This window comes from Pseudomonas sp. W5-36, assembly GCF_046540455.1.
Classification (GTDB): domain Bacteria; phylum Pseudomonadota; class Gammaproteobacteria; order Pseudomonadales; family Pseudomonadaceae; genus Aquipseudomonas; species Aquipseudomonas graminis_B.
In genome coordinates this window covers 111,212-168,882 of sequence record NZ_JAXCIQ010000003.1, presented here as the reverse complement: position 1 = coordinate 168,882, position 57,671 = coordinate 111,212, and the positions used below count along the sequence as shown (strand labels likewise).

49 protein-coding genes and 1 pseudogene (2 of these 50 running past the window's edge) are annotated in these 57,671 nt (G+C 59.8%); 25 read left to right on the top strand and 25 right to left on the bottom strand.

Features of this window, described 5'->3' with window-relative positions:
- Together yejK and SLW74_RS06655 are read left to right on the top strand one after the other, a co-directional pair.
- Positions 1-488, top strand: partial view of a nucleoid-associated protein YejK gene (gene yejK / locus SLW74_RS06660; protein WP_410928438.1) — the final stretch only. It extends 514 nt beyond the left edge of the window; only the last 488 of its 1,002 coding nucleotides appear in the window; the start codon falls outside the window, past its left edge; its stop codon occupies positions 486-488.
- Positions 489-513: 25 nt separating this feature from the next.
- The gene (locus SLW74_RS06655; protein ID WP_410928437.1) at positions 514-864 is read left to right on the top strand and encodes a glutaredoxin family protein; all 351 of its coding nucleotides are present in this window, start codon (positions 514-516) and stop codon (positions 862-864) included.
- Positions 865-877: 13 nt separating this feature from the next.
- Here the strand turns inward: SLW74_RS06655 and SLW74_RS06650 are convergent, their stop codons facing one another.
- Positions 878-1,891 carry a hypothetical protein gene (locus tag SLW74_RS06650; protein ID WP_410928436.1) on the bottom strand — a complete coding sequence of 338 codons (1,014 nt, stop codon included), beginning with the start codon at positions 1,889-1,891 and terminating at the stop codon, positions 878-880.
- Between the two features lie 601 nt (positions 1,892-2,492).
- On the opposite strand from SLW74_RS06650, the gene SLW74_RS06645 reads away from it, so the two are divergent.
- Positions 2,493-3,470, top strand: coding sequence for a hypothetical protein (locus SLW74_RS06645; RefSeq protein WP_410928435.1), 978 nt, complete (start codon positions 2,493-2,495; stop codon positions 3,468-3,470).
- Positions 3,471-3,512: 42 nt separating this feature from the next.
- On the opposite strand, the gene SLW74_RS06640 is transcribed toward SLW74_RS06645, so the two are convergent.
- The gene (locus SLW74_RS06640) at positions 3,513-4,445 is read right to left on the bottom strand and encodes a glutathione S-transferase family protein (RefSeq protein ID WP_410928434.1); all 933 of its coding nucleotides are present in this window, start codon (positions 4,443-4,445) and stop codon (positions 3,513-3,515) included.
- A 190-nt stretch (positions 4,446-4,635) separates the two neighbouring features.
- Between SLW74_RS06640 and SLW74_RS06635 the strand changes: the two genes are divergently transcribed.
- The gene (locus tag SLW74_RS06635) at positions 4,636-5,499 is read left to right on the top strand and encodes a hypothetical protein (protein WP_410928433.1); all 864 of its coding nucleotides are present in this window, start codon (positions 4,636-4,638) and stop codon (positions 5,497-5,499) included.
- Between the two features lie 88 nt (positions 5,500-5,587).
- On the opposite strand, the gene SLW74_RS06630 is transcribed toward SLW74_RS06635, so the two are convergent.
- From SLW74_RS06630 to SLW74_RS06600, 7 genes and pseudogenes are all read right to left on the bottom strand, one after another.
- Entirely contained in the window at positions 5,588-5,917 is a 330-nt protein-coding gene (locus SLW74_RS06630; RefSeq protein ID WP_065991980.1) for a GIY-YIG nuclease family protein, read from the bottom strand.
- A 46-nt stretch (positions 5,918-5,963) separates the two neighbouring features.
- Positions 5,964-6,449, bottom strand: a complete 486-nt coding sequence (locus tag SLW74_RS06625; RefSeq protein ID WP_410928432.1) for a nuclear transport factor 2 family protein — start codon at positions 6,447-6,449, stop codon at positions 5,964-5,966.
- Positions 6,450-6,538: 89 nt separating this feature from the next.
- A pseudogene (locus SLW74_RS06620) lies at positions 6,539-7,860 on the bottom strand (CynX/NimT family MFS transporter).
- Between the two features lie 229 nt (positions 7,861-8,089).
- Positions 8,090-8,854, bottom strand: a complete 765-nt coding sequence (locus SLW74_RS06615; RefSeq protein ID WP_037014923.1) for an amino acid ABC transporter ATP-binding protein — start codon at positions 8,852-8,854, stop codon at positions 8,090-8,092.
- Between the two features lie 10 nt (positions 8,855-8,864).
- Positions 8,865-9,962 (bottom strand): amino acid ABC transporter permease, encoded by a 1,098-nt coding sequence (locus SLW74_RS06610; RefSeq protein WP_192132659.1) that lies wholly within the window; start codon positions 9,960-9,962, stop codon positions 8,865-8,867.
- A 10-nt stretch (positions 9,963-9,972) separates the two neighbouring features.
- Positions 9,973-11,154, bottom strand: a complete 1,182-nt coding sequence (locus SLW74_RS06605; protein ID WP_410928431.1) for an amino acid ABC transporter permease — start codon at positions 11,152-11,154, stop codon at positions 9,973-9,975.
- 65 nt (positions 11,155-11,219) lie between these two features.
- Complete coding sequence (locus SLW74_RS06600; RefSeq protein ID WP_065991973.1) at positions 11,220-12,251, bottom strand: amino acid ABC transporter substrate-binding protein; 1,032 nt, start codon at positions 12,249-12,251, stop codon at positions 11,220-11,222.
- A gap of 489 nt (positions 12,252-12,740) precedes the next feature.
- On the opposite strand from SLW74_RS06600, the gene SLW74_RS06595 reads away from it, so the two are divergent.
- Together SLW74_RS06595 and rhlB are read left to right on the top strand one after the other, a co-directional pair.
- Positions 12,741-13,397, top strand: a complete 657-nt coding sequence (locus SLW74_RS06595; protein ID WP_410928430.1) for an alpha/beta hydrolase — start codon at positions 12,741-12,743, stop codon at positions 13,395-13,397.
- Between the two features lie 114 nt (positions 13,398-13,511).
- A complete protein-coding gene (gene rhlB / locus SLW74_RS06590; RefSeq protein ID WP_410928429.1) occupies positions 13,512-14,978 on the top strand; it encodes an ATP-dependent RNA helicase RhlB in 1,467 nt (488 codons plus the stop codon).
- A gap of 58 nt (positions 14,979-15,036) precedes the next feature.
- Here the strand turns inward: rhlB and SLW74_RS06585 are convergent, their stop codons facing one another.
- The 8 genes from SLW74_RS06585 to SLW74_RS06550 all read right to left on the bottom strand — a co-directional run bounded on the left by SLW74_RS06585 (position 15,037) and on the right by SLW74_RS06550 (position 21,325).
- Positions 15,037-15,696, bottom strand: coding sequence for a DUF799 domain-containing protein (locus SLW74_RS06585; protein ID WP_065991957.1), 660 nt, complete (start codon positions 15,694-15,696; stop codon positions 15,037-15,039).
- Positions 15,693-16,064, bottom strand: coding sequence for a DUF4810 domain-containing protein (locus SLW74_RS06580; protein WP_410928428.1), 372 nt, complete (start codon positions 16,062-16,064; stop codon positions 15,693-15,695). The genes SLW74_RS06585 and SLW74_RS06580 overlap by 4 nt, the downstream gene beginning before the upstream one ends.
- A 23-nt stretch (positions 16,065-16,087) precedes the next feature.
- Complete coding sequence (locus SLW74_RS06575; RefSeq protein WP_083233272.1) at positions 16,088-16,738, bottom strand: CsgG/HfaB family protein; 651 nt, start codon at positions 16,736-16,738, stop codon at positions 16,088-16,090.
- Positions 16,739-17,049: 311 nt separating this feature from the next.
- Complete coding sequence (gene moaE / locus SLW74_RS06570; protein WP_192132651.1) at positions 17,050-17,499, bottom strand: molybdopterin synthase catalytic subunit MoaE; 450 nt, start codon at positions 17,497-17,499, stop codon at positions 17,050-17,052.
- A gap of 1 nt (position 17,500) precedes the next feature.
- A complete protein-coding gene (locus SLW74_RS06565; RefSeq protein ID WP_410928427.1) occupies positions 17,501-17,752 on the bottom strand; it encodes a MoaD/ThiS family protein in 252 nt (83 codons plus the stop codon).
- On the bottom strand, positions 17,749-18,234 hold the full coding sequence (gene moaC / locus SLW74_RS06560) for a cyclic pyranopterin monophosphate synthase MoaC (RefSeq protein WP_065991948.1): 486 nt from the start codon (positions 18,232-18,234) through the stop codon (positions 17,749-17,751). The genes SLW74_RS06565 and moaC overlap by 4 nt, the downstream gene beginning before the upstream one ends.
- Before the next feature lie 127 nt (positions 18,235-18,361).
- On the bottom strand, positions 18,362-19,756 hold the full coding sequence (locus SLW74_RS06555) for a PhoH family protein (protein WP_192132648.1): 1,395 nt from the start codon (positions 19,754-19,756) through the stop codon (positions 18,362-18,364).
- Between the two features lie 315 nt (positions 19,757-20,071).
- Positions 20,072-21,325 (bottom strand): polysaccharide deacetylase family protein, encoded by a 1,254-nt coding sequence (locus SLW74_RS06550; protein WP_083233238.1) that lies wholly within the window; start codon positions 21,323-21,325, stop codon positions 20,072-20,074.
- 183 nt (positions 21,326-21,508) lie between these two features.
- Between SLW74_RS06550 and yaaA the strand changes: the two genes are divergently transcribed.
- From yaaA to SLW74_RS06480, 14 genes are all read left to right on the top strand, one after another.
- On the top strand, positions 21,509-22,288 hold the full coding sequence (gene yaaA, locus SLW74_RS06545; RefSeq protein ID WP_410928426.1) for a peroxide stress protein YaaA: 780 nt from the start codon (positions 21,509-21,511) through the stop codon (positions 22,286-22,288).
- A 997-nt stretch (positions 22,289-23,285) separates the two neighbouring features.
- Positions 23,286-24,602, top strand: coding sequence for a nucleotide sugar dehydrogenase (locus tag SLW74_RS06540; protein ID WP_065991938.1), 1,317 nt, complete (start codon positions 23,286-23,288; stop codon positions 24,600-24,602).
- Between the two features lie 129 nt (positions 24,603-24,731).
- Positions 24,732-26,213 (top strand): mannuronan synthase, encoded by a 1,482-nt coding sequence (gene alg8 / locus SLW74_RS06535; protein ID WP_410928425.1) that lies wholly within the window; start codon positions 24,732-24,734, stop codon positions 26,211-26,213.
- Positions 26,214-26,266: 53 nt separating this feature from the next.
- Positions 26,267-27,439, top strand: a complete 1,173-nt coding sequence (locus SLW74_RS06530; protein WP_065991934.1) for an alginate biosynthesis protein Alg44 — start codon at positions 26,267-26,269, stop codon at positions 27,437-27,439.
- Between the two features lie 2 nt (positions 27,440-27,441).
- Positions 27,442-28,854, top strand: coding sequence for an alginate biosynthesis TPR repeat lipoprotein AlgK (gene algK, locus SLW74_RS06525; RefSeq protein ID WP_065991932.1), 1,413 nt, complete (start codon positions 27,442-27,444; stop codon positions 28,852-28,854).
- Positions 28,851-30,356, top strand: a complete 1,506-nt coding sequence (locus SLW74_RS06520) for an alginate export family protein (protein WP_410928424.1) — start codon at positions 28,851-28,853, stop codon at positions 30,354-30,356. The genes algK and SLW74_RS06520 overlap by 4 nt, the downstream gene beginning before the upstream one ends.
- 27 nt (positions 30,357-30,383) lie before the next feature.
- Positions 30,384-32,033 carry a mannuronan 5-epimerase AlgG gene (gene algG, locus SLW74_RS06515; RefSeq protein WP_083233237.1) on the top strand — a complete coding sequence of 550 codons (1,650 nt, stop codon included), beginning with the start codon at positions 30,384-30,386 and terminating at the stop codon, positions 32,031-32,033.
- Between the two features lie 13 nt (positions 32,034-32,046).
- Positions 32,047-33,486 (top strand): alginate O-acetyltransferase, encoded by a 1,440-nt coding sequence (locus SLW74_RS06510; RefSeq protein ID WP_065991928.1) that lies wholly within the window; start codon positions 32,047-32,049, stop codon positions 33,484-33,486.
- A gap of 7 nt (positions 33,487-33,493) precedes the next feature.
- A complete protein-coding gene (locus SLW74_RS06505; protein ID WP_065991927.1) occupies positions 33,494-34,630 on the top strand; it encodes a mannuronate-specific alginate lyase in 1,137 nt (378 codons plus the stop codon).
- 185 nt (positions 34,631-34,815) lie between these two features.
- Positions 34,816-36,378 (top strand): MBOAT family O-acyltransferase, encoded by a 1,563-nt coding sequence (locus SLW74_RS06500; protein ID WP_065991926.1) that lies wholly within the window; start codon positions 34,816-34,818, stop codon positions 36,376-36,378.
- Positions 36,379-36,388: 10 nt separating this feature from the next.
- Entirely contained in the window at positions 36,389-37,564 is a 1,176-nt protein-coding gene (locus SLW74_RS06495; RefSeq protein WP_065991925.1) for an alginate O-acetyltransferase, read from the top strand.
- Between the two features lie 33 nt (positions 37,565-37,597).
- Positions 37,598-38,254: an alginate O-acetyltransferase AlgF gene (locus SLW74_RS06490; RefSeq protein ID WP_410928589.1), complete on the top strand. Its 657-nt coding sequence runs from the start codon at positions 37,598-37,600 to the stop codon at positions 38,252-38,254.
- A gap of 205 nt (positions 38,255-38,459) precedes the next feature.
- Positions 38,460-39,914 carry a mannose-1-phosphate guanylyltransferase/mannose-6-phosphate isomerase gene (locus tag SLW74_RS06485; RefSeq protein WP_065991920.1) on the top strand — a complete coding sequence of 485 codons (1,455 nt, stop codon included), beginning with the start codon at positions 38,460-38,462 and terminating at the stop codon, positions 39,912-39,914.
- Between the two features lie 237 nt (positions 39,915-40,151).
- Positions 40,152-40,499: a hypothetical protein gene (locus SLW74_RS06480; protein ID WP_192132642.1), complete on the top strand. Its 348-nt coding sequence runs from the start codon at positions 40,152-40,154 to the stop codon at positions 40,497-40,499.
- Positions 40,500-40,871: 372 nt separating this feature from the next.
- On the opposite strand, the gene SLW74_RS06475 is transcribed toward SLW74_RS06480, so the two are convergent.
- Positions 40,872-43,544, bottom strand: coding sequence for an RHS repeat-associated core domain-containing protein (locus tag SLW74_RS06475; RefSeq protein WP_410928423.1), 2,673 nt, complete (start codon positions 43,542-43,544; stop codon positions 40,872-40,874).
- Between the two features lie 286 nt (positions 43,545-43,830).
- On the opposite strand from SLW74_RS06475, the gene SLW74_RS06470 reads away from it, so the two are divergent.
- Together SLW74_RS06470 and SLW74_RS06465 are read left to right on the top strand one after the other, a co-directional pair.
- Positions 43,831-44,295 carry a multidrug transporter gene (locus tag SLW74_RS06470; RefSeq protein ID WP_065991909.1) on the top strand — a complete coding sequence of 155 codons (465 nt, stop codon included), beginning with the start codon at positions 43,831-43,833 and terminating at the stop codon, positions 44,293-44,295.
- A gap of 33 nt (positions 44,296-44,328) precedes the next feature.
- Positions 44,329-45,153: an SDR family oxidoreductase gene (locus SLW74_RS06465; RefSeq protein WP_410928422.1), complete on the top strand. Its 825-nt coding sequence runs from the start codon at positions 44,329-44,331 to the stop codon at positions 45,151-45,153.
- Between the two features lie 196 nt (positions 45,154-45,349).
- On the opposite strand, the gene SLW74_RS06460 is transcribed toward SLW74_RS06465, so the two are convergent.
- From SLW74_RS06460 to SLW74_RS06445, 4 genes are read right to left on the bottom strand one after another with little or no spacing between them, the layout of a single operon-like run.
- Entirely contained in the window at positions 45,350-46,222 is an 873-nt protein-coding gene (locus SLW74_RS06460; RefSeq protein ID WP_410928421.1) for an efflux RND transporter periplasmic adaptor subunit, read from the bottom strand.
- A 15-nt stretch (positions 46,223-46,237) separates the two neighbouring features.
- Entirely contained in the window at positions 46,238-46,438 is a 201-nt protein-coding gene (locus SLW74_RS06455) for a DUF1656 domain-containing protein (RefSeq protein WP_065991906.1), read from the bottom strand.
- Positions 46,428-48,626: an FUSC family protein gene (locus SLW74_RS06450; RefSeq protein ID WP_410928420.1), complete on the bottom strand. Its 2,199-nt coding sequence runs from the start codon at positions 48,624-48,626 to the stop codon at positions 46,428-46,430. The genes SLW74_RS06455 and SLW74_RS06450 overlap by 11 nt, the downstream gene beginning before the upstream one ends.
- Positions 48,627-48,648: 22 nt before the next feature.
- Positions 48,649-50,160 (bottom strand): efflux transporter outer membrane subunit, encoded by a 1,512-nt coding sequence (locus SLW74_RS06445; protein WP_410928419.1) that lies wholly within the window; start codon positions 50,158-50,160, stop codon positions 48,649-48,651.
- A gap of 181 nt (positions 50,161-50,341) precedes the next feature.
- Between SLW74_RS06445 and SLW74_RS06440 the strand changes: the two genes are divergently transcribed.
- Positions 50,342-51,289: a LysR family transcriptional regulator gene (locus SLW74_RS06440; RefSeq protein WP_133772022.1), complete on the top strand. Its 948-nt coding sequence runs from the start codon at positions 50,342-50,344 to the stop codon at positions 51,287-51,289.
- Between the two features lie 105 nt (positions 51,290-51,394).
- Complete coding sequence (locus tag SLW74_RS06435; protein ID WP_410928418.1) at positions 51,395-52,369, top strand: 2-hydroxyacid dehydrogenase; 975 nt, start codon at positions 51,395-51,397, stop codon at positions 52,367-52,369.
- Positions 52,370-52,429: 60 nt separating this feature from the next.
- Here the strand turns inward: SLW74_RS06435 and SLW74_RS06430 are convergent, their stop codons facing one another.
- Positions 52,430-53,329 carry a DMT family transporter gene (locus SLW74_RS06430; RefSeq protein WP_410928417.1) on the bottom strand — a complete coding sequence of 300 codons (900 nt, stop codon included), beginning with the start codon at positions 53,327-53,329 and terminating at the stop codon, positions 52,430-52,432.
- A gap of 133 nt (positions 53,330-53,462) precedes the next feature.
- On the opposite strand from SLW74_RS06430, the gene SLW74_RS06425 reads away from it, so the two are divergent.
- Positions 53,463-54,341 carry a helix-turn-helix domain-containing protein gene (locus tag SLW74_RS06425; protein WP_410928416.1) on the top strand — a complete coding sequence of 293 codons (879 nt, stop codon included), beginning with the start codon at positions 53,463-53,465 and terminating at the stop codon, positions 54,339-54,341.
- On the opposite strand, the gene SLW74_RS06420 is transcribed toward SLW74_RS06425, so the two are convergent.
- Together SLW74_RS06420 and SLW74_RS06415 are read right to left on the bottom strand one after the other, a co-directional pair.
- The gene (locus SLW74_RS06420) at positions 54,338-56,719 is read right to left on the bottom strand and encodes a TonB-dependent siderophore receptor (RefSeq protein ID WP_410928415.1); all 2,382 of its coding nucleotides are present in this window, start codon (positions 56,717-56,719) and stop codon (positions 54,338-54,340) included. The two genes, SLW74_RS06425 and SLW74_RS06420, sit on opposite strands and share 4 nt — an antisense overlap.
- Before the next feature lie 48 nt (positions 56,720-56,767).
- Positions 56,768-57,671, bottom strand: partial view of a FecR family protein gene (locus SLW74_RS06415; RefSeq protein ID WP_410928414.1) — the 3' portion only. The gene runs 68 nt beyond the window's last position; 904 of the gene's 972 nt are visible here — the last part of the coding sequence; its start codon lies off the right edge, out of view; the stop codon is at positions 56,768-56,770.

Here is a 57,671-nt window from a genome sequence, read left to right as displayed (position 1 = left end):
TCATCAAAGGCAAGAACGGCAAGAAGGTTTCCGAGTACTTCCGCGACTTCATCGGCTGCCAGGAAGGCGTCGACGGACCGGGCGAGACCCGCACCCTGCTCAAGGCTTTCAGTGATTTTGTCGAGAGCGAAGACCTCCCGGAAGAATCGACCCGCGAGAAAACCAAGGCGCTGGTCGACTACGCGAGCAGCCAGAGCAAAATGGGCGAGCCCATCGCCCTGGAAGAGTTGTCGGGCCTGATCGACGAGGATCGCCCGCGGGCTTTCTACGATCACATCCGCAACAAGGATTACGGCCTGTCGCCCGAGATCCCGGCCGATAAGCGCACGCTCAATCAGTTCCGTCGCTTCACTGGCCGCGCCGAAGGTCTGTCGATCAGCTTTGAAGCGCACCTGCTGGGCGACAAGATTGAGTACGACGAAGAGAAAGGCACGCTGATCATCAAAGGGCTGCCCACTCAGTTGACCGATCAGCTCAAACGCCGCTGACCCCTGCCGAGGAGCCGAGACCCACATGTTCGTTCGTACCCTGAAGAAGTGCTTGCTCGTCATGCTGGTGGTGGTCGTCTACCAGAACTGGGGCAAAATCGAAAACCTGGTTCACCCCTCCTCCGCGTTGTCGGAGCAGGCGCAGGCCAATGCGAAGGTGACGTTGTACGCCACGGACTGGTGTGGCTACTGCAAACAGACCCGGCGCTTTCTCGACAGCCAGGGCATTCGCTACACCGAGTACGATATCGAGAAAGACGCCGCAGGGCGCAAAGCCTATGAAGCACTGGGTGGCCGCGGCATTCCCCTGATCGACGTGAATGGCACGTTGATCAGGGGGTTTAGCGAAGAGCAGATTCTGGCTGCGCTCAATTAGAGGATGTCTAAAGTCACGGGTAAAGACCGACCACTTGGTCTGCCTGTCGGTATTCAAAGCGTTGCGCAGCCGGTGCCGTAAAGCTCAGTCGTAATATGGGCACGCTCTTGTTGGTCGCGGCCATTTTTCTCTGAAAACTTTGTGCAATTGTCAGGCCGTTAGCTTTTTGAGCATCATAGAAGAAAGCTACGATCCACCGACGGGTCTTCTCGTTCAAATTAGCAATCCCGGCTGATGTAGGACCTCCGTTATGAAGCATTACCTCGTTCCATCCGGCCTGTCCGGCGAAACCGTTGTGTGAAGCGATCATGTTAGCCCAGCCATATTGGCTATCAGCATTCCAGGAACACTGCGCATAGTTAACTTGCCCCGCAGAACGAAAGTAAGCATCCCTCTGCGCAGAGGTTCTGTAACCAAGGCGGTTATCGCAACTCCCCCAAGAGTTATATACATCAGGGCTTCCCAACCCGGTCCCCTCAAAATTGCAACCAAAATAATTCCTGCTCATAACTCTCGTTGTCCATGCATCGAATGGATAAACACATTTAACCATTGTATTAGTCAAGCCTGTATGGGTGGGGTAAGTAATACCGGGGACGGCACTGCCTAATACATCTGCCGGGCTGAGCACGATAAATCCGGCAGGCTTATAAAATTGCGTAGTGGTTAAGTCATGCCTTATCCAAGAGTACGACGTTGCCTGGAGTTGGGCCGCCAGCGAACTGGATTCCCACGGATTGAAATTTCCGTCATCGGTTGTCCGCAGTAAAACACCTGTACAGAAGTAATATCCACGCGTCTTTCCCGTTCCATATTCCGTACACGACGTCGTATTTTCGTTGTAGTTTTTGTTAATTAACGCCGTGATTCCTGGCCCATCGCTCAGGGCCGTCTGAACAGACGCCCGGGGCTCCGAGAAGGTTCTGCCGCGGCCGTCCGGGGGAGCGGGATAATCATTGCTGACCTGAGAAGTGCAGCCGACTAAAAGGGAAAGCGCGAGGGCGGGAACAGCAGTCATCCATCTCATGTGATTCTCCGAAACATCGGTAACTATGGAGCAACTCGAAAATCGAGGCGTGACGCTCGGGAATACGCGCGGTCACTGAATGCATAAATGGCAACGTTTCCAGCACCATCAACCAGGCTTTCCGCCCGCATCTTTTTTCTTGGTGACTCCGCGGCGTCTTACTTCACTGCTCACAGCGTCATCATAGATACCCGACATCTGACTCAATAGATTGTATGGCGATAGAAGCAATCGCGAGTTGCTATATCCTTTCTGAAGTAGATGAATTGTACCGTGCAACGGTTCCGAAGGGCCTTAGTCTATTTTGCGATTTAGACGGAAGCTGCATATTGCGACAATTGACGGAAGCTTCTGCATTCGAAATAACAATCGAGCCTTACAATTTCCGATAGCGATTAAAACACTGAATCTGCAACCCCCCGTGGGGACAGCCTCTCAACGCACGGCCTTACTTGTTTTGACAAAAGCGTCATACACCTCTTAATTCTAAACAGGGCCTGCTCCGGTGAGACGGACTGCATGCATATCTCGGTCTGTCGACTAAGGACGCATGCCCGCGCTCCACTACCTGGACTGCCAATTCGCCAAAAGGATTCCGGCCATGATCCGTCAATTGAAGATTCGCTATTTATTAATGCTCACGCTGATACTGAGCGCTTGCTCCAATCAGCCCCTTCCCCCGATGGAGCCACCACCGCCTGCGCCATCAACAACACAGGCGCCGGCCTATGCTCCCCGCGCACAGTTGCAGAAACCCGAGCAAGTTCTCGCCGACGTTAATAAAAACTACAAAGAAACCATCACGGATTGCCGTGAATACGGCACCAACAAACCACGTGGCCATTATTATTGCAGCGGCGTAACGTTGCGGACCGTGGACGACGGTAATTTCAATCCCTGGATGTACAGCTCAAACGCCCTGGCGATAGGCGCGACTTCTTATTCATGGCTACGCAGAGGCGTGATTCAGACCCGGTTGTACCATCCTGCAGGGTTTATCCTGCGCAACCGCATTGATGCCATTGCATACGGTCTGCCGGGGCTGGAATCCGGCTTTATCTGTCTGTATCCCTATGACGCGTCGACGTCGACCGCCAACGGCCATAAGGGCTGCGGCTACCGGGGCAAGCAGTACCCGCCCAGCGCACCAGCGAAGCCTGACGATGATAATTCTGCTTACGCGTGGGGTTCTTGCGAAGGGATGAACATCACCACCGCAACCCAATGGGATCAACATTTTCAAAGCGTTGGCCTGCAGACATACAGGCAGTGTTCCTGGAACATCGACAGTCAGCACGGCTGGAACAACATGATTGCCTCCAGAGACGACTTCCCTCAGCTCCAGTCGATCTGGAACGAAATACTGCTCAACAATTTGGGCGATGGCGGGCAGATGCCAAAGTACATCGCCGCCTATTTTTATGACGTGAGCAAGGCGGGAGGGCTGGCCGCCGCCCGAAACTTTCAGGTGAAGATGAATAACGCCGGCTACAACGTGCCAATCCTGCGGCTGAACTTCGCCAATGCCGGCGGGGATATCTTCAGCTACAGCGCTGCGGACCCGGCCGTTGCACAGTAGCTGACCGACCCCGGCTCATGAATGACGAGCCGGGGTCTGTTTTCAGGCGGCTTTAATCTGAAAACCAACGCGCGGGAAGTGCACATGCACGGTACCCGCGCGTTCGTCTTCACGACGCAGGATGATCTCTTCGCGCCCGCTGAACACCAACTCTCCCGCCACCGCGTCAACGCCGTAATCCACGGCAGACACGGTGACCTGCTGGCCGACGGTAAAACCGTTGGGGTCGCTGAAATCTTCGTCAGGCACCGACGCCGGGGTAGCCGCACGCGCGATTTCAACGGCATCGCCCGAACTCAACTCGCTCGGCGCACCATGGCCGAATCCAATAACGCGCTCGTACCAGCTCAACACCGCCGGGTAGGCGTCCACGAGCGGGGATGTGACAGGCGTTTGCTTCAGGAACCACAGGGTGTGGGCCACCGAGAAATCGGCAATCGAGGGCGCGCCCAAGAGGAAATCACCGTTGCGCTCCAGCTGGGTTTCCAGACGCGCCATCAGCGTCGGCCATTGATGCTGAGCCACTTCCAGCGGCACGCGATTGGCGCTGCCGCCATCGAACAGCGTGGCGCGGTCGGCAACGAATGCCTTCACAGCCTCAGGCGGGACTTTGGCGAAACGCACAGCGAGGGAGGCCGGCTGAAACACCAGGCTGACAGCGTGCAGGAACAGCACCGAATCCGCCCAGGCCGCGAGGCTGGCCGCCGTGAACTCCTGACCTTCGGGATAAAAGGTCGGCGAAGACTTTTCCTGCTCCAGCCGGCGCGCGATCAACGCGGTGTCGCAGTAGATATCGGCGCCCACTTGCAGAACCGGGGTCTTGCGATAGCCGCCGGTGAGGGGCATGAGGTCGGGCTTTGGCATGATCGATGGGATGTTGACCGAGCGCCATGACAGGCCTTTGAAGCCCAGCATCAACCGGGCTTTTTCGGCGAACAGGGACGTCGGGTAATGGTGCAGGATAAGTTCTGACATTGCGCTCGAGGCCTCTTCTAGGGAGCGCTGAGCCTAATGCCTCTATGCGGGTGCGTCGAGTGACGACACTGCCAATTTAGACACTCGCGATAACCGTAGTCAGCGTTATCGCAAGATGATCCAAGGAACTACTCACCGATAGGACTGGAGACGCCTAGGCTTTGGTTATCACCATGGAAGGAATAACCAAATGAAAATCCTCATAACAGCCCTGATCGTCAGCTCACTGGTTACAGGCTGCCAATCCGCCACTCCGCAAAGCCCTGCACGCCTTGAGACGCACGCGTCTTATGCGGCGCAAGGAAAACAATCGTCTGAGGCTTTGGTGGCCTCTCTTAACCGCCAGTACAACGACATCAACGAGGACTGCAGAGAAATCGGCACCGATCTTCGTCGTGGTCATTACTACTGCAGTGGATTAATCGTAAGGGGGACTACAGACGGCGACTACTTGCCCTGGACACATAGTCCGAATTCGATGAATCGAGGCGCGACGTCGTTTTCCTGGATACGCCGGGACGCCCACCCTAAGTGGTCCGTGATGCGTCAAGCTGGCTTCATACTGCGCAACGCGGTAGAAGGTCATCGTCTGGGCTTGCCAGGTTACGACGCTGGCTTCATCTGCCTGTTTCCAAAAGACGCAGGTACCGGACAGAATGTGAGGCACAATGGGTGTGTACCGAGGGAACCGGGGAATGGGGTGCATCGCGTCTATCCGCAGCCTAAGGCGACCCATAAGAATAGTGAATACGCGTGGGGCTCATGCGAAAGCTTCGGCATTACTACGCTAGAAGGATGGATTGCCTATACCGGCGACATGCAGTTCTCCAGTTCGACGCAGTGTTCCTGGAATGCAGATAGCCAGAAAGGATGGCGTAACTCGATCGCCATGCAGGAACACTACCCTTTATGGGATATTGCCTGGAATGAACTACTGATGGCCACCGTGGATGATGGGTATGGCCTGAAAGACCTGATCTCTGCGGTTTTCGTCGACTCAGTCGACTCAGCTCATTACGATAGCGGCATCGAAACGGCGCGAAACTTTCAGTGAAAGCTTGTTGCCAACGGTAGCTATGCGCCGATCGTGCGCATGGACCTTAGCTCAGAGCAGCCATTTTCGTACCATCAAGAAGATCAAGTCATTGCGCGGTGAAGGATGGCTGACCGCCGCTTGGCCCACTGCAGACCAGTATTTCCTTGGCGCTTTTACGCAGCTTTTTGATCAGGCGCTCCTGCCGCAACGCGTCGCCTTTGTCGCGACAGGCCTCGACGTAAACCAGCGCCACCGCCGGGCTGGAGCTGAAGAAACGCGCGCCTTTGCCGCTCTGATGTTGAGCGAATCGGCGCTGGGGGTCATTGCTGATACCGCAGTACAAAGAACCGTTGGCCGCGCGCACCAAGTACACGAACCAGGATTTGACCGGCACGGCTTCGGGCACAGGTGCGGTGGCGATTTCGGCGTCAGACATGCAGGACCGTGGCGCATTAGCGAGGGGAGCGGATTTTAACAAAGCGTCAGCGACTGGCCTGAAAAGCCTTCAGCCCTTTCTGGCCCTGTGCACGGATGGCATTTTGCACAAACGGCGCCCAGCCCAGCAATGCACCTCGCGTACCGAGGGCCTGACGCGCCCAGCGCCACAGATCGAACTGATCGTGGTGTTCGCAGATCTTGCCGTCGCGAAAAGCAAACCGCGCCTGGATGTCGTTGACCACCGTGCGGCCGGTCTGGCTGAACAGATAGGTCGCGACCCAGTGGGCAGCGCCCGTCGTGGCGTCGGCACGGACGTGATCGAACACCACCGAAAAGTCACGGGCGCGGGACGTCAGCATGCGCCACATGTCGCCGGCATCCCGCCCGTGCAACTCGCCAAACACCGGGTCGGAAAACACCACGTCTTCGCTGTAGCACGCGGCCATCGCCTCGGCGTCCAGACGACTGAACGCCTCGTAGAAGCGCGTGATCAGCGCGCTGTTGTGTTCGCTGTTAAAGGTCTCGCTCATGGGAACGCCGTCCGTGGAAATTGAATGCCTGCACGATAAGCGGCCGCAGCGCGTTTTGCCACGGGCATTCGCAGGGGAAATGCCGGCCCTCAGACTTTCTCGCTGGTGACGCCCACGTACAGGGCGCGCCCGGCGCCAAGGCCAGCGATGATCGCGGCGATGCCGATGATGCCGAAGATCCAGCCCACCGAGTCCCAGTTGCCGGTCCAGTCATGCACGACGCCCACCGCGAAAGGCCCGAGCGACGCCAGGGTGTAGCCGAAGCCCTGGGCCATGCTCGACAGGTTCGCGGCGACGTGGGAGTCCCGCGAACGCAACACGATCAGGGTCAGCGCCAGGCTGAACGTCCCGCCCTGGCCCAGCCCAAGCACGATGGCCCAAGCACGATGGCCCAGGCCCACAATTGCTCAAGCGGCGCATACAGACAGCCGAACAGACCGGCCAGGGTCAGCAGCATCACCAGCACAATCGCGACCCGCTGATCCTTGCCTCGCGTTGCGAGCCATGGCGCGGTCAGCGAGCTGACCAGTTGCACCATGATCGAACCGGACAACAGCAGCCCGGCTTCAGTGGCAGTCAGTCCGCGCCCGATGAGGATCGACGGCAGCCAGCCAAACACGATGTAGGCCAGCGACGATTGCAGCCCCATATAAAGGGTGACTTGCCAGGCCAGAGGATCGCGGCGCAAACCGCGCACCCGGTAGGCCACCTGATGCTGACCATGACGCTGACGCGTTTGCGGCCACCAGAAGATCGCGGCGAGAATCGCCGGCACGATCCAGAAGCCCAGGCCTAAGGTCCAATCGCTGCCATTGCCGTTACCCAGCGCCTCGCTCAACGGAACCGTTGAACCCGCCGCAACGGCAGCGCCCAGGCACAGCGCCATGGTGTACACGCCCGTCATGGCGCCGGCCTGTTTGGCGAAGTCGCGTTTGACGATGCCGGGCAGCAATACCCCGATGATACCAATGCTGGCCCCGGCCATGATGCTGCCCGCAAACAGACCGAACTCGCCGAGCGAGCTGCGCAGAACGATCCCGCACGCCAGGGTCAGCAGAATGCCGAGTACCACGCGCTCGCTGCCGAACCGTCGCGCAAGAATCGGCGCAAGCGGTGCAAACAGGCCCAGACACAACACCGGCAGCGTGGTTAGCAAACCGGCCGTGGCCGCAGAAAGCCCCAGGCTTCGTGACACTTCGCTCAATAATGGCGCCATGCTCGACAACGCCGGACGCAGGTTCAGCGCCACCAGCACCAGGCCCAACAACAGGAACCACGGGCGCTTCAGGACGGGGTGTAGCTGCTGAACTTGCTCGTCATCGGCTTCTGCATCAATCAGCAGCTGGTCGATGTCGTGAGGGGTCGAAGCATTGGAACGGGAACTGCTCGCCGTCGGCGCCTTGGTCGTCATGGGATTCTCGTGGGGGGCAGGAGGATGTAACAGCGCATTGCGCAAAGCAGTAATCCTGTTGGAGATCGGCAGAGAACACAAGTTTTACGGGGATTGGGTACAGTTTTGCGGTGTCGTAAGCCCACGCGCCTCAAACATGATGACGCCGCTGATCTATCTGCCAGCAATCTCCCACAAAGTAAAAAACCCGGGCACTTGGGCCCGGGCTCTTTGTGTAGCGGCGACTGACTCAGTGCAGAATCTGACTCAGGAACAGGCGCGTACGATCACTCTGCGGATTATCGAAGAAATCGTTTGGCGCGGCTTGTTCGACGATTTCGCCTTTGTCCATGAAGATCACGCGGTTGGCCACGGTGCGGGCGAAGCCCATTTCGTGGGTCACGCAGAGCATGGTCATGCCCTCTTCCGCCAGGCCGACCATGGTGTCGAGCACTTCTTTCACCATCTCCGGGTCGAGGGCCGAAGTCGGCTCGTCGAACAGCATGATCTTCGGCTTCATGCACAGCGCGCGGGCGATCGCCACACGCTGTTGCTGACCGCCGGAGAGCTGACCCGGGTATTTGTGGGCCTGCTCCGGAATACGCACGCGCTCCAGATAATGCATGGCAATTTCTTCGGCCTTGCGCTTGGGCATCTTGCGCACCCACATCGGCGCCAGCGTGCAGTTCTGCAGGATGGTCAGGTGCGGGAACAGGTTGAAGTGCTGGAACACCATGCCGACTTCGCGACGAATCGTCTCGATCTGCTTCAAGTCCGAGGTCAACTCGGTGCCATCGACCACGATGCGACCCTGCTGGTGTTCTTCCAGACGATTGAGGCAGCGAATGGTCGTCGACTTGCCCGAACCCGACGGACCGCACAACACGATGCGCTCGCCCTGACGCACGTTCAGGTTGATGTCTTTCAACACGTGGAACTGGCCGTACCACTTGTGCACGCCCTCCATCCGGATCATGCCTTCGGCGCCCAGAGGCTTACTGATAGCTTCACTCATCACAAAACTCCTAACGCTTGTGGCCTGTGTCCAACTTACGCTCCAAATGCATGGAGTAGCGGGACATGCCGAAACAGAAGATCCAGAACACTAGGGCCGCGAACACGTAACCCTCGGTCGCCATGCCAAGCCACTTGGGGTCGGCGGCAGCTTGTTTGACGCTGTTGAGCAGGTCGAACAGGCCGATGATGATCACAAGGCTCGTGTCCTTGAACAACGCGATCACGGTGTTGACCAGACCGGGAATGACCAGCTTCAAGGCCTGCGGCAGAATCACCAGCCCCATGCGCCGCCAGTAACCGAGGCCCATGGCCGCAGCCGCTTCGTACTGACCTTTCGGAATGGCCTGCATACCGCCTCGAACCACCTCGGCCACGTACGCCGACTGGAACAGGATCACGCCGATCAGTGCGCGCAGCAGTTTGTCGAAGTTCATGCCTTCAGGCAGGAACAACGGCAGCATCACCGACGACATGAACAGCACAGTGATCAGTGGAACGCCTCGCCAGAACTCGATGAACGTCACGCACATCACGCGGATGGCCGGCATTTCGGAGCGACGCCCCAAGGCCAGCACCACACCCAGCGGCAACGCGCCGGCGATACCCACCGTGGCGATCACCAGGGTCAGCATCAAGCCGCCCCACTGGCTGGTGGCGACCTGATCCAGGCCGAACACGCCGCCATGCAGCAGAAAGTAGGCAATGATCGGGTAGATGAACAGAAACGAGAGGCCATAGATCGCCTTGCGCGGCATCACTTTGATGAACAGCGGCGCAACGCCGATGATCGCCAGCCAGACGGTCAGATCAACCCTCCAGCGCAGTGCCTGCGGGTAGTAGCCGTACATGAACTGGCCGAAGCGCTGTTCGATGAACACCCAGCAGGCGCCGGCCTTGGTGCAGTCGGCGCGCGTGGTGCCGACCCAGTTGGCATCGAAGATGGCCCAGCTCAGCAGCGGTGGAACAACCAGCCAGATCAGGTAGATCGCGAACAGGGTCAACAGCGTGTTGATCCAGCTCGAGAACAGGTTCTGGCGCATCCATGCCACCGGGCCGAAGACTTTGCTCGGCGGTGGCATGTCGGGTTTGAAAGTATGGGATGTCATGCGCGTTTCCTCACCGCTCGATCAGCGCAATGCGCTTGTTGTACCAGTTCATCAGCAGGGAAATGCTGATACTGATCGCCAGGTACACGCTCATGGTGATGGCAATGACTTCGATGGCCTGACCGGTCTGGTTGAGCACGGTACCGGCGAACAGCGAAACCATTTCCGGGTAACCGATACCGGCGGCCAGCGACGAGTTCTTCGCCAGGTTCAGGTATTGGCTGGTCAATGGCGGGATGATCACCCGCAGCGCCTGGGGGATGATGACCTTGCGCAGCGTCGGGCCTGGACGCAGGCCCAGCGAACGTGCCGCTTCGGTCTGGCCATGGCTCACGGACTTGATGCCCGAGCGCACGATTTCGGCGATGAATGCCGCCGTGTAAACCGTCAGCGCCAGCGTCAGCGCCAGCAGTTCAGGGATCAACACCCAGCCGCCCACGAAGTTGAAGCCTTTCAGCTCAGGCAGTTCCCAATGCACCGGTGCACCGAAGACCAGCGCGCAGAGCGCAGGAATCACGATGAACAGCGCAAGGCCCGCCCAGAACTTGTGAAACGGCACGCCCGTGGCTTCGAAGCGCTTGTTCGCCCAGCGCGTCATGAACACGATGGCGACAATGGCCAGTACCACGCTGACCACGAACGGCCACGCCGCATCGGTGGCAATCGCGGCCGGCATGTTCAGGCCACGGCTGCTGACGAAGAACGAACCGAGAAACCCGTGGGCCGCCCGCGGACCCGGCAGGGTCAGGAACACCGCGAAGTACCAGAACAGGATCTGCAACAGCGGCGGAATGTTACGGAAGACTTCAACGTAAACCGTTGCCAGTTTGTTGATGATCCAGTTGTTGGACAAACGCGCGACGCCGACGATGAAGCCCAGCAGGGTCGCGAGGATCACGCCGATGAACGTCACCAGCAGCGTGTTGAGCAAACCGATCAGGAAAACCCGCGCATAGGTGTCCGACTCCGTGAACGGAATCAGGTGCTGCGCGATGCCGAAGCCGGCACTGTTTTCAAGGAAACCGAAACCTGAGGTGATACCCCGGTGTTGCAGGTTGGTCTGGGTGTTATCGAACAGATACCAACCCATCGCGACTACGGCGACAACTGTAATTATCTGAAATAGCCACGCACGCACTTTAGGGTCGCTGAGGCTGAGCCTCTGCTTGGGTGCGCTGATTTGATTTTGCATGGAGTGCCCCGGAAGAAATGCAACAAAGCGCCCGGCTACGATTTACGCAGCCGGGCGCAGGTCAATCAACGCACTGGTGGTGCGTATTGAATGCCGCCAGCGTTCCACAGAGCGTTCTGACCGCGAGCAATCTCCAGAGGAGTGCCTGCGCCCAGGTTCTTCTCGAACATTTCGCCGTAGTTACCGACTTGCTTGACGACCTGCACGACCCAGTCTTTCTTCAGCTTCAGCTGAGTACCGTAGTCGCCGTCGGCACCCAGCAAGCGGGCCACGTCAGGGTTCTTGGTCGACTTGGCTTCGGCTTCAACGTTTTTCGAGGTGACGCCTGCTTCTTCCGCGTTCAGCAGCGCGTAGCCGACCCAGCGAACGATGGTGCTGAAGTCTTCATCGCCACGGGCGACAACCGGGCCCAGCGGTTCTTTGGAGATGGTTTCAGGCAGAACGACGTAGTCCTTCGGCGAGGCCAGCTTGGAGCGCTGTGCGTAGAGCTGGGATTTGTCGGAGGTCAGTACGTCGCAACGACCGGATTCCAGCGACTTGGCGCTTTCGTCGGAGGTGTCGAACGTGATCGGGGTGTACTTGAGGTTGTTGGCGCGGAAGTAGTCCGACACGTTCAGCTCAGTGGTGGTACCGGCTTGAATACAGATCGTCGCGCCGTCCAGTTCCTTGGCACTTTTCACGCCCAGCTTGCTGTTGGCCAGGAAGCCAACGCCGTCGTAATAAGTGACGAAGCCCGGGAACACCAGACCCATGCTCGCGTCGCGGGAGCTGGTCCAGGTGGTGTTACGCGACAGGATGTCGATTTCGCCGGACTGCAGCGCAGTGAAACGCTCTTTGGCGTTCAGCTGGCTGAATTTGACCTTGGTCGCGTCGCCAAACACTGCGGCAGCAACAGCGCGGCAGAAGTCGGCGTCGATGCCCTGGATCTTGCCGCTTGCGTCCGGAACCGAGAAGCCTGGCAGACCGTCACTGACGCCGCACTGAATAAAGCCCTTCTTCTGAATGGCGTCCAGCTTGGCACCCGCTTGAGCGAACCCGGTCAGACCGAGCGCTGCAGCGGCGGCCACTACAGCCAGGGTGGATTTCAACATCTTCATTCGAACCTCCAGTTTGCTCTTTGTTGTGTAGGAGCCTCAGCCCCGTCGCACCCTTGTGAGGCATTCATGACCCGTGCTGGCTTGTTTTTGGGTCATGCGACGTTGAACCCGTTTACCGCCACCGACGCCAGGCATCTGGTCATCGCGTGTTCGGCATGTGACGAGCCCAGCAGACTGAAGCCCCATGATGTCCTTGAACCCCGAGGTTCAAAGCGAATCGTGCCGGGAATCCTGTTCGATGATTCCTTGCTGCCTCTGACGCAACACTCGGCTGTCTGCTTGATAGCCTATTAGTGTTACCGCCCGAGGTGAGCGCCTTCACTCCGCGGGTTGTGTAGCAAAGCCCGTACCACCATGCTGGCAATGTCGAATTAGCGACAGGTCAAGATCAAAACTTGTAACCTTGCGACATCTTTCAAACGCCGCCAACAGCCCGACGCACCGCCTTAAAGCGCTGCGCCGACGGCATCGCACACTAATGGAGCACACATGACTGAACCGTTGATCCTCGAACCGGAATTGGCAGTCGATGCCTGCGTGATCTGGCTGCACGGCCTGGGGGCTGATCGCTACGATTTCCTGCCGGTGGCAGAGATGCTGCAGAAGACGCTGAAGACCACGCGCTTCGTACTGCCGCAGGCACCGACCCGGGCCGTGACCATCAACGGTGGCTACGCAATGCCCAGCTGGTATGACATCAAGGCCATGAGCCCGGCCCGCGCCATCGACAGCGACGAGCTGGAAGGCTCGGCGCAAGACGTCATCAAGCTGATCGAACAGCAGCGCGACAGCGGCATCGACCCGGCCCGAACCTTCCTGGCCGGGTTTTCCCAAGGCGGCGCCGTGGTGTTGCACACCGCCTTCCTTCGCTGGGAAGGCCCCCTTGGCGGCGTGCTCGCGCTGTCCACGTACGCACCGACGTTCGGCGACGAGATGAGCCTGTCCGCCAGCCAGCAACGCATCCCGGCCTATTGCTTGCACGGCAGCAATGACCCGGTGGTGTTGCATGCCATGGGGCGAGCCGCCTACGAGCATTTGAAGGCTCAGGGCGTCACCGTGACATGGCAGGAATACCCAATGGAGCACGAAGTGTTACCGCAGGAAATTTCCGACATAGGTGTCTGGCTCGCGGATAAGCTTCGCTAGTCCACTCATTTGATCCTTCCAATTGCGCTGCGGATTTGCTAGGACACTACGCTGCGCCGGGTTCTTGCTTTACACTCCCCGGCGTACATTCCTAAATCAATCGATGAGATCACCGTGCTCAAAGCACTTAAAAAGATGTTCGGAAAAAGCGAGGCTGAGCCGCTCGCGCCGGCTGCTCCCCTCCCCGTCCCCCAGCGCCAGACCGAAACTGTCTCGCGGGAACCGTCAGCAGCAGAAGTGCACGCGCCAGCGCCAGAGCATTCGGCAGCCGCTGCGCCGGTCGTCACTTCGCCTACCAGGACAGAACGCCCGCGCCGTGAACGTGCGCCCAAGCCCGTCGTCATTCCCTGGAAACCCGAAGACTTCGTCGTCGAACCCCAGGAAGGCAAAACCCGCTTTCACGATTTCCCTCTCGCCCCCGAACTGATGCACGCCATCCAGGACCTGGGTTTCCCGTACTGCACGCCGATCCAGGCGGGCGTTCTGGGTTACACCCTCAAAGGCCGCGATGCCATCGGCCGCGCCCAGACCGGCACCGGCAAGACCGCCGCGTTCCTGATTTCCATCATCACGCAGCTGACCCAGACACCTCCGCCGAAAGAGCGCTACATGGGTGAACCCCGCGCGCTGATCATTGCGCCGACTCGCGAGCTGGTGGTGCAGATCGCCAAGGACGCCGAGGCGCTGACCAAATACACCGACCTCAACGTAATGACGTTTGTTGGCGGCATGGATTTCGACAAGCAGCTCAAGCACCTCGAAGCTCGCCACTGCGACATCCTGGTCGCCACGCCAGGTCGTCTGCTGGACTTCGCCCAGCGCGGCGAAGTGCACCTGGACATGGTCGAAGTCATGGTGCTGGACGAAGCCGACCGCATGCTCGACATGGGCTTCATTCCCCAGGTCCGCTCGATCATTCGCCAGACCCCGCACAAGGGCGAGCGCCAGACGCTGTTGTTCTCCGCCACCTTTACCGAAGACGTGATGAATCTGGCCAAGCAGTGGACGACGGATCCTGCGATCGTCGAAATCGAATCGCTGAACGTCGCCAGCGACACCGTCGAGCAGCATATTTATGCCGTCGCCGGCGCCGACAAGTACAAGCTGCTGTTCAACCTGATCAACGACCACGGTTGGGAGCGGGTGATGGTCTTCGCCAACCGCAAGGATGAAGTGCGGCGCATCGAAGAGCGCCTCGTGCGTGACGGCATCAATGCCGCGCAGCTCTCAGGCGACGTGCCACAGCACAAGCGCATCAAGACGCTGGAAGGCTTTCGCGAAGGCAAGATTCGCGTGCTGGTGGCCACTGACGTCGCGGGTCGAGGAATTCACATCGACGGCATCAGCCACGTGATCAACTTCACCCTGCCGGAAGTACCGGACGACTACGTACACCGCATCGGCCGGACCGGTCGTGCGGGTGCAGATGGCGTGTCGATCAGCTTCGCCGGTGAAGACGATTCGTATCAGCTGCCGTCGATCGAAGAAAAGCTGGGCCGCAAGATCAGCTGCGAAACGCCACCGACCGTGTTGCTGCGGCCAGTCGTGCGCGTGCAGCGGGCGGTTCCTGCGGCGGAGTAAGCCGCAAAAAAAAGCGCAACCCTGGAAGGGGTTGCGCTTTTTTTGTGCCTGATCGGTGTCAGTCAGTGCCGTAACGAGGCGAACGCGGGCCATATAACAGACCTGCTGGCTTGCCGGCCGAGAGCAAACGCTGGCTGGCGATACCGGCGATAGGATGGCCTGCATCGGTTGAGCTATTGATGATCTGCTTGACCGCCGCAGTGATCAGCATGCCAACCAACCCGCCGCCGCTATTGTTGCCGCCTTCATCACTGGACGCACTGGCAGTGCCGGTCCACAGCGTCGTTCCGCTGCGCAGGTCGACCAGCTTGGCGGTGGCCGCCACGATCGTTTGACTGCTGATGACCATGTAACTGGTGCCGTACTGCGTCACCTTGACGTACATCGCCGCATCCGCACCGAAGATTTCCCGCAGTTTGGCCGGGGATGTTTCCTGAATCTCGTTTGCACTGGTCAGGCCGTTCTGCTTGAACGTCTCGTCGACCAGTGCCACTGGCAAGACGTAATAGCCGGCCTCCGCGAGCGGGAACGTGACTTGGGACAGCAGGCTGTATGTCGCCTTGACGTCGGGTGACTCGTTAACCGGTGGCAGCACCAGGATCGAGCGGGGTTTGCTTTCCTTGAAGGCCGAATAATCGACGGTCTTCGGCGCTACGCAGCCGCCCAGCAGGGTGGCTGCAAGCAGGCTGGCGGCCAGCGTCAGATAACGTGCGCTCATTTGGAGGCGACTCCTGTCTTGACGTTTCTAAGCAGAAAATCCATGTAGGTCGCCGACTCGGGGAACAGCCCCTTCTCGGTCCGAAACTCCTGCACCATCTGATCATCCTTGCCCAGACTGCCGTACAACATGCCCAACTGAGCGTGGTAGCCCGGTGGCGGATTGCCGTTGGTGGAACGTATCTTCTGCAGGTCTTCCTCCAGCTTGGCGACTTGGGCCTCTTTGGATTCGCCCTTGAAGTATTCGTAGACCTCGGGCTGATAGCTACCCCACTGGTACAGGGTCTTGGGTTGTTGAGCGCAGCCGGCAAGCCACAGGCTTGCTGCCGCCATCGCGATCAACCGGAACTGACGGGTACTGTTTTGCATGTGAAACGAACTCCCTGTAGTGATCAGTTGGCAACCGGCTTCCAGCCACCGGCATCAATCGCCCGCACCATGTTGTTGACGGCTTCGCGCATGGCCAGATCCAGCACCTTGCCGTTGAGCGTCGAGTCATAGCTGGCAGTCCCGCCGAAACCGATGACCTCGCGGTTGGACAACTGATACTCGCCCGCGCCCTGAGTGGAATACACCACCTCGGACGTGCTGATGTTGACGATATTCAAGGCGACCTTGGCGTAGGCGATCTGGGACTTGCCACGACCCAGCAAACCAAACAGTTGCTGGTCTCCTACTTCTTTACGGCCAAACTCTGTGACGTCACCGGTCACCACATAATCAGCCCCACGGAGCCGCTGCGTTGTCTTTTTGATCGCCGCTTCCTGGCCGATCTCGGCCATGTTGTCGCGGTCCAGCACGTTGAAGCGATTGGTCTGCTGCATGTGGGTGATGAGAATGGTTTTGGCCTGTCCGCCAAGGCGGTCAACGCCGTCGGAAAAGATCCCGCGCATGTAGCTTGAACGGTTATCGAACTTGCCCACCGCGATCGGCGTACGTACGCCGGCGTAGGGAGTGTTGTAACTCTCGACCTTTTCCACCGGCATCGCCCGCGAGCTCTCCGTGGCACAACCGCTGACTACAACCAGCGTTGCCGCTGCCATCCCTGAAACGAACACCTGCTGCAATCGGTTCACACCCACACTCCGTATTTTCAGATTCATGTCCTTCCGTTGGCCTCAACTGCGCCTGCACAGGCACGGTTGATCGCCCGCAAGGTGCGGTGATTTGGGGCAAACGGAGGGGTTTTGACGAGATTGACGCGCAGGAACCGGAATACGGTTCCTGATAGACGAGCTCATTCCCTGAGGGATATCACAGTGATATCAATCCGGCCGCAATGCTAAGACGCCAGCTTACTGGCGTCAACCACTCTAAACAGCGCCTGTTTAACGGGTCTCTCAAAACGGCTTACTTACTTCCAGCGATCCGCGGCCTTGTGGTCACTGTCGCGGCCCTCCACCCAACGGGCCCCTTCTGACGTGTTTTCCTTCTTCCAGAACGGCGCTCGGGTCTTCAGGTAGTCCATGACGAAGTCGCAGGCTTCGAATGCCGCCTGGCGATGGGCGCTGGCGGCTGCGACGAACACGATAGGCTCGCCCGGTTTCAATTCGCCCACCCGGTGAATCACTTCCAGCTTGAGCAGCGGCCAGCGCTGCTGCGCTTCATCGACGATCTTGAGCAGCGCTTTCTCGGTCATGCCGGGGTAGTGTTCAAGGAACATCCCTGCCACTTCACGGCCGTCGTTGAAGTCGCGGACGTAGCCGACAAAGCTGACCACCGCCCCCACGCCGACGTTGGCGTCGTGCATGGCATTCACTTCCGCGCCGGGATCGAACGCTGCGGCTTGCACTCGCACGCCCATATCAGCCTCCGGTGACGGTCGGGAAGAACGCCACCTCGTCGCCCGGTTCAACGGGCGTGTCCAGGGAGCACAGCTCCTGATTACGGGCGCACATGATGCCTTTCTCGCTGAGCACCTCCCACACACCACCGCGCGCGAGCAAATGCTGGCGCACGGCGTCGATGGTGGCGAACGCGCCTTCGAGCGTCTCACTCTCGGTGCCGAGGGTTTCGCGAAAACGCGCGAAGAACTGGACTTGCACGTGAATGGTCATTGGGCGTTCACCTGCTCGTCGGCGATGAAGTGCCCGCTTTTGCCACCGAGTTTTTCGAGCAGTCGCACGTGCTCGATGGTCATGCCTCGGTCCACGGCCTTGCACATGTCGTAGATAGTCAGGGCGGCGATGCTGGCGGCGGTCAGCGCTTCCATTTCCACGCCGGTCTGGCCGGAGAGTTTGCAGCGGGCAAGGATATGCACGGTGTCAGGGCTTTCGGCGGTGAGTTCGACCTTTACGCCCGTGAGCATCAACGGGTGGCAGAGGGGAATCAGATCGCTGGTTTTCTTCGCGGCCTGAATGCCGGCGATGCGTGCGACGGCAAATACGTCACCTTTGGGGTGCCCGCCTTCGACGATCATTTGCAGGGTTTCGGGCAGCATGCGCACGCGCGCTTCGGCCACGGCTTCACGGAACGTCACGTCTTTTTCAGTGACGTCGACCATGTGGGCGCGACCTTGGGAATCGAGATGAGTGAGCACGGGATGACTCCTGAACAGGAGCGGGGATTGTAGGGAGTTAGGGCTAGAAGCCACAAGCTGCAAGCTAACGACCTTAAGCGGACGTCGGCTTGCAGCTTGAGGCTAGAAGCTTGAAGCTGATGTCACGTTACAAATGGCTCTCCGCGTATTCAGCCAGGATCGAGCGTGGAACACCTTGCAGACTGATGTGCACGCCGTTGGGGAAGTCCTTGAAACGCTCCGTCAGGTAGGTCAGCCCCGAACTGGTGGCCGACAGATAAGGGGTGTCGATCTGCGCCAGGTTGCCCAGGCAGACCACCTTTGAACCGGCGCCGGCACGGGTGATGATGGTTTTCATCTGGTGCGGCGTGAGGTTCTGGCATTCATCGATCAGGATCAGGCTCTGCTGGAAGCTTCGGCCACGAATGTAGTTGAGGGATTTGAACTGCAGCGGCACCTTGCTCAGGATGTAATCGACGCTGCCATGGGTGTTTTCATCGTCCATGTGCAACGCTTCCAGGTTGTCGGTGATCGCGCCAAGCCATGGCTCCATCTTTTCTGCTTCGGTGCCGGGCAGAAAACCGATCTCCTGGTCCAGCCCCTGCACGCTGCGGGTGGCGATGATGCGGCGATAACGCTTGCTGACCATGGTCTGCTCGATGGCAGCGGCCAGGGCGAGAATGGTCTTGCCCGAACCGGCCGCGCCGGACAGGTTGACCAGATGAATGTCCGGATCCAGCAGCGCGAACAGCGCCAGGCCCTGATAGATGTCGCGCGGCTTCAGCCCCCACGCCTCCTGGTGCAGCAGCGGCTCTTGATGCATGTCCAGCAACAGCAACTCATCAGGCTTGACGCCTTTGACCCAACCGACGAAGCCTTGCTCATCGATGATGAATTCGTTGATGTGCACAGACGGAAGCTGCTCGATCATCTGCACTTTGTGCCAGGTACGGCCGTGATCCTGGCGGGTATCGACCTTGCTCACCCGGTCCCAGAAAGAGCCGGTCATGGTGTGGTAGCCGCGGGACAGCATCGACACGTCGTCGACCAGTTGGTCGGTGCTGTAATCCTCGGCCTCGATGCCGCAGGCACGTGCCTTGAGGCGCATGTTGATGTCTTTGGTGACCAATACGATGCGCGTGTCCTTTTTCCGCGCATGCAGGTCAATCAACTGATTGATGATGATGTTGTCGTTGAGGTTGTCGGGCAGCACCCGGTTGGGCTCTTGCCGCTTGTTCATGAGGATGGACAGATAGCCTTTGAAAACACCTGTACCGCGATCGATCGGTACGCCTTTTTCGACCTCCTCCGGGGTCGCTTCGCCGAGTGTCTTGTCAATCAAACGGATCGCCTGCCGACATTCGGCAGCCACCGAGTGCTTGCCCGCCTTGAGCTTGTCCAGTTCTTCGAGGACCGTCATGGGGAGTGCAACGTGGTGTTCTTCGAAATTCAGAAGCGCGTTTGGATCATGGATCAATACGTTGGTATCGAGCACGTAAAGGATTGGCTGGTTAGAGGAAGGGGTGCGTCCGTGGTCATCCATACTCGCTCACCTTTGTAGTAGCCGGGTGGCGCAACACACAGCGATGTTGCGTCACGAAAAGGCCGCCGAGGCTTTCCCCTTGAGGCAGGAGAAAATTGCGCAAAGTGGGGTCTGGAATGACGCCACCTGTGTTGCAGGGTTCGGCGGTCTGTTGTCGTAATACCGCAAAACCGATGACATAAAAACGCGTTTCAGCGCTTTTTGAAGTTTATTTTTCAGGGGGCGAATTAGGCCTTGGCGGATGGGGCAACCGCGTTTAAAGTCGGAAGTCCGGTCTGGGATAAATCCTCAGAAATTTCCGACATCTCCCCCTCTCTATTCCTTTTCTTTCGCGGCCGGCGCCGTCTGATCTGTCGCTGCACCCGGCTGCTCGGCGGGCTCTTCTGCGGCGTCATCGTCTGGCGTGTCATCTTCCTCATCCGGCACATCTTCTTCGTCCGCCAACTGCTGCGGATAAATATGGCAATCCTCCCAGATCACACCGCTTTGCGCGGTATTGGCCATCAGCCATGGGACCGCCTGTTGCGGCTTGTCCGTGCTGTCATGAAACACCACATTGCCGCGCCGCCACAGCAGCATCAGCGTCAGCACCCGGTTGGCAGCCTGCTCGGCGCTGATGCGTCCGGTGCTGTCCTGGGAATCGATGTTCCACAGCGACACCCGCAGCTGCTGATCGCGGAAGAACGGCGCGCTGTCGGCACGACGATGCCCGTAAGGCGGACGGAACAGCGGCACGAAATTGTCCGGCAACACCTGCTGAATCAGCGCGGCCGTGCGCTGGATGGAGTCTTGCCAGTCGCGCCAATGGGCATGGGACCTGAACTCCCAGCCTTGCAGGCCGACGCATTGCTGCCGGTAGACGTTTTGCAGCGCTGGCGCTGAAGTGCTGTCGAGACGACTTTGCAGGCTTTTGCCCAGGACGAAGAACGTCGCGGTGATCTTCTGTTGGCGCATGAAGTCAGCCAGCCAGTCCGTGGCCCCATCAGCAACCGTCGGACCGCTCTCGAAATTGAGCAGGAAGGTCCGGTCCGGCATTTCTTCGCCGCTGAGTTCGTCGGAGTTATAGCGCTCGATCTCGCTGCTGGTCTGCGGGAACAGGGCGGCCATGCGCAACAGTTCGTTGAGATAACGCTGGCTGAAGGCATCGGCCGGCGCCGCCCACTGCGCATAGAAGGAATCATCGGCCACTTTGTATTCGGCGGCGCGCTGACGCAGCATCGGCACGTCGTCGACCAGCACGCAGAACGAGGCGTCGGCTTCACAGGTTTTTTCAGCGAATGTCCAGTTCTCGAACAGGCGCGTCCACAACCGTGTGCGGATCAGGTTCACCGTCGGCAGGTTGATCTGGCGCAGCCCCAGGCGCGCACTCAGCTGGGCATCGCTGAGCTTTTCGCTTTCCAGCAACTGATGGGCGAAGCTGAGAATCTGGGCGCGAGAAGCGACGTCGAACAGCTGCGGCGTTTCCAGAGCCTCCGGCCAGACTGCGCGATCCAGCATCGCGATATCGCCCGTGGCCGCCTGTGCGTTGAGCCCCAGCAAACAGGCTCCGATCAATAACAGCATGCGCAAAACGACGTGCTCCCAATCCTTGATAAAGAGGCCGAAAACCGGCGAGGCACTATAGCGGATTTGCCCAGGGCCAGATGGCCGGATTCGGGCACGGCTTCCGTAGGATTGCGCCTATCGACACCATAGCTGGAGTGAACCGCACGCAACCCCTAGAATCGCCCGACGATTAAAGGAGACCTGCCCATGCTGATGGTGATTTCCCCAGCCAAAACCCTCGATTTCGAAACGCCGCCTACCACCAAGCGCCATACGCTGCCGCAATTTCTGGATCATTCTCAGGAGCTCATCAGCCAGCTGCGCGACCTGACCCCCGCGCAGATCGGCGAGCTGATGCACCTGTCCGACAAGCTCTCGGGCCTCAATGCCGCCCGCTTCGGCAGCTGGGATCCGGCGTTCACCCCCGAAAACGCCAAACAGGCACTGCTGGCATTCAAGGGCGATGTGTATACAGGGCTCGACGCCGACACCCTGAGCGGACCCGATCTGACTTACGCCCAGAAGCACCTGCGCATGTTGTCCGGGCTCTATGGGTTGCTGCGCCCCTTGGACCTGATGCAACCGTATCGGCTGGAAATGGGCACAAAACTGGCGAACGCCAGGGGCAAGGATCTTTATGCATTCTGGGGCGACCGCATCAGCGAGTGGCTGAACGATGCGCTGAAAGAACAAGGCGACGACGTGCTGCTTAACCTCGCGTCGAACGAGTACTTTTCGGCGGTCAAGCGGCCGGCACTTAATGCCCGCGTGATCGAAACCGAGTTCCGCGACCAGAAAAACGGCCAGTACAAGATCATCAGCTTCTATGCCAAGAAAGCACGGGGCATGATGACCCGCTTCGTCATTTCCGAGCGCATCAGCAAGCCCAAAGACCTGGCCCAGTTCGATGCCCACGGCTATCGATACAGCAAAGAACTGTCCTCCCCGGACAAGCTCATTTTCCTGCGCGATGAGCAAGATGCCTGATTGGCACCTGCCCTTTCCTGCGACCAAATGCCTGCCCGTCTTCAACCAATGACGGGCATCGCGACGCCATTTCATCCCTACTTCAGTGCACTGCTCAGCGCACATTTCTCGTGATTTTAGTGCGAGCAGGCAAACACCATCATTCGAATGCGTCTGTCCATCCAACCGAAAGCAAACAAAAACAGTGACTCTGTTCGCAAATTCCCACACTTACTTAGTTCATAAGCTACAGTTTGCACGGACGAACGGTAGTGCTGACAGCTAATTGGCGCCAACTAACAGTCGAAAACTAACGGGGCTTTTTTTTCTCAAAAAATTAACAACTTTTTTTGCAGATTTCGGCCCGTGAATTTGAACTAGTGACACCCCACCCTGCAGGCCGGCCAAAGCCTTATAAACTAGGGCTCAAACCTTGATCGCCAGCCCGCTGAATCCCGCCAGAAAGCACCGAGTGTTACGAAAAATCTCAAAAAGAGGACGAGCGGCCCGGAACTTATGGGGATTGCCCACGCTCCTACATCCCGTAACAATTCTCGTCCCCCATGTAGGACATCTCTTACATGGCACATGGACAGATCTGGAAGTTGCTTCTCAACGAAGTTAGACCCATGGGTCAAGTGGTACGTACAAGGAGTCACGCACCAAACTAGTTGAAGTGAATTGAGCTAGCACCATTCGGGTGCCCGCAGTCGTGAATCGGGGCAGATTCATCGGGAGACGGCCAAAAGCCTTGTCCTTGATCGCCTGAGCATGACGCGCAAATCATCCGTCGGAGTGCCTGCCACATCCCAGATCGGGAACCTATATAAATATGTATGGGCTACTCGACACTTTTGATCTGTAACATTCGGGTTTACCTTTCATCCAGGTAACTCACCCTTAATTCTGCCTGTGCTTGTCACGCGACATTCATTTGCCGTGCGTACGAGTGCGCGAAAAGTTGTAAGACAGTTTTTATATTCGGCCAACTAATGGCGTAAACATTGAGGAGATTACTATGCGTATCAGCATCTTTGGTTTGGGCTATGTCGGTGCAGTCTGCGCAGGCTGCCTCTCGGCGCGTGGTCATGATGTTGTTGGCGTGGACATCTCCGCTGCCAAGATCGATCTGATCAACAAAGGCAAGTCGCCAATCGTTGAGCCAGGTCTGGGCGAGTTGCTGGAAACCGGCATCAAGACCGGCAAACTGCGTGGCACCACCGACTTCTCCGAAGCGATCCGCGACACTGACCTGTCGATGATCTGCGTTGGCACGCCAAGCAAGAAGAACGGCGATCTGGAGCTGGACTTCATTGAATCGGTCTGCCGCGAAATCGGCTTCGTACTGCGTGACAAGAGCACCCGTCACACCATCGTCGTGCGCAGCACCGTTCTGCCAGGTACCGTCGCAAACGTTGTCATCCCGATCCTCGAAGACTGCTCGGGCAAGAAAGCCGGCGTTGACTTCGGTGTCGCGGTCAACCCTGAATTCCTGCGTGAAAGCACCGCGATCGCTGACTACGACCATCCTCCGATGACCGTTATCGGCGAATTCGACAAGGCGTCCGGTGACGTTCTGCAATCCCTGTACGAAGAACTCGACGCACCGATCATCCGCAAGGACATCGCCGTTGCCGAAATGATCAAGTACACCTGCAACGTATGGCACGCGACCAAGGTCACTTTCGCCAACGAAATCGGCAACATCGCCAAGGCAGTCGGCGTCGACGGCCGCGAAGTGATGGACGTGGTCTGCCAGGACAAGGCTCTGAACCTGTCGCAGTACTACATGCGCCCAGGCTTCGCTTTCGGCGGTTCCTGCCTGCCGAAGGACGTCCGCGCCCTGACCTACCGCGCCAGCACTCTGGACGTTGAAGCACCTCTGCTCAACTCCCTGATGCGCAGCAACGTTTCCCAGGTTCAGAACGCTTTCGACATCGTTGCTGCCAGCGACACTCGCAAAGTTGCCCTGCTGGGTCTGAGCTTCAAGGCCGGTACCGATGACCTGCGCGAAAGCCCACTGGTCGAGCTGGCAGAAATGCTGATCGGTAAGGGCTACGACCTGAGCATCTTCGACAGCAACGTCGAATACGCTCGCGTTCACGGCGCCAACAAGGACTACATCGAGTCCAAGATCCCGCACGTTTCGTCCCTGCTGAACTCGGACTTCGACGCGGTCATCAACAACTCCGACGTGATCATCCTGGGTAACCGCGACGAGCGCTTCCGTGCACTCGCCAACAACGCGCCAGCCGGCAAGCGTGTGATTGACCTGGTGGGCTTCATGAAAGGCACCACCACCGAAAACGGTCAAATCGAAGGTATCTGCTGGTAACACACAGCGAGCTGCAAGCCACGAGCTGCAAGTTTCAGGCTTCATCCCTCCCGTCCCGGGCGTCAGCGCCTGCGACGGGAGGTTTGAAGCTTGCGGCTTGAGGTTGCAACTGACTTAGGGATACACACTATGCAAAGGCTGAAGCACGGCTTCCTCCAGGCCGCAGGTTGGCTGTTTTATCTAACTTTGCTGGCTGCCATTGCCATGGCGCTGCCTGCATCGCTGTTTGACTCGCACTCCAAAGATTTCATTTTCCTGATCGGTATCGTCGGCATCTGGCGCTACTCGATGGGCGCAACGCACTTCGTGCGCGGCATGATCTTCCTGTACATCGTCTACCCGCACCTGCGCCGCAAAGTGCGCAAGCTGGGCAAGGCAGCCGATCCGTCCCACGTGTTCCTGATGGTCACCAGCTTTCGTATCGATGCGCTGACCACCGCTCAGGTGTACAGCTCGGTGATTCGCGAAGCCATCAACTGCGGCTTCCCGACCACCATCGTGTGCTCCCTGGTGGAAATGTCCGACGAGCTGCTGGTCAAGGCACTGTGGGCCAAGTACAACCCGCCGGAGCACGTCAACCTCGACTTCGTGCGCATCGCCGGTACCGGCAAGCGTGATGGTCTGGCGTTCGGTTTCCGCGCCATCTCCCGCCACATGCCGGACGACCGCTCCGTCGTTGCGGTGATCGACGGCGACACCGTTCTCGCTGAAGGCGTGGTGCAGAAAACAGTTCCGTGGTTCCAGCTGTTCGGCAACGTCGGCGGCCTGACCACCAACGAATTCTGTGAAGTACGCGGCGGCTACATCATGAGCGAGTGGCACAAGCTGCGTTTCGCTCAGCGTCACATCAACATGTGCTCGATGGCGCTGTCCAAGCGCGTGCTGACCATGACCGGCCGTATGTCGGTGTTCCGCGCCACCGTGGTGACGGACCCGATGTTCATCGCTGACGTGGAAAGCGATTCGCTGCAGCACTGGCGTCTGGGCCGCTTCAAGTTCCTGACCGGCGACGACAAGTCCAGCTGGTTCAGCCTGATGCGCCTGGGCTACGACACGTTCTACGTGCCGGATGCCGCCATCAACACCGTTGAACACCCGCCGGAAAAGAGCTTCCTGAAAGCCAGCCGCAAGCTGATGTATCGCTGGTACGGGAACAACCTTCGGCAGAACTCCCGTGCGCTGGGTCTGGGCTTCGGTCGTCTTGGGGTCTTCACCAGCATCGTGCTGTTCGACCAGCGCGTATCGATGTGGACATCGATCCTCGGCCTGACCGTTGCCATGCTGGCAAGCCTCAAGTTCGGCATCGAATACCTGCTGGCGTACCTGCTGTGGATCGGTATCACCCGTCTGATCCTGACCCTGCTGCTGTCGTGCAGCGGGCACAAGATCGGGCCGGCGTATCCGATGATTCTCTATTACAACCAGATCGTCGGCGCACTGATGAAGATTTACGTCTTCTTCCGTCTCGACCGACAGTCCTGGACCCGACAGGACACAAAACTGAGCCGCGACATGGCCAGCTTCCAGGGTTGGTTCAACACCTGGTCGTCGCGGACCATGACTTTCTCGGCTGGCAGCATCTTCGTTGCCGTGCTGCTGACAATGGTCTGACCGGGCCTTTGACCGAAACAATGGATCAACTCGATTAATCAGGAATTACCACCATGAATACAGCCGTGAATGCCAATGTCGTACATGAATCCGAAGCCCAGCGTCAGCACGCACGGGTCAAGATCCCGGCCAAACTGCGACTGCTCAATGGTCAGCCGAACGCCCCGCTGGTGCGTGTCGAAGACCTTTCCGCAGGCGGTCTGAGCTTTGTCGCTCCTGCCAACCTGCGTCCAGGCGTCGGTGAAGTCATCAAGGGTCGTCTGCAGTTCCTGATCGACAACCTCGGTCTGGCAATGGACGTTGACCTGCAAGTGCGCACCATCGATTCGAGCACCGGCCGTGTCGGCTGCCAGTTCCAGAATCTGGAATCCCAAGACATCTCGACGCTGCGTCACCTGATCACTTCGCACCTGTCGGGCGACCTCATCAGCATGGGCGAAGTGCTGGCTACCCTGCAGCGCGACAACTTCACCAAGGCCCGCAAATCCAAAGACGGCGGCAGCGGCCTGAGCGCCTTCGGTCGCCTGCGCGCCGTGACCTTCAGCGTCGGTATCTTCGCTGTCGGTTTGATTGCGTTCGGCTTCGTCGCGAAATCGGTCTACGGCATGTACTTCGTCAGCCACTCCACCTCGGGCCTGGTCAGCGTCCCTAGCCTGGATGTCACCATGCCTCGTGAAGGCACCGTGACCAGCCTGGTAACGCCAAACGGCAACGTCGCCAAAGGCGCTCCGCTGGCGACTTTCAACACCAGCATGCTGGACATGTTGAAAGGCAACCTGGACCCGGACGAAATGCAGCCGGCCAAAATCGAAGAGCTGTTTGGTCGTCAACTGGCCGGCACCATGACCAGCCCGTGCGATTGCGTCGTGGCCAAGCAACTGGTCGCCGACGGTCAGTACGCAAGCAAAGGTCAGGTCATCTTCCAGATGGTCCCGCGCAACGTTGCCGCCAATGTCGATGCTCGCTTCACCTACCGTCAGTTCGCCGATGTACAGCCGGGCGCTCGCGTGACCTTCCAAGTTGCCGGCGAAGACGGCGACCACAGCGGCAAGATCGTCAGCGCCACGGCTCTGAGCCCTGCTGACCTGTCTTCCGACATCCGCGTTCAGATCCAGCCTGACGAAGCCATCAACAGCAGCCTGGCAGGTCGTCCGGTTGAAGTGGTAAGCACCCGCGGCCCGTCGCTGAACTGGTTGATCGATAAAGCCACGGCGGCAGGTTTCTAAACATGGCTAGCCCACTACGAAGCTTGTCAGCCCCTACAGTGTTGAGCCTGGCGATCGCTATCGGTTTGGGCGGCTGTGCCGGCCTGCCCGATCAGCGCCTGGCCAACGAAGCCCTGAAACGCGGCGACACCGCGATGGCGGAGCAAAACTATCGGCAACTGGCGGACCTGGGCTATAGCGATGCGCAGGTCGGCCTTGCGGACATCCAGGTGGGTACTCGCGACCCCGAGCTGATCAAGCAGGCCGAGGCGACGTATCGCGCTGCTGCCGCCACTTCGCCTCGGGCGCAATCGCGTCTGGGCAAGTTGCTGGCGGTCAAGCCGAACTCCACCGAAGCCGAGCAACGTGAAGCCGAAGGTCTGTTGAAGAAGGCCTTCGCCAATGGCGAAGCCGGCACGCTGATCCCGCTGGCGATGCTCTATCTGCAGTACCCGCACACGTTCCCGAACGTGAATGCGCAGCAGAAGATCAACGAATGGCGCGCGACCGGTTACCCGGAAGCGGGTCTGGCGCAGGTGCTGCTGTATCGCACCCAGGGCACCTACGACCAGCATCTGGCTGAAGTCGAAAGCATCTGCAAGCAAGCGCTGCGCACCACTGACGTTTGCTACACCGAGCTGGCGACGGTCTATCAGAAGCGCGGCGAAGCCGACAAACAGGCGGCGCTGATCGAGCAGATGCAAAGCGGCTACGCGATGGGCAGCGTGCCTGCCATGCGGGTCGACAGCGTCGCTCGCGTGCTGGCGGATTCGACCCTCGGCAAGCCGGACGAAAAGACCGCGCAGTCGCTGCTGGAGAAAGTTGCCCCTGGTTACCCCGCTTCCTGGGTCAGTCTGGCGCAATTGCTGTACGACTTCCCCGAGCTGGGTGACGTCAACAAGATGATGGAATACCTGGACAACGGCCGTGCTGCGGATCAACCCCGCGCCGAGCTGCTGCTGGGCAAGCTGTATTACGAAGGCAAGCTGGTCTTGCCGGATGCGAAGAAAGCCGAAGAGCACCTGACCAAGGCGGCTGCGACGCAAATCTCCGCGCATTACTACCTGGGTCAGCTGTATCGCCGGGGCTATCTGGGCCATCCAGACCCGCAGAAAGCGGTCGACCAGTTGCTGACCTCCGCACGCGGTGGCCAGAACAGCGCCGACTTCGCCCTCGCGCAGTTGTTCTCGCAAGGCAAAGGTATCAAGCCTGATCCGGTCAACGCATGGGTCTTCGGCCAGCTCGCACTGGCCCAGGGCACACCGCAAGCGACGGATCTTGCGCAACAACTGAACGAACAATTGCCGCCTGAGAAGCGCGCCCAGGCGCAGAGCCTTCTCCAGCGAGAACAGCAGGTCCGCGGCACAACCGCGCAAAACGCGTTGGCCTTGCAGACACTGCAAGAAGAAAAAGACGGCGGGGACGCACCTCTATGAAGCTTAAGTTGAACCCTCTGATGGCGGCCGGATTCGGCCTGGGCTTCTCCCTGATCTGGGCCACGCCGACACTGGCCGCCCTGACCGACACTCAGAATTTCGGCATCGAAGTCAAAGCGACCGGCCAGATGGAAGACGACCGTGACCTCGGCACCCGCAGCGGTGGCGACGTCAACGGTGTCGGTCTGGATCTGCGTCCGTGGGCGTATGGCGAGTGGGGCAACTGGAGCGGTTACGCGATGGGCCAGGTCGTCACCGCGACCGACACCATCCAGACCGACCCGCTGGACCAGCAGGTCACCGACGCAAACGGCCAAAGCGCCCAGCGCTCGCGCAGCACGTCGAACAGCCGCAAAGTCGATGACAGCTACGCGGCCCTGCGTGAGTTCTGGATCGGCTACAGCGGTTTCACGCCCTACCCCGGCGAGATCCTGAAAGTCGGCCGTCAGCGTCTGCGCAATGACGATGGTCAGTGGCACGACACCAACATCGAAGCGGTGAACTGGACCTTCGACACCACCCTGCTCAAGGCAGAAGTGGGCGCCGCCCAGCGCTTCAGCGAATACCGCACCGACCTGACCGAACTGTCGGCGCAGGACAAGGATCGCTCGCACCTTTATGGCGACGTGGAATACCAGTGGACGCCGGGCCAGTGGGCAGGCGTTCGTGCGCACCACAGTCATGACGGCGGCAGCCTGAAACAACAGGGCTCGGCCATCGACGACCTGGACAAGACTTCGCGTGGCGACCTGACCTGGCTGGGTCTGCAGGCCAACAGCGATGCGTACAACTACCGCAACCTGAACACCGTCAACTATTGGGGCAGCCTGACCTGGCTGACCGGCGATCGTGACCGCATCGGCACCACCTATGACGCCATTGGCGATCAGTACGTGGCCGGTGAGAAGAACAGCGAAAACGTCAACGGCTGGGCGACCGACCTGGGCCTGCGTTTCCGTCTGGATCCGATGTGGCAAGTGGGCGGCGCCTACTCCCGTGCCAGCAAGAACTACGAGCAGAACGGTCTGGAAAGCAACCGCTCGAACTGGACCGGTACCCGCTCGCGCGTGCATCGCTTCGGTGAAGCGTTCCAGGGCGAAATGGCCAACGTAGAGTCCGGCTCGCTGTTCGCTTCGTGGCAGATGCAGGACGAGTACGACGCCTCGCTGATCTACCAAAAGTTCCGTCGTGTCGACGGCCATTCGGGCATCGGCGGCGCGGGTATCAACCCGGCTCAGGAAAATGTCGACTCCGATGGCGTCAGCACATTCGCCTCGCTGCCGCTCGAAGACGGCCGCAAGGACCTGGGCCAGGAAATGGACCTCGTCGTCACCAAGTACTTCAAGCAAGGCCTGCTGCCTGCTGCGGTGAGCCAGTCGTTCGACGAACCGTCGGCGCTGATTCGTCTGCGTGCAGGCGTGTTCAAGCCGGGCGATGCGTATCACAGCGGTGTAGATGATTACATGCACCGCGCCATCGTCGACGTCATCTGGCGCTTCTGATGCAAGCCGCGATAGGAGTGCAATGAGATGAACAGTCAATCAAGCAGATTGCGTCACCGGGCATGGCCGCATGCCCTGCTGGAAAGCTCTGTGCTGAAATGCGCAGTGTTGAGCAGCGTCATGCTGCTCTCCAGCACTGCGGCCATGGCCAACAACCCGTTGCCGGTTCCTGCCCCTGCGGCGCATCCGGCGGATGACAAGGAAGTGGTGGTCAAGGGCCTGCATCAGGCCAAGACCTACACCATCAGCAGCCCGCCCATCGAACCGCTGTTGATGGACAAGCCCAAGCTGCCTGACCTCTCGGGTTACACCGAGCAGGCCATGCAGAAGAAGATCGTGCGCAGCAAGCCGGGCAAGGTCGCGATCAAACGCATGATGCAGGAAGACTCGCTGAAGGAATTCATCGGCGGTGACAACAAGATGGCCGAATGGGTAGCCCGTCAGCACGGCATTCCCCAGGCCATCTTCATCGAAGACGGCTACATGACGTTGCAGGACCTCGCGAAAAAGGTGCCTAAACAGTACCTGAGCGAGACCTCGCCGGGCGTGTTCCTGGCTCGTCTGCCGATCGTCGTGGGCAAGAACGGCATCCTCGAAGTCGACAAGAAAACCACCGAACTGCGCCTGTCTCAGGACGCCGGTGCGTTTCTGGTCAACGACAACCTGCTGTTCATGTCGGACACCAAACTGACCGGCTGGAGCGAGAAATCCAACGGCCCGTCGACGTTCAAGGCGCCGAAGGAATTCCGTCCGTTCCTGCTGTCCTGGGGTGGTACGCAGACCTACATGTTCAACACCAAAGTGGCGAGCCTGGGTTACAACAACAGCAAGTCGTACGGGATCAGTATTTCGCAGTACACGCCGAACATGAAGGCTCAGATGAACCGCGCCGAGCCAACCGGCTGGATCGTCAACTCTGAATTCTCGGACATGTGGTACGGCTTCTACTGCTATGAAACCCGTGACTTCGTGGTCAAGGGCAGCACCTACCACGACAACATCATCTACGGCATCGACCCCCATGACCGTTCCCACGGTCTGATCATTGCCGAAAACACGGTGTACGGGACCAAGAAAAAGCACGGGATCATCGTCTCCCGTGAGGTGAACGACAGCTTCATCATCAACAACAAAAGCTACGACAACCACCTGTCCGGCATCGTCCTTGACCGTAACAGCGTGAACAACCTGGTGGCGTACAACGAGATCTACCGCAACCACACCGACGGCATTACCTTGTATGAGAGTGCCGACAACCTGCTGTGGGGTAACCGTGTGTTCGCCAACAAGCGTCACGGCATCCGGGTTCGCAACAGCACCAACATCAAGCTGTACGAAAACCTGGCCATCGGTAACGGTTTGATGGGCGTTTACGGCCACATCAAGGACCTGTCTGACACTGACCGCGACATCAAGCTCGATCCATTCGATGCCGAAGTCTCGCTGATCATGGTCGGCGGCGAACTGACCTCCAACGGTTCAGGCCCCCTGTCCATCGACTCGCCTCTGAGCGTCGAGCTGTACAAGGTGTCGATGCTTGCACCGACCAAAGCCAGCGGGATCAGCTTCAACGGTGTACTGGGCGATCGTCAGGACGAAATCCTCGATCTGCTGGTGCGCCAACAGAAAGCCGTGTTGATCGACCCGGTCGAAAGCCAGAAACAACTCCGGGACTGAGGAAGATATTTCTATGCACGCACATTTGATCAAACTGCTCAGCCTATCGGGCCTGACCGCTGCACTGTTCGCCGCCAGCAATGGCGCGTATGCAGCGGACACCACAGCCCCGACCTTCACTGCCGAGCCTTGCTGCAGTCTGTGCCCAGAAGCGCATGACGAAAAAAACTACGTCAGCCGCTATCAGCAGAACTTCACCACGCTGGTTCAGGCCCAGGGCGACTGGCTGTTCCGGACCCGTGAAGACCTGCGCACCGAATTCGATACCACGCCTGAAGGCTATCGCCGCATGCAAATGCTGCACGACGCCTTCAAGAGCAAGGGTGTAGAGCTGGTGGTCGTGTACCAACCCACCCGCGGGCTGGTTGATCGCAACAAGCTGTTCCCGGCCGAACGCGACAAGTTCGACTACAACACCGCACTGCGCAACTACCAGGCCATGCTCGGTCGTTTCGCAAAAATGGGCTACACCGTGCCGGACCTGTCGCCGTTGACCAACGAGCAACAGGCCCACGATTTCTACTTCCGCGGTGACCAGCACTGGACGCCGTACGGCGCTCAGCGCACGGCTAAAATCGTCGCTGATTCCGTGAAGAAGATGCAGGCCTTTGCCGGCGTTCCGCGCCGTGAATTCGAGACCCATTTGTCAGGTCGCATGGGCAAGAAGGGCACTCTTCACAATATGGCCGGTCAATTGTGCGGCACGAGCTATGCCATCCAGTACATGGACCAGTTTGAGACGGAACCCAAAGGCGAAGCAGCCGACGGCGACCTGTTTGGTGACTCCGGCAACCCGGAAATCACCCTGGTCGGTACCAGTCACAGCGGCAAGAACTACAACTTTGCCGGCTTTTTGCAGGAATACATTGGTGCTGATGTGCTGAACGTCGCCTTCCCGGGCGGCGGCCTTGAAGGTTCGATGCTGCAGTACCTGGGCAGCGAAGACTTCCAGAAACACCCACCGAAGATTCTCATCTGGGAATTCTCGCCGCTTTATCGCCTCGACCAGGAGACCATCTATCGCCAGATGATGTCGCTGCTGGACAACGGCTGTGAAGGCAAGCCGGCAATCATGAGCACTAGCACCACCCTCAAACCAGGGATCAACGAGTTGCTGGTCAACGGCAAAAACGGCATCAAGGATGTGCGCAACGGCAGTAATCAGATCGACATCAAGTTCGCCGACAACTCGGTGAAAACCCTTCAGGCGCGCCTCTGGTACATGAACGGTCGCCACGAAGACTTGAAGATCGAGAAACCTGAAACATCTGAAACCGACGGGCGCTTCTCCTTCGAACTGCGCGATGACAAAGACTGGGCTGACCAGCAATTGCTCGCACTGGAAGTGCAGGGTCCGGAAGCGGGCACTGCGCCACAGCAGGTCGAAGCGAAAGTATGCAAACGCAACGTGTTCCCGAATGTCGCGCATCAAACCGCGCAAGCCGGGTTATGAGGCTCCTATGCACACTCCAAAACTGATGCTCCCTACCCTTCTGTCGCTGGCGATGATGTCCTCGGCACTGTTCGCCACCGGCGCCAGCGCTGCGTCGACACTCGTGCCGCCGCAGGGTTACTACGAAGGTGTCGAGAAATTCAAGACAGGCCAGGGCAAGTTCAGCTGTGACTCAATCCCGCAGCCTTACACCGGTCCGCTGCAGTTTCGCAGCAAATACGAAGGCTCGGACAAGGCCCGCGCAACGTTGAACATGGTTTCGGACCAGGCGTTCCGTGATGCGACCAAAGACATCACCACCATGGAGCGTGCCACCAGCAAGGTGGTGATGCAGTACATGCGTGACGGTCGCCCGGAACAGCTCGATTGCGCGCTGAACATGCTGACCACCTGGGCCAAGGCCGATGCGCTGGAGTCCACCGACTTCAACCACACCGGCAAGTCGATGCGCAAATGGGCACTGGGCAGCATGTCGTCCGCTTATCTGCGCCTGAAGTTCTCCGAGTCGCACCCTCTGGCTACCCGCCAGCAGGAGACGCAGGTCATCGAAGCCTGGTTCAGCAAACTGGCGGATCACGTGGTCAGCGACTGGAACAATCTGCCGCTTGAGAAGACCAATAACCACTCGTACTGGGCCGCCTGGGCCGTGATGTCCACGGCAGTGGCGACCAATCGCCAGGACCTGTTCGATTGGGCCGTGAAGGAATTCAAGATCGGCGCCAACCAGATCGACCCGCAAGGTTTCCTGCCGAACGAGCTCAAGCGCAAGCAACGCGCGCTGGCCTACCACAACTATGCGCTTCCGCCGTTGGCGATGATCGCGAGTTTCGCCCAGGCCAACGGTGTCGATCTGCGTCAGGAAAACAACGGTGCGCTCAAGCGTCTGGGTGATCGCGTCCTGGCTGGCGTGAAGAATTCAGGCAGCGAATTCGCAGCACGTGACGGCGAAAAGCAGGACATGACGGACCTGAAAACCGACATGAAATTCGCCTGGCTGGAACCGTATTGCTCGCTGTATGACTGCGGCCCGGATGTGCTTGAACAGAAACACAAGATGCAACCGTTCAAGAACTTCCGCCTCGGCGGCGACCTGACCCGCACTTATGACCCGACGCACGACAAGGGTGATAAGGGCGGTTCGTAAGCGCAGCGGGATGTGGGGGCGAGTTCGCTCGCGAAGGGGCCATGAGCGGCACCCGTTTATTCGCGAGCAAGTTCGCTCCCACAGGGTAGTTCCGGGTTAACCGGAACATGTTTCGCCCCTCCATTTTTCGTGGGGGGTTTGGGGGGGCTTCGGCCCTTGATGTTGGACAAATGGAGAGGTAAAGGATGGTTTTCTCATCCAACGTGTTCCTGTTCCTGTTCTTGCCGGTGTTTCTCGGCTTGTACTACCTGAGCGGGCAACGCTATCGCAACCTGCTGCTGCTGGTCGCCAGCTACGTGTTCTACGCGTGGTGGCGAGTGGACTTCCTGGCACTGTTCGCAGGTGTGACGCTGTGGAACTACTGGATCGGCCTGCGCGTAGGCGCTGCCGGGGTCAGAACCAAACCGGCACAGCGCTGGCTGCTGCTCGGCGTGGTGGTCGACCTGGGCATCCTTGGCTACTTCAAGTACGCCAACTTCGGCGTGGACAGCATCAACGCGATGATGACGTCGATCGGTCTTGAGCCGTTCATCCTCACCCATGTGTTGCTGCCGATCGGTATCTCGTTCTACATTTTCGAGTCCATCAGCTACATCATCGACGTCTACCGTGGGGACACCCCGGCGACGCGCAACCTCATCGACTTCGCAGCATTCGTGGCGATTTTCCCGCACCTGATCGCCGGACCGGTGCTGCGTTTCCGCGACCTGGTGGACCAGTTCAACAACCGCACGCACACCCTCGACAAGTTCTCCGAAGGCTGCACGCGGTTCATGCAGGGTTTCATCAAGAAGGTCTTTATTGCCGACACGCTGGCGGTGGTCGCCGACCATTGCTTTGCCCTGCAGAACCCGACCACGGGTGACGCCTGGCTCGGCGCGCTGGCGTACACCGCTCAGCTGTACTTCGACTTCTCCGGCTACAGCGACATGGCCATCGGCCTGGGCCTGATGATGGGTTTCCGCTTCATGGAAAACTTCAAACAGCCCTACATCAGTCAGTCGATCACCGAGTTCTGGCGTCGCTGGCACATCAGCCTGTCCACCTGGCTGCGTGACTATCTGTACATCACGCTGGGCGGCAACCGTGGCGGCAAAGTCGCGACCTACCGCAACCTGTTCCTGACCATGCTGCTGGGTGGTCTGTGGCACGGCGCCAACATCACTTACATCGTCTGGGGTGCCTGGCACGGTGTGTGGCTGGCGATTGAAAAAGCCATCGGCCTTAACACTGCGCCCCGCACGTTCAACGTTGTTCGCTGGGCCTTTACCTTCCTGCTGGTGGTCATGGGCTGGGTCATCTTCCGCTCGGAAAACCTGCACGTTGCCGCCCGCATGTACGGCGCCATGTTCAGCTTCAGCGATCTCGGTCTGTCGGAGCTCAACCGCGCCAGCCTCACCGGCCTGCAAGTAGCAACGCTGGTCGTGGCATACATCACCCTCGCCTTCTTTGGCCTGCGTGATTTCTACCGCAACCGTGCGCCGGCCAAGCCGACCGACAAAGCCGTGCAGGCCGATGGCCCTGCCGCTGCCGAGCCTGGCCTGATCAAAGCCGTGCCGGGCGACAAGCCGGGCAGCATTCATCAACCGGGTTACATCGTCGGCACCGAAGCGCAGGTTCAGCCTGCCTACTGGACCGCCGACTGGTCGCGCTATGCCATGCGCGCCCTGATCCTGCTGATGTTCGTTGCATCGATCCTGAAACTCTCGGCGGCCAGTTTCTCGCCGTTCCTTTACTTCCAGTTCTGAGGAGCCTGACATGACCCGTTCATTACGTTTCCTCTACATCTTCCTGTTCCTGGCGATTCTGCTGGTGCTGGGTCTTTGGTCGCTACGCAGCTTCGTCGGCTTCTCGACGTCGAAGGAGACCACCGTGCTGAATGGTCACTGGACCAAGGCGGTGGAAACCCACTACGACGAAGCATTTCCGATCAAGCGTCTGGGCACCAACCTTTGGGCGGCGCTGGACTACAAGCTGTTCAACGAAGGTCGTCCGGGCGTGATCCTGGGCAAAGACCAGTGGCTGTACACCGACGAAGAGTTCGACGCCGTTGCCAACAGCGAGCAGAACGAAGCAGACAACCTGGCAATCATTCAGGGCGTGCGTGACACCCTGAAAAAGCAAGGCACGCAACTGGTGCTGGCGATCATTCCGGCCAAGACCCGTCTATACCCGGAGCACGTCGGTGACAACAAACCGGCCACGCTGCACACCGATCTGTATCAGCAGTTCCACGCTCAAGTGAATCAGGCCGGCATCCTTGCCCCGGATCTGCTGACGCCGCTGCAAAGCGCCAAGGAGAAGGGCCAGGTGTTCCTGCGCACCGACACCCACTGGACGCCGATGGGCGCGGAAATCGTCGCCCAGCAGTTGGGTGACGTGATCAGCAAGCAAGTGCCGCTGAACGTTGAACCGCAGAACTTCGTCACCGAAGCCAAGACGACCGAACCCTACAAGGGCGATTTGACCAACTTCCTGCCGCTGGATCCGCTGTTCACCAACCTGCTGCCCAAGCCGGATGACCTGCAGCAGCGCAGCACCAACCCGGCTCAGGCTGGCGCCGAAAGCGATGATGCCCTGTTCGCGGACAATTCCGTTGCAGTGGGTCTGGTCGGCACTAGCTACAGCGCCAACCCCAACTGGAACTTTGCCGGCGCGCTTAAACAGGCCCTGCACGCAGACGTCGTGAATTACGCCGAAGACGGCCATGGCCCGATCCTGCCGATGCTCAAGTATCTGCAGACCGACGCCTTCAAGAGCAGCCCACCGCAGGTGCTGATCTGGGAATTTCCGGAACGCTACCTGCCCGCTCACAACGACCTGACCGAGTTCGACCCACAGTGGATCGCTGAACTCAAAAAGGCACGTGACCCCCAACAGAATCTGGCGGACAACGCCAACAACTCCAAGTCGCCCACCCGGGCCCAAAACTGAGAGGACTCTTTGACTATGACTTCGCAGAACCCGATGCCAGTTCGTTCGAGCAAAACCAACCTGCTGAAAACCTGCGTGCTGGCCGCGAGCCTGGGCTTCGTCTCCCTTTCCGCCTTCGCCGGTGGCGATGCCGCCCTGTATGGCCCGACCGCTCCGAAAGGCTCGACCTTCGTGCGTGTTTACAACGCCAGCAGCAGCGAAATCTCGGCCAGCGTCGGCAACACCAGCCTCAACGAAATCGGCCCATTGGCCAGCAGTGACTTCGGCTTCATGCCACAGGGCGACTACACCGCCAAAGTCGGCAGCCAGTCCCTGCCGGTGAAACTGGCCAGCGATCACTACTACACCATCGTCAACAACACCTCGGGCGCACCTCAGCTGGTTGAAGAGCCTCCGTTCAAGAACAAGCAGAAGTCCCTGGTTCGCGTACAGAACCTGAGCGACAAGGCGCTGACCCTGAAAACCGCTGATGGCAAGACCGACGTGGTCAAGGCTGTGTCTGCCAAGGGCACCGGCGAGCGTGAAATCAACCCGGTCAAAGTCAGCTTCGCGCTGTTTGACGGCGACAAGAAAGTGGCTGACCTGAAGCCGGTTGCACTGGAGCGCGGTGAAGCCGCCGTTCTGTACGTGACCGGTAGCGGCAGCAGCTTGGCGCCAGTCTGGGTCAAGCGCCCGACCGGCACTCAGTAACAGATTCGAAGCTGGCCGAGAGGCCGCAGGCAGCGCGCGGGATTACTCGCGCGCTGCCACGGATTTACGGGATTAAGCGTTCGGCGTCAGGCACTGCGGAGCAAGCAGACCGCCAAGAGGACGCCGGGCGATGCAAGACAAAAACCAGAAAGACCGAAAAGACCTACAGCCCATTCGAACGATTTTTGCTTAACGGAGAAACAAAATGATTCCAGTGATCTTGTCAGGTGGTAGCGGTTCCCGACTCTGGCCTCTTTCGCGTAAACAGTTTCCTAAACAGTTCCTGGCGCTGACCGGCGAACACACCCTTTTCCAGCAGACCGTCGAGCGCCTGCAATTCGACGGCATGCAGCACCCTGTCGTGGTCTGCAACAAGGACCACCGCTTTATCGTCACCGAGCAGCTCGGTGCGCTGGGTCTGGAAACTCAGGCCGTCATCATGGAACCGTTTGGCCGCAACACTGCGCCAGCCGTTGCCATCACCGCGATGATGCTCGCCAACGAAGGTCGCGACGAGTTGATGCTGGTCCTGCCAGCCGACCACGTGATCGACGATCAGAAAGCCCTGCAACGCGCACTGGCTTTGGCCACCGTCGCTGCAGAGCGCGGCGAAATGGTGCTGTTCGGTATCCCGGCGACCAAGCCTGAAACCGGCTACGGCTACATCAAGTCCACCGCCGATGCCTTGCTGCCGGAAGGCGTCAGCCGCGTTCAGCAGTTCGTCGAAAAGCCTGATGAGCAACGCGCTCAGGAATTCGTCCAGGCCGGCGGTTACTACTGGAACAGCGGCATGTTCCTGTTCCGTGCCAGCCGTTATCTGGAAGAGCTGAAAAAGCACGATCCGGACATCTACGACAACTGCCTGCTGACCCTCGAGCGCAGCAAGCAGGAAGGCGACAGCATCTCCCTGGACGAGGCGAGCTTCGCCTGCTGCCCGGACAACTCCATCGACTACGCCGTCATGGAAAAAACCCAGCGCGCGTGCGTCGTACCACTTGATGCGGGCTGGAGCGATGTCGGCTGCTGGTCATCCCTGTGGGACGTGCACGCCAAAGACGAGAACGGCAACGTTGCCAAGGGCGATGTCGTTATCCAGGACAGCCGCAACTGCATGATTCAGGGCAACGGCAAACTGGTCACCGTGATCGGCCTGGACAATATCGTTGTCGTCGAAACCAAAGACGCCATGATGATCGTTCACAAAGACAAGGTTCAGGGCGTCAAGCAACTGGTCAACACGCTGAACGAGCAAGGCCGCAGCGAAACCCAGAACCACCTCGAAGTCTATCGCCCATGGGGCTCGTACGACTCCGTGGACATGGGCGGTCGTTTCCAGGTCAAGCGCATTTCCGTCAAGCCGGGCGCCAGCCTGTCGCTGCAGATGCATCACCACCGCGCTGAGCACTGGATCGTCGTATCGGGTACCGCTCAGGTCACCTGCGACGACAACGTGTTCCTGCTGACCGAGAACCAGTCGACCTACATCCCGATTGCCTCGGTTCACCGTCTGCGCAACCCGGGCAAAATCCCGTTGGAAATCATCGAAGTTCAATCGGGTAGCTACCTGGGCGAAGACGACATCGAGCGTTTCGAAGACGTCTACGGCCGCTCCACCCCAGGCATCGAAGCCGGCGTGAAGACCCAGACCATCGCCCGTTAATACCGCTTCACCCAGTAGTACTAGCCCCCGTCAATCCTCTGCGTATTCCCCATCCGCAGAGGGTTTTCGGGGGCTTTTTTTATGATCTTTGCTGCACCCGTCGGAGTATTCGCCCCCATCATTATCGCCAATTCATCTTGGTACTGTCATTTGTAACAGTATTCAGAAGGTCGGATGGGTCGTACTTTAAGGACGAGGTCAATTCACACTCAAATGCAATTACAAGGATGATGAATCATGAGTGCTAACAGCAAAGCATACCCAACGCCCGTCTTCGACCGGCCAAATTACACGCTTGTTCGCGGTGAGGATGTGGAGGCCGTTTTCCCGCCTTACCCGACCAAGGCTCAAAATGAAATTACCCACATCAACTTCAAAGCGCTTGGTAAGGGCGATTCTGGTGAGTACGATGTCGGCCCTACGATTCTCCAGCCTTTTAATTCCAACGGGGAGACAAGGGCAAGATTTCCCGCAAGCTCCTTCGATATTATTAAAGGTAAAGAAGTGTTTTTGACCGCAGAGCCGACTAACGCCACTGGCCACGGCACCGTCACGAACGAAAAACCTTATTTGTTCGACAAGTAACTTGTGGTTGCGGAGACTGCGCACGCTGAGGTGCCAGTCTCTATCACCATGTTGACCCTGCCAACACGCATGCTTTCAGACACTCCGTTGTGAGGGTCAAACCGGGTTCGCCATCGAGCCGGCTCCTACGGATCAAGGTTGAAACATACAAACCATCATTAGCTCAAGCCCCTCCCCTTTCGGTACGATGCCCTCATCTGCAATCGCGAGATCGACACGATGATTTTCGGCGCCGTACTCCTGTTCACCTGGCTGGTCCTGCTTCTGCGTTATCTCTCCAGAGCCCTGCCCCGTTTCCCTGCCAGCTGCACACGAACCTGTTTGGGCTGACCGACCACAGTCACGCCCAATGACTGAATGTTGGCCTATTTGTCAGACCTGCCTGCGCAACCATCTTTCAGGAAATCGGGTGGCGTTGACCAACGCGGGAAAAGTGTCTGCATTCATCCGTAACAGCGAGGATCTCACGCTCCCATTCCCCACAAAGGTGGCCTTGCGTTGATGCCGGTTAGCCGCGTCATCTGTTAAACCTTGCATGCTGGTCTCGTAAACAGGAGCACTGCCATGCTTCTCGTAAGGACCTGATCTGACAACTCGCGACAAGGACCTTCTTATTTGTTTGCTCCAGCCTCGGACAGCCTCAGGGGTAGCATCGGCCTCGAGTTTCGGCTGCTCGTAATAATGGGTATCAACGGTGAAATTGACTGCATGAGAAGTTTCATGGATCAACGTCCAGGCAACATTGAGCACATGATCCTGTTCAAGATGGGTGCGTGAAACTCCGAAGCTCTTGACCACATCTTCGAACTCTCCCGCCAGTAAAGTACGTCCCTTAACCATGGATGGACCGTCAAAAAGCTCGATATCAAGGTCCGCGTGCGGCTTACCGAATGCCGTCAACATGTTCCTATAACTGTCGAGGCTTTCTACGACGCCCTCTATCGTTTCAGAGCGAATGGATGCCGGCAGTTCACCAAACGTCGCGTCGAAGGCCTTGACTACATCCCGGCGGGGTGACGCTTCGCGAAGTTGATCACGCGTTCCAGCCACCAGATAACTTGCAGCGTCCAGCGCCTTCCTCATCTTCGCCTGCTGTGGCGGGCTGAAATCCCCCATTCCTGCGGCTACCACCACGACCTGAGGAACATCGTAAGGGGCTGCGCCTTGGGAGTCGCGATAGCGGATCGGTGAGTTACTGCAAAAGCAAAACAGATTCACCCCGCCTTGTTCACCCGTCGGATCCGGATTGATCCAGCGCATCAGCCACGGTGCGTAACACCGCAGGCCATAGTAGTAAAGCCCGGTCGCATCCCGCTCTTTTCCTGAATAACGCACGGTTTTGTAGTGCGCTTCAATTTGGCATCGGCCTGCCCACCAGGCTGTGCCTCCAAAGGGGTAATAACTTTCCTGACTGATCAATCGGCATTGCTGATCCAGCTCCATCAGGCTTGACCCCAAATGATCACTCAGCGTGTAGCGCGTCTGATCGTTGCCTATCGTCTCCGGTTTGCCCTCTACCCAATGCAGAACCCGCACCGCGTTGCGTCCACCGGGAGCGGTGATGACGTGCAGCGTTTCGCCAGTCGCGCTATTGGCGCGGATTTCCAGGCCCGGCAGATAGCGTACGTCGTTCACATGGACGACATTTTTAGCCTGAACCGTCCGAATCTTGCGCACACGCAGGCCGGTTGCGTCATAGACGTAAACCTCACTGTCATCCACTCCCGAAGGCCTGGCTACCAGGGTTACCCTGCGCAACTGGTTACGCGGGTTCCACTCAATGTTTTGCCCGGGCGCCAGCCGCTGCAAATTACCGTTGGCATCGAATGCGGCAGCAATCTCGGCGTCAGTTGGCGGCGTGTCAGTCAGTTGAGCCAGACACCGGTTGCTACCGTTGGCCGCCGCCAGCCATTGCGAATGATCTTGCACGCCAACGTGACTGCGCTTGAGCAAATTGCCGCCCGCATCGTATTCGTAGTTCTGTCGGTAATTCGTCAGTCGGGAGGGGTCGATCGGCGATTGGAACACCGCGAGATCCGGGCCTCGATTGACCGACGCCAGCTCCCGACCGGTGGCCTCGATGAGTTGATACAGCGTGTCGTACGTGAATGTGCTGATGGACTTGGTGAGCTGATTGACGAAATGGCTTTGAGGGAGCGAAGCATCTGCAATGCTGATCACGTTGCCGACCGGATCGTAGGCGTAACGCAGATCCTGCCGTCTTTCCCCATCGGGAAGCGTCGACTGGACGTTCACCAGACGAGCGTCTTGTGTTGAATAAGCCGCAGAGGTGACGACGCCATTTCCGGCGGTTTCTGAAACCGCGCGATTGAAGGCGTCGTATTGAATATCGCCCACCAGCGTTTCCGCTGGCAGGCCGGCCAGCTGCAAGCGGGTTTGCTTGAGCAGCCCGGCGACGGTCTGGGCAAAAAACTGGGTGTTTCCCATGGCATCGCGCTGTTCGGACATTTCGCCTGTGGGAGCGAATCGCCAGGCCATCCGGGCGCCGTCTCCGGGTTCCAGAAGCTGGTCGCAAGCTACGGCGGCGTCCGGCCAACTGGACATGTTCGGATCATTGAGAAAACGCCGCGCCTGCGAGAGCGCATTCCGGTTTATATCGAACGACGTATTGCACAGCGAGCCGGCCGGATCGTAATGCCTGACTATTTGATTGCATTGGTTGGCGTGATGCTCATCAGGCCCTCCATAGCTCAAGCGCTCGACGCAGGTTCGCGCCGTACCGTCCCGTGCGCCCTGTTCTTCAAACAAGGCAGTCGGCCGCAGCTGCTTGTCGTATTCGACCCGCTGAACCACTCCGCGTCCGTCCCAGCCCCCGTCACGCTGCCCGCCTTCCCCCACTGATTGAAGGCGCCACCCCGCATCGACGCTCTCATAAAGCAGCCGCTCCCCGCTGAGCGAGAAGACCACACTCACATTGCTCGTCGCGTCCGATGCCAGATCGGCGGCAGCCCATAGTCGTGGGTCCCAACGCGCCGTTTGCCTTCCTGCGGGGTCATAGGCAAGGCGGTCAACCCGCACGGTCATGGGCGCATCCGTTTGAGCCACGTAGAAGGACACCGTACGAACAGGTAGCCTGCGCGGCTCTATTACCGTGAGTGTCGGAGTATGGGTATGTAGCGAGCAGGAGTGAGCCATGACCTGTGCAATCCGTTGCAGGAAATACCCTAAGACTAGTTTGGCTGCGGATTTCTGACTGACCGCCGGTCCGGCTGGACGGTTGCGCTGAGCGGTTCGGTTGAGCCCAATCCATTAGCCCAACCCCCTCCCCTTTCGGTACGATGCCCTCATCTGCAATCGCGAGATCGACACGATGATTTTCGGCGCCGTACTCCTGTTCACCTGGCTGGTCCTGCTTCTGCGCTATCCCTCCAAAGCGTTGCCTGTTTCCCTGGCTGCCGCAGTCGGGCTGGGCGTCGTGGCGGCGTTTGTGGTCTGGGAAGACAGCCGCGACGAACAGCGCCTTGAGCGCCTGCAATTGCGCGTGGACTATGCGCCGCAACAGTGTCCTACGGGGCGTCCGCTGCTGGTACTGATCGATAACGGCAACACCGTTTCGCTCAGCGAACTGCGCTGGAAAATCGCAGCCTACGCGCCGGGCGATACCGTCAACCTGGCCGAAGACACGTACACCGCGCCGCGTTATCGCGGGCCGGGCGATTTGTTGCCCGGCAGTCAGTGGCAGGATTGCTTGCCGATGCCGCCGCTGCGTCCGGGTTACCGGCCGCAGACCTTGGAGTTTCGTGCCGAACGCCTGCAAGGCACGTTCTCCGGCTGAGCGCCGCCCTTCTCTTTTTCCAAGGACTGAACCATGTCTGTGGTGTTGATCACCGGTTGTTCCAGCGGCATCGGCCGCGCCATGGCGAATACGTTCAAAGCGGCAGGGCATGATGTCTGGACAACCGCACGCAAGCCGGCCGACGTGCAGGCGCTGACCCTGGCAGGTTTTCGTGCCGTGGCCCTGGACGTCAATGACAGCGCTGCGATTGATCGACTGGTTTCCGAGCTGGATCAACACGGCAAAGGGCTCGACGTGCTGATCAACAACGCAGGCTACGGTGGCATTGGCCCGCTGCTGGATGGCGGGGTTGATGCTATGCGCAGGCAATTCGAGACCAACGTGTTTTCCGTGGTCGGCGTGACGCGCGCGCTGTTTCCAATGCTGCGCCGCAACAAGGGGTTGGTGGGGAATATCGGCAGCGTTTCGGGCGTGCTGGTCACCCCATTCGCGGGCGCGTACTGCGCGTCAAAAGCCGCCGTTCATGCCATGACTGAAGCACTGCGCATGGAACTGGCACCCTTCGGGATTCGGGTGATGGAAGTCCAGCCCGGCGCTATCGATACCCACTTCGCACAAAACGCCAGCCACGAGGCCGAGCAGGTGATTCACCAGGATTCGCCGTGGTGGCCGTGGCGTGAAGGCATCCGCGCCCGGGCCAATGCGTCACAGGGCAACCCGACACCCGCTGCCGACTTCGCCCGCGACGTGCTCGACGCCGTGCAACGCAGCCATCCACCGCGTCTATTGCGCTCCGGCAACGGCAGCCGCGCGTTGCCCCTGATGGAACGGCTGCTGCCCAAGGCCGTGCTGGAGTGGATTCTGAGCAAGCGCTTTAAGCTGGATAAAAAATACTGACTGCCACCGCCGGCTTCTGTAGGAGCGTGGCTTGTCCCGCGAACTGGCGCGAAGCGGAAGCAAGACCAAGCGCCCCGGTTATAACTGATGCACCGCAATCACTGTTATTACTGTCGCTGCGCAACAGATCGCGGGACAAGCCACGCTCCTGCATCCTCCGGCGCGACACATCTGGCGTACCGCGCAGCTCAACGTGCTATCGCGTTGAATCTTGCGTTTCGGGATTCACAATCACCGTGCACGTAATCCCCGCCGCCAGCACCACCCCTTCCGGCACCTGATCCAGGTGAATGCGCACGGGCACGCGCTGCGCCAGTCGTACCCAGTTGAAGGTCGGGTTGACGTCGGCGATGAGCTCGCGGCTCTCCGGGTTGTCGCGGTCGTAGATGGCGCGGGCGATGCTTTCGACGTGGCCCTTCATCACCTCGCCGCTCATCAACTGCATGTCCGCCGGATCGCCAATCCTGACGTGGGGCAGCTTGGTCTCTTCGAAGAAGCCGTACACCCAGAACGAGTTCCTGTCGACAACGGCCATCTTCGCTTCGCCGATGCGCGCGTAGTCGCCGCGATGCACGTTGAGGTTGGTGACGTAGCCGTCCACCGCGGCCAGCACCTTGGTGCGTTGCAGGTTCAATTGCGCGGCTTCAAGCTGCGCGACCGCCAGTTGATAATCCGCTTGGGCGGAGGTGGCGACATTGACGGCGTCTTCTCGACTTTCGGCGGAGATCACCAGGGCGTCCATGTCCTTGCGTCGATTGGCGTTGACCTTGCGCATCTCCCAGGTCGCCTTGCGCGACGCCACCATGGCCTCGGCCTGCTTCACTGCCAGCTGATAATGCTCAGGGTCGATCTGCATCAACAGGTCGCCTTTTTTCACTGGCTGGTTGTCCTTCACCGGCACATCGATCACCACGCCGCTGACATCGGCGGCGACGTTGATCACGTCGGCGCGCACCCGGCCGTCGCGGGTCCACGGCGTGTCCATGTAGTGAATCCACAGCAGCCGGCCGATCCAGATGGCCAGGGCCAGAATCAACAAAGTCGCGATCAGACTGAAGAGCTTTTTCATCTCAACCAACGTGCCTCAACGGTAAACAGTGAGCGCCATGGCGCCGAAAATGCAGCTGAACAGGCTCAGACGCAGCAGCGCCGGATGCCAGAAGAAACGGTAGAGGTCGAGCCCGGACATGAAGCGGTCCAGCGCCCAGGAAAGCACCATGGCGACCAGAAACATGACGGTCACCGTCGGCATGTAAACGCCATGGAAGGCGAGTTCACGAGGCATTGAGTTGTCCTTGCGGCGAGGCCACAGACGCCGGCTCTGACGGAGCACCTGCCAGCGGCGATTGCGGGTCCAGCAGGCAGGTGCGGATGAAGTGCAGGTAGCTTTTCACCCGGCGCAACGCCGAGGTGTCGAAGTGCGGAGCAAAGGGCTCGTCGGTGTTCTGCACGCAGATGATGGCGTGATCGACGGCCGACAGGCTGCGCGCCAGATTGTGGGGATCGGGCTGGATGAACAGACGAATCAACGAGCGGCCCATGGCGCGAATCGCCTGCCGCCAGGGCTGCCATTCGGCGTAACTCGGGTGCACCGGCAGAATGGCCTGCTCGCGGCGCAACTCGATGATCGCGTGGCCGATCTCCAGCACCACGAACATCCAGCGCAGCAGGTTGCGTTGCACCTCGGGTTTACCGGCGGCCAGGCCGTAGGCCTGATGCATCAGATCGCGGGTGCGGCTTTCGAAACTGGAACGAATCCCGCGCAGTGGCGCGCTGATGGCGAAACTCACTTGTCGGCGCAGGTTGCCTTCCAGCCGCTGCCACAGCCAGCGACTGTTCGGCGGCAGAATGATCGCTCCCGCCGCCGCACACAACAGCATGCCGAGGACCATGGCGATGTAGTCATTGATGAACACATAGGGGTTGTAGACCGTGAGGTTGTCCGGCGCCGAACCGATGCTGAAGAAAATCAGCAGCCCCAGACCATATCCCACCCACTGCGGCCTCGTGGTCAGGAACGTGCCGAACACGAACACCGGCGCCAGCACCATGCACAACAGCGGAAAACCATCGATGCGCGGCAGCACGAAAAAGGTGATGAAAAACCCCAGCAGCGCACCCAGAAAGGTCCCGCACGCCATCTGAAACGACATGCGCCTCGGGTTCGATGTCGTCGCGGAAAGCGCCACCGTGGCGGCGGACACCAGGGTCATCGACGCGCCGCTCGGCCACGCCGTGGCCACCCAGTACACCGACATGACCGCGAGAATAAAGGTCGCGCGCACGCCGGAGGCCAGCGAAGACAGCCAACTGGTGGTGGACACGAAGGGCTCGACCCATTTCTCCCGCGCATGGCGGTGATCGGCCAAAGACGCATGGGTCTGGGCGTAGTCGTGCATGTCGTCGACGAAGCGGTACAGCAATTCGTAAGCGGTGTGGAAATCCAGCAGGTCGGCGTCGCTGGGCTCGGTCTTGACGAACTCGGCGCGCAGGCTGCGCACGTGCTCGGGCAAGTCGGCCTTGTACACGCTCAACCGATTGGCCAGCAGCGCGGCGTCGGCGTTGGTCAGCGCGCGTCCGGCAAAAGGCTCCAGCAAGCGGGTCAGCGCATTCAGGCCGGGCTCGATGGCCTGAACCGCTGGCTTCACGCCGCGCCCACGCAACCGCTCGAGCAACTGATGCAGGGCGTTGAAGCGAGTGGTGATGGTCATGAACTCGCTGTTCAGGCGATTCAACCGGCCGTTGCGGCGGCGCATGTGCGGGTCTTCAAACACGGTGACCGCGCGCAGGCCTTCGAGCCCCACGGCATCGGCGATGAAGCGCACGTTGCTGGCTTCGAACGACGCCGGATCGCTCTCGCCGCGCAGGCCGGTGATGACGAACTGAGCGAAGGTGCCAAAGCGCTGATACAAGGTGTTGCGCATCGCCGCGCCGGCGCTTTGCGGCAGGATCGCGGCGCTGACCAGTGTCGAGCAGACGATGCCGAGGGAGATTTCCAGCACCCGCCACATGGCGGCCATAAACGAGGTGTCCGGGTGAGCGAGCGCTGGCAGCCCGGTCATCGCGGCGGTGTAGCCGGCCAGCACAAAACCGTAGGCGCGGAAGTTGCGATAGCGCGCCGCCCCGGCGCAGCAGAAGCCGACCCAGATCGCCAGACTGCCGAGAAACAGCTCGCTGTTTTGCGCGAACAGTGCCATCAGCGTGACCATGATCACGGAGCCGGCGAGCGTGCCGAGCAAGCGGTAGAAACTCTTGGCGAACACCTGACCGCTCTGGGGCTGCATCACGATGAACACAGTGATCATGGCCGTGCGCGGCTGCGGCAGCTCCAGGCGCATGGCGATCCAGTACGTGAGGAACGCCGCAGTCAGCACCTTGCTGATGTAGATCCACGTCACGCCATCGCTGCGCGCCCAATCGTTGAGGCCTCGACGCCACTCCAGTGACCTGAGCCAGTTAAAAGCGGCGTTCATCGCCAGGCCCTGCCGGAGCGTTTCATTGATCAAACACCGCCAGCGACGCCGGCGTTTTCGGCACGGCGGTCTTTGCCGGTGCGGGGGAATCATTGCCGGCCATCAACCCGCCGCCCAGCGCCACCACCAGCTCAGCATGCACCGTCAGGCGCTCAGCCTGGACGTGTTGCTGCACCTGCTGTTGATGGAACAACAACGTCTGCGCGTTGAGCACATTGAGGTAATCGGTCAGGCCGCGTTTATAGGCAACCATCGCGATGTCGTAGGTTTTCTGCGCGGCGGCCACTGATTGATCGGCGAACTGCTGTTGCTTGTCCATCGACTCACGACGAATCAGTTGATCGGAGATGCTCTTCAGCGCCATCACCAGGGTCTGGTTGTACTGCGCGACAGCTTCGTCGTAGCCCGCTGACGCCACGCCCAGCGCCGAACGCAAACGTCCGCCGTCGAAGATCGGCAAGGTGATCGCCGGGCCCACGCTGTAGTTGAATTTCTTGCCGGCGAGGAATTCCAGCATGCCGCCGCCGGTGGCCATGTAACCAAGGCTGCCCATCAGATCAACGTTCGGATAGAAGCCGGCATGGGCCACATCGATGCCTCGCGCCTGCGCCGCCACTCGCCAGCGGCTGGCGACCACATCCGGACGCTGCCCCAGCAATTCGGCGGGCAGCGCGGAGGGCAACGTCAACGCCGCGTTCAGTGACAGCGTCGGCCGCTGCAGACGTGCGCCCTCGCCCGGTCCTTTGCCCGCCAGCGCCGCGATCTGATTGCGGCTCAGGGCAATCGCCTCGTCCAGGGCGTCAATCTGACGATGGGTTTCGGGCAGCGGGGTTTGCGCCTGGCTGACTTCAAAATGGGTGCCGATGCCGCCGTTCAGACGACGCTGGGCCAGATCAACGATCTGCTGCTGTTGCGCGAGGGTCGCTTCGGCGATGTCGCGCTGGGCGTAGTTGAGCGACAGCTGGATGTAGGCGCGGACGATGTTGTCCTGCAATTCCAGCTGCGCCTGACGCTCCTGCGCCGCGCTCATGTGCGCCATGTCCAGCGCCTGTTCGGAGTGATTGCTTTCCTGGCCCCACAGGTCAAGGGAATAACTCAGGCCCAGCGAAGCGTTGTTGTCCCACGTGCTGGTGTTCGACAGCTCACCCGGGCCGTAGAACTGATCCGTCGGCCAGTTGTGTCGTTTCAGGCTGCTGTCGCCGGAGACGTGCAGGGATTCCGCCGACTCCGCGATGCCCGCCATGGCCTTGGCCTGACGCACTCGCGCGGCAGCGATCGCCAGGCTGGGGCTGCCCATGGCGGCCAGTTCGATCCAGCGATTGAGTTGTTCGTCGCCATAGGCACGCCACCACTGACCAGCCGGCCAGTGGGCGTCTTTGTCGGCCGCCTTGATGGCGTCGTCGGTGGCCAGCGCGTCGGGCGACAACGCTGTGCCTTGTGGGGCGATTCCGCCAGTTCCGATGCAGCCGCTGATGAGTAACGTTAAAGCGCACACACTGAGGGATTTGAGCCCTCTGACGAGACGACGCGGCACTGCTGCAATTACCTGAATGGAGGGGGAATCGATGATGCGGCGATTCTAGGGGGCGTCTAGCCCGGCGATAAGCCGGGACTTCTGCGAATCTTTGTTACGGAACCGGAGATAATCCTTTGGTATGGCTGACATGGATCAGTTACTTCATGTCACAATTTGCTATCTCATCTGAGAACGGCCAATGGACACTCTGCAAAACATGCGCGCCTTCACTTGCGTGGCGCAAGCGGGCAGCTTCACCGCTGCCGCCGCTCAATTGGACACCACCACCGCAAACGTTTCGCGCGCTGTCTCCAACCTAGAGGCCCACCTGCAGACCCGGCTCCTCAACCGCACCACGCGACGCATCGCCCTGACTGAAGCGGGCAAGCGTTACCTGCTGCGCTGCGAGCAGATTCTCGGTTACGTCGAAGAGGCGGAAGCCGAAGCCAGCGATGCCCATGCGCGTCCGGCCGGGCAGCTGAAAGTCCATTCGATGACCGGCGTGGGCCAGCATTACGTCATCGACGCGATTGCCCGCTACCGGCGCAATCACCCGGACGTCTCGTTCGACCTGACCATGACCAACCGCGTCCCGGACCTGCTCGAAGAGGGGTACGACGTGTCCATCGTGCTCGCCAGCGAGCTGCCGGACTCGGGCTTCGTCTCCCAGCGACTGGGCATCACGTACAGCATCGTTTGTGCCTCGCCCGCCTACATCAAGGCGTTCGGCATGGCCCACCGACCGGCTGACTTGCTCAACCATGCTTGCCTGCGTCTGGTCAGCCCGGTGTTCCCGCTGGAAAAGTGGGCGTTCGACGGCCCCGAAGGCCAGGAAACCGTGACCATCGGCAACTCGCCGTTTCTGGTGAATTCGGCCGACGCCATGCAGGCGGCGATCAGCAGCGGCATGGGCATCGGGATTCTGCCGATCTACTCGGCCATCGAAGGATTGCGTAACGGCTCGCTGGTGCGGGTGTTGCCGCAGTACCGGTCCCACGAGCTGAACCTGTACGCGATCTACCCGTCGCGGCAGTACCTGGATGCGAAGATCAAAACCTGGGTCGAATACCTGCGCGGCTCGCTGCCGGAAATCATGGCCGCCCATGAAGCGGACCTGCAGACCCATGTATTGCCGGAGACGGTTTAACCCTCCGCCCCACCTGACAACGTATCCATCCACCTCGCCAATCCCTCGGCAAGAATGTTAGCGTGCTACGCAATGCCCTTCTGAACTGCCGAGAGAAGCTATCCGATGAAAAAGACCGTCCTTGCCTTCAGCCGCGTGTCTCCGGAAATGGCCGAGCGCCTGCAGCAAGACTTCAACGTGATCATCCCCGACCCGAAAAAGGGTGATCTGAACGCGCAGTTCAACGAAGCCCTGCCCCACAGCCACGGCATGATCGGCGCTGGCCGCAAGCTGGGGCGCGAACAACTGGAGAATGCAAAGCAGCTGGAAGTGGTGTCGAGCATTTCGGTCGGTTACGACAACTACGACGTCGACTACCTCACCGAACGCGGCGTCATGCTGACCAACACCCCCGACGTGCTGACGGAAAGCACGGCAGATCTGGGCTTCTCGTTGATCATGGGCAGCGCCCGCCGCGTCGCCGAACTGGACGCCTACACCAAAGCCGGTCACTGGAAACGCAGCATCGAGGCGCCGCATTTTGGCACCGACGTCTACGGTAAGACGCTGGGCATTGTGGGCATGGGCAATATTGGCGCGGCAGTCGCACGGCGGGGTCGTCTGGGCTTCAACATGCCGATCCTGTACAGCGGCAACAGCCGCAAGACCGCCATCGAGCAGGAATTGGGCGCGCAATTCCGTACGCTGGATCAGTTGCTGGCCGAGTCGGATTTCGTCTGCCTGGTGGTGCCGCTCAGCGAAAAGACCCAGCACATGATCAGCACCCGCGAGCTATCGCTGATGAAGAAGAGCGCCATTCTGGTGAACATCGCCCGCGGCCCGATCGTCGACGAGCCGGCGCTGATCAAGGCACTGCAGGACGGCACGATTCGCGGCGCCGGCCTGGATGTCTACGAGAAAGAGCCGTTGGCTGAATCGCCGCTGTTTGCGCTGAGCAATGCGGTAACGCTGCCTCACATCGGCTCGGCGACTGACGAAACCCGTCAGGCCATGGCCGACCGCGCCTACGCCAACCTGCGCGCCGCGCTGTTGGGCGAAAAGCCGCAGGACCTGGTGAATGCGCAGGTGTGGAAGGGCTGAGCTCACTGTGATGATCGTCCCCACGGTCCCCGTGGGAACGATCAAAGGTTTCAGCCCGCCCTATGTCAGCTTCGCCCCCACCGGCACAATCACCCTCGGCTTCCTGAACACCAGCACGTTCCCCGCCATCACCAACACCAGCCCCATCAGCGCGGGGGCGGTCCATTGATAGCCTTCGGCAAACGCCGACACATTCAACGCCACCACCGGGAACAGCACCGTGCAATACGCCGCGCGCTCCGGGCCCATGCGGCCGACCAGGGTGAGATAGGCGGTAAAGCCAATCACCGATCCCGGCACCACCAGATACAACAGCGAGCCGATGTACCGCGCGTTCCACTCAAACCCGAACGGCGTGCCGCTCAGCAGGCAATACACGCACAGCATCGTCGCGCCATACAGCATGCCGTAGGCATTGGTGGTCAGCGGACGCAGGCCGGCCTTCTGTTGCAGGCTGGAGAGCATGTTTCCCGCAGAGAAACACAGCGTGCCGAGCAGGGTCAGCGCTAGACCGATCAAGGTCTCGCGGCTGGCGCTGTGCCCGGCCAATTCCGGCCAGAACAGGCACGCCAGCCCCATCAGCCCCAGCGTGCCGCCCAACACGACGTTGCGCGCGATTTGCTGCTTGAAGAAGATTCGGGCGTTGAGCGCGTTCCACAATGTCGCAGTGGAAAACACCACCGCCACCAGACCGGTCGGAATCCACTGGCTGGCGGTGTAGAAGCACATGAAATTTACGCAGAACAGGCACAGCCCCTGCGCCAGGCAGATGAGCTGCCCGCGGCGATTGACCTTCTGCAGTTTCCCGGTCCCTAGCAACAAGGCGAAGAGGATGAGCGCCGCGAGGCCAAAGCGGTAGACGATCGACACCGGGATGGCGACCTCGCCCAGTTGCAGTTTCAAGGCGATCCAGGTCGTGCCCCAGATTAAAACGGTCAGCAGATACAGCGTGATGTTCATGTCGAGCTCCCCAGTGAGGCCTCAGTCTGGCGGCGCGGGTCTGCCCTCACTTGCAGAAACTTGCGCATTTGATCGTCACCCCGCTGGCAGGGGGCAGCGCTCGGAGTAGGATGCGAGGCGCAGAGGAGTCCCCATGTCGTCACTCGAAACCATCCAGGTCTTTCAATCCCTGAACAGCTCGCCCCACGCGCAGCTGGAGAAGTGCGCGCCTCTGGGCGACGGGGTGATGGCGGCGCTGTGGAACAACCGTCATGACGCGCAGAACTACCATGCGCCGACGCACCACACGCTGTCGTGCTACATCGACGGCGGCACGGGAACATTCCGCCGCGATCAGCCGGGCAAGAAAGGCGCTCCGGACAAGATCTGCACGCTGCCCGCCGGCCATCAGTCCTCCTGGGTGGTGAACGGTGAAATCCGTCTGGCGCATTTGTATATCAGCCCCGAACAGTTCGCCCTCAACTGCGTCACGCTGCTGGATCGCGAGCCACGCCAGTTGGCGTTGCAGGAGCACACGTTTCTGGATGATCCGCTGCAGGCCGAGCGTTTTCATCGCCTGATCCGCATGGATTGGCGAGAGCCCGGCGAGCGCATGCTCACCAGCAGCCTGGCCCATGAGCTGCTCGACCACATGGTTCTGCGCCAGGTCGGGCTGCGTGAAGGGTTGCGCCTGAAAGGCGGACTGGCGCCGCACCTGCGACGGCATTTGGTGGAGTTCATTGAGCTGAACATGGCCGAGCCCTTAAGCCTCGGGCAATTGGCGGGCATGTGCGCGTTGTCGGAATACCACTTCGCGCGGATGTTCCGCGAAAGCTTCGGCCTGCCGCCCCATCAATACCTGCTCGCCCGACGCCTCAACCGAGCCCGCGAACTGCTGCGCTCGACCCGCAAGCCGTTTGGCGAGATCGCCCTGGAATGCGGCTTCGCGAGTGCCAGCCATTTCAGCAACCGGTTCAAACAGTCAGTCGGCGCGACGGCGGGCGAATACCGGGCTGCGTTTGAGTCGCGTTAAAACTCCAGCGTCGTCGCCATCACCACCTGCCGCGAATCCCCCAGGGACACGAAATAACGGCTCACCGCCGAGCTGTAGTAGGTGCGATCAAAGAGGTTTTTCACGTTCAGCTGAAACTTCACTTTCTGCCCGTCCAGACGGGTTTCGTAAGTCACGAACGCATCGGCGACGGTGTAGCCGGGCAGATCAAAATCATTGTCCGGATTGCCCGGGCGTTCGCCGACGTAATGGGCGCCCGCTCCCGTCCGCAGCCGATCCGCGCCCAGCACCGCGCCAAAGTCATACACCGCCGAAACCGAGCCGCTGTGCCGGGGTACGTTCTGCAAGCGGTTGCCCTTCAGGGTCGGATCATCAACCACCCAGGCATCGGTGAAAGCATAGCCGCCAATCAGACTCCAGCGATCTGACAGCTGCCCGCTCACGTCCAGCTCCACACCCCGCGAGCGCACCTGACCCGCCGTGGTGTACACCGTGTTCGCCGTCAGCGAGTCGAAATTCGCCACCAGCACGTTGCGCTTTCTGATGTCGAACAGCGCCAGCGTCGCACTGATGCCATCTGAGGAATCCCACTTGGCGCCCAGCTCCCACGCTTTCGATTCTTCGGGCAACGTCGCCGAATCCAGCACGGTGCCCCCCGCCAGCGTAGCGATGCTGGAGTTGGGCTTGAACGCCTCGGTGTAACTGACATACAACGAAAGCTCATCGCTGTAGCGGTAAACAAGGCCCGCTCGGGGAATCCACTTTTGCCCGTTCAAATCGGTATTGCGCGTGAACGGCGAGCCTTTGCCAGCCTGCTGATCGAACACTTGATAACGCGCGCCCGCGACGAAAATCCAGCGATCGGTGAGGTGCACGGAGTCCTGAGCAAACACCGAGTCGCTGCGCAGGATATCGAGCTGATGGCTGTCCGCCGCACTGACCTGAGTGCCCTCCGCTTCCTGGCCATACACCGGATTCACGTAGCTGAACGTGCTCTGGCTTTTCTGGCGGATCAGCTCACCGCGCGCGACTTTGCGGTATTCGTCGTCGACGCCCATCAGCAACTCGTGCCGCAAGCCCGCCAGCGAGGTGTCGCCGCTCAACGTGAGCGTGGTGAAGCGATCGGTGCTCAGGGCGTTGCCGGTCCCGTCGATGGAGCGGGTCAGCGTGCCGGTGGCCGGATCGACGGCGGTCACGCGCACCTGACTGGCGTCGTAGGTCTCGCGGTTGTAGCTGTAACCGAGGTGGCCTCTCCAGGTGTCGTCGAAGGTGTGATCGACCTCGAATCGATACAGGTCCGAGCGCCCTTCCATTGTGTTGAAGGGCTCGTCCAGACGCCGGGTCGCGGGGATGTTCAACGGACGGTTTGTGCGAGGATCGATTGCCGTGCCGCGATCAAACGGCGAGAGAAATTCCCGGTGTTCGTAGGACGCCAGCACCTCGGTGTCATCGCCATACCAGGCGAGCGATGGCGCGATCAGCGATTCACGGTGTACGCCGTAATTGCGCCAGTAATCTTCGTCTTCGTGGTCGACGATCAAGCGGTATGCCAGCCCGGTGGACGCGCCTTCAGCGCCATCAATCGCGCCGGTGCTATCGAACGTTCCGCCACTGCCGTTTTTGCCTGCGCCGTAGCTTGAACCTCGCGCCGTCAGCGAGTTGGCCGACTGTAACTGCGGACGCTTGCTGACCACGTTGATCACCCCGCCCGGGTCCTGAATGCCATACAACAGCGACGCCGGGCCCTTGAGAACTTCGACGCGCTCGGCGGTGACATTGAGGTTGCGGCCCTGGACCACCGGCATCCCGTCGCGCATGATCGAACCGTCGCGATTCTCGCCAAAACCCCGCTTCATCAGCGTGTCCTGTGTGCTGCCGAGGGTGTTGCCCTGGGTTACGCCACTCACGTTGGCCAGCACATCGTCGAGATTGTGCGGCGCCTGATCCCTCAACACCTGCGCCGGAACAACGCTGACCGCCTGCGGGGTTTCAAGGCGCGGTGTCGCGCTGCGCATCACCGATGTCACTGCAGGCGGCTGATAGCTGTAAACGGCACTGAGAGTGGAGTCGATCTGCGTCGCGCCAAGGGTGACCGCACCCTCGACGGGGCGGGATTGCAGCGTGAAGGTGTCGTCTGTGGCACGGCGGAATGTGAGGCCAGACGTGCCCAGCAGAATACGTAACGCCTGTTCCGCACTGAACGAGCCCATCAATGCCGGGGCATCCACCGCGTAAGGCACGTCCTGGGTGTAAATAACCCCCTGCCCTGTGACTCGACTGAAATCCCTGAGCGACTGGGACAGCGGTTTGGCCGGAATCGAAAAGTCGTAGGCCGGCGCGGCTGCCTGAGCGCAGGCGCTCCAGACCGCTACCACCGAAAAGCCAAACCCACTTCTCACATCGATCACCCCGTTTGAATGCGATACACCTCAACAACTCGCCTGTGGTCAACGGATCACAATGACCCGCCCGAGCGCTTCGTATTGCTCAAAACCAACCACGGATTTCAACGCCGCCAGCACGGCCTGCGGATCGCGGCTCGGGAAGCTGCCGCTGATGGTCTTCGCGGCCAGTTGGTCGTTGAGCAAAATGATCCGGCCCGGGTAATAACGGTTCAGGTCGCTGATCACATCAGCGAGGGGGGCGCGGGCGTAATTGAGCCAGCCCTGACGCCAGGCCAACTGGCTTTCGCTGTCGACAGACTGCGGAGCGCCGGTTTGCTCACGGTCATAACGGGCCCGCTGACCTGCCGTCAGGATCCGCTGCGGGGCATCGGCGGCCGCTTTGACCCCGACACGTCCCGACAGCACAGTGATTTGCGCGCCGGGCGGCTGCAGCCGTACTTCGAATTGCGTGCCCAGCACCCGGGTTTCGCCGCGTCCGCCATCGACCACAAACGGCTCGCCGGTGTGGGTAACGTGAAAGAATGCGGCGCCACGGCGCAACTCGACGTGCCGCTCTCCGTCGCCAAAATGCACGGCGATTGCGCTGTCGGCGTCCATCGTTACCTGCGACCCGTCTGACAGGATCAACGTCCGGACCTGCCCCGGCGCCGACACATAATCGGCATTCAAGTCCTCTGCCCAGCGCTGGGGATTCCAGCCCAACCCCGCGCTGATCATCAGCACCAGACACGCCGCCATCGCCAGCGCCGCTCCCCTGCGCGGCTTGGGTGCGTCCATTTTCCGCAGCAAAGCATTGAGTGCGGCAGCGTCTTCGCCGGCCAGTGTGGCGGCAGGCTCTTCGCTCAGTTCCCACACGACCTGAGCCTGGGCGTACGCTTCGGCATGAGCGGGATCAGCGTGCAGCCAGCGGCTGAAGCGCGCCTGATCGGCAATCGTCGGCTGGTTG

What these genes read in the sequence shown, in the direction of transcription:
- SLW74_RS06655 (WP_410928437.1), top strand. Translation starts at nt 514, where the DNA reads ATGTTCGTTCGTACCCTGAAGAAGTGCTTGCTCGTCATGCTGGTGGTG.
- SLW74_RS06650 (WP_410928436.1), bottom strand. Translation starts at nt 1,891, where the DNA reads ATGAGATGGATGACTGCTGTTCCCGCCCTCGCGCTTTCCCTTTTAGTC.
- SLW74_RS06645 (WP_410928435.1), top strand. Translation starts at nt 2,493, where the DNA reads ATGATCCGTCAATTGAAGATTCGCTATTTATTAATGCTCACGCTGATA.
- SLW74_RS06640 (WP_410928434.1), bottom strand. Translation starts at nt 4,445, where the DNA reads ATGTCAGAACTTATCCTGCACCATTACCCGACGTCCCTGTTCGCCGAA.
- SLW74_RS06635 (WP_410928433.1), top strand. Translation starts at nt 4,636, where the DNA reads ATGAAAATCCTCATAACAGCCCTGATCGTCAGCTCACTGGTTACAGGC.
- SLW74_RS06630 (WP_065991980.1), bottom strand. Translation starts at nt 5,917, where the DNA reads ATGTCTGACGCCGAAATCGCCACCGCACCTGTGCCCGAAGCCGTGCCG.
- SLW74_RS06625 (WP_410928432.1), bottom strand. Translation starts at nt 6,449, where the DNA reads ATGAGCGAGACCTTTAACAGCGAACACAACAGCGCGCTGATCACGCGC.
- SLW74_RS06615 (WP_037014923.1), bottom strand. Translation starts at nt 8,854, where the DNA reads ATGAGTGAAGCTATCAGTAAGCCTCTGGGCGCCGAAGGCATGATCCGG.
- SLW74_RS06610 (WP_192132659.1), bottom strand. Translation starts at nt 9,962, where the DNA reads ATGACATCCCATACTTTCAAACCCGACATGCCACCGCCGAGCAAAGTC.
- SLW74_RS06605 (WP_410928431.1), bottom strand. Translation starts at nt 11,154, where the DNA reads ATGCAAAATCAAATCAGCGCACCCAAGCAGAGGCTCAGCCTCAGCGAC.
- SLW74_RS06600 (WP_065991973.1), bottom strand. Translation starts at nt 12,251, where the DNA reads ATGAAGATGTTGAAATCCACCCTGGCTGTAGTGGCCGCCGCTGCAGCG.
- SLW74_RS06595 (WP_410928430.1), top strand. Translation starts at nt 12,741, where the DNA reads ATGACTGAACCGTTGATCCTCGAACCGGAATTGGCAGTCGATGCCTGC.
- SLW74_RS06585 (WP_065991957.1), bottom strand. Translation starts at nt 15,696, where the DNA reads ATGAGCGCACGTTATCTGACGCTGGCCGCCAGCCTGCTTGCAGCCACC.
- SLW74_RS06580 (WP_410928428.1), bottom strand. Translation starts at nt 16,064, where the DNA reads ATGCAAAACAGTACCCGTCAGTTCCGGTTGATCGCGATGGCGGCAGCA.
- SLW74_RS06575 (WP_083233272.1), bottom strand. Translation starts at nt 16,738, where the DNA reads ATGGCAGCGGCAACGCTGGTTGTAGTCAGCGGTTGTGCCACGGAGAGC.
- moaE (WP_192132651.1), bottom strand. Translation starts at nt 17,499, where the DNA reads ATGGGCGTGCGAGTGCAAGCCGCAGCGTTCGATCCCGGCGCGGAAGTG.
- SLW74_RS06565 (WP_410928427.1), bottom strand. Translation starts at nt 17,752, where the DNA reads ATGACCATTCACGTGCAAGTCCAGTTCTTCGCGCGTTTTCGCGAAACC.
- SLW74_RS06555 (WP_192132648.1), bottom strand. Translation starts at nt 19,756, where the DNA reads ATGGATGACCACGGACGCACCCCTTCCTCTAACCAGCCAATCCTTTAC.
- yaaA (WP_410928426.1), top strand. Translation starts at nt 21,509, where the DNA reads ATGCTGATGGTGATTTCCCCAGCCAAAACCCTCGATTTCGAAACGCCG.
- SLW74_RS06540 (WP_065991938.1), top strand. Translation starts at nt 23,286, where the DNA reads ATGCGTATCAGCATCTTTGGTTTGGGCTATGTCGGTGCAGTCTGCGCA.
- alg8 (WP_410928425.1), top strand. Translation starts at nt 24,732, where the DNA reads ATGCAAAGGCTGAAGCACGGCTTCCTCCAGGCCGCAGGTTGGCTGTTT.
- SLW74_RS06530 (WP_065991934.1), top strand. Translation starts at nt 26,267, where the DNA reads ATGAATACAGCCGTGAATGCCAATGTCGTACATGAATCCGAAGCCCAG.
- algK (WP_065991932.1), top strand. Translation starts at nt 27,442, where the DNA reads ATGGCTAGCCCACTACGAAGCTTGTCAGCCCCTACAGTGTTGAGCCTG.
- SLW74_RS06520 (WP_410928424.1), top strand. Translation starts at nt 28,851, where the DNA reads ATGAAGCTTAAGTTGAACCCTCTGATGGCGGCCGGATTCGGCCTGGGC.
- algG (WP_083233237.1), top strand. Translation starts at nt 30,384, where the DNA reads ATGAACAGTCAATCAAGCAGATTGCGTCACCGGGCATGGCCGCATGCC.
- SLW74_RS06510 (WP_065991928.1), top strand. Translation starts at nt 32,047, where the DNA reads ATGCACGCACATTTGATCAAACTGCTCAGCCTATCGGGCCTGACCGCT.
- SLW74_RS06505 (WP_065991927.1), top strand. Translation starts at nt 33,494, where the DNA reads ATGCACACTCCAAAACTGATGCTCCCTACCCTTCTGTCGCTGGCGATG.
- SLW74_RS06500 (WP_065991926.1), top strand. Translation starts at nt 34,816, where the DNA reads ATGGTTTTCTCATCCAACGTGTTCCTGTTCCTGTTCTTGCCGGTGTTT.
- SLW74_RS06495 (WP_065991925.1), top strand. Translation starts at nt 36,389, where the DNA reads ATGACCCGTTCATTACGTTTCCTCTACATCTTCCTGTTCCTGGCGATT.
- SLW74_RS06490 (WP_410928589.1), top strand. Translation starts at nt 37,598, where the DNA reads ATGCCAGTTCGTTCGAGCAAAACCAACCTGCTGAAAACCTGCGTGCTG.
- SLW74_RS06485 (WP_065991920.1), top strand. Translation starts at nt 38,460, where the DNA reads ATGATTCCAGTGATCTTGTCAGGTGGTAGCGGTTCCCGACTCTGGCCT.
- SLW74_RS06480 (WP_192132642.1), top strand. Translation starts at nt 40,152, where the DNA reads ATGAGTGCTAACAGCAAAGCATACCCAACGCCCGTCTTCGACCGGCCA.
- SLW74_RS06475 (WP_410928423.1), bottom strand. Translation starts at nt 43,544, where the DNA reads ATGACCGTGCGGGTTGACCGCCTTGCCTATGACCCCGCAGGAAGGCAA.
- SLW74_RS06470 (WP_065991909.1), top strand. Translation starts at nt 43,831, where the DNA reads ATGATTTTCGGCGCCGTACTCCTGTTCACCTGGCTGGTCCTGCTTCTG.
- SLW74_RS06465 (WP_410928422.1), top strand. Translation starts at nt 44,329, where the DNA reads ATGTCTGTGGTGTTGATCACCGGTTGTTCCAGCGGCATCGGCCGCGCC.
- SLW74_RS06460 (WP_410928421.1), bottom strand. Translation starts at nt 46,222, where the DNA reads ATGAAAAAGCTCTTCAGTCTGATCGCGACTTTGTTGATTCTGGCCCTG.
- SLW74_RS06455 (WP_065991906.1), bottom strand. Translation starts at nt 46,438, where the DNA reads ATGCCTCGTGAACTCGCCTTCCATGGCGTTTACATGCCGACGGTGACC.
- SLW74_RS06450 (WP_410928420.1), bottom strand. Translation starts at nt 48,626, where the DNA reads ATGAACGCCGCTTTTAACTGGCTCAGGTCACTGGAGTGGCGTCGAGGC.
- SLW74_RS06440 (WP_133772022.1), top strand. Translation starts at nt 50,342, where the DNA reads ATGGACACTCTGCAAAACATGCGCGCCTTCACTTGCGTGGCGCAAGCG.
- SLW74_RS06435 (WP_410928418.1), top strand. Translation starts at nt 51,395, where the DNA reads ATGAAAAAGACCGTCCTTGCCTTCAGCCGCGTGTCTCCGGAAATGGCC.
- SLW74_RS06430 (WP_410928417.1), bottom strand. Translation starts at nt 53,329, where the DNA reads ATGAACATCACGCTGTATCTGCTGACCGTTTTAATCTGGGGCACGACC.
- SLW74_RS06425 (WP_410928416.1), top strand. Translation starts at nt 53,463, where the DNA reads ATGTCGTCACTCGAAACCATCCAGGTCTTTCAATCCCTGAACAGCTCG.